This is a genomic window from Streptomyces sp. NPDC002742 (genome assembly GCF_042888885.1).
Classification (GTDB): Bacteria; Actinomycetota; Actinomycetes; order Streptomycetales; family Streptomycetaceae; genus Streptomyces.
In genome coordinates, this window is record NZ_JBIAQF010000007.1 from 231587 (window position 1) to 289257 (window position 57671).

At 71.3% G+C, this 57671-nt stretch carries 46 protein-coding genes (2 of these 46 running past the window's edge); 11 read left to right on the plus strand and 35 right to left on the minus strand.

All coding sequences use genetic code 11. From position 1 onward, the window contains the following. Positions 1 to 407, plus strand: partial view of a hypothetical protein gene (locus ACFYW8_RS14840; RefSeq protein WP_389073297.1) — the 3' portion only. The gene continues 142 nt to the left of window position 1, outside the view; the window shows 407 of its 549 coding nt (coding positions 143-549); the start codon falls outside the window, past its left edge; it ends in the stop codon at positions 405 to 407. Positions 408 to 561: 154 nt separating this feature from the next. On the opposite strand, the gene ACFYW8_RS14845 is transcribed toward ACFYW8_RS14840, so the two are convergent. The 5 genes from ACFYW8_RS14845 to ACFYW8_RS14865 form a co-directional block, all read right to left on the minus strand. Next, a complete protein-coding gene (locus ACFYW8_RS14845) occupies positions 562 to 1707 on the minus strand; it encodes a dipeptide ABC transporter ATP-binding protein (protein WP_365874609.1) in 1146 nt (381 codons plus the stop codon). Beyond that, positions 1700 to 2755, minus strand: a complete 1056-nt coding sequence (locus ACFYW8_RS14850) for an ABC transporter ATP-binding protein (RefSeq protein WP_365874611.1) — start codon at positions 2753 to 2755, stop codon at positions 1700 to 1702. Before ACFYW8_RS14850 ends, ACFYW8_RS14845 begins: the two co-directional genes overlap by 8 nt. An 11-nt stretch (positions 2756 to 2766) precedes the next feature. Next, complete coding sequence (locus tag ACFYW8_RS14855) at positions 2767 to 3708, minus strand: ABC transporter permease (protein WP_365874613.1); 942 nt, start codon at positions 3706 to 3708, stop codon at positions 2767 to 2769. Continuing rightward, a complete protein-coding gene (locus tag ACFYW8_RS14860; protein WP_389073306.1) occupies positions 3701 to 4630 on the minus strand; it encodes an ABC transporter permease in 930 nt (309 codons plus the stop codon). The genes ACFYW8_RS14855 and ACFYW8_RS14860 overlap by 8 nt, the downstream gene beginning before the upstream one ends. A gap of 138 nt (positions 4631 to 4768) precedes the next feature. Then, positions 4769 to 6400 (minus strand): ABC transporter substrate-binding protein, encoded by a 1632-nt coding sequence (locus ACFYW8_RS14865; protein WP_389073310.1) that lies wholly within the window; start codon positions 6398 to 6400, stop codon positions 4769 to 4771. Positions 6401 to 7174: 774 nt separating this feature from the next. Between ACFYW8_RS14865 and ACFYW8_RS14870 the strand changes: the two genes are divergently transcribed. Further along, positions 7175 to 7939 (plus strand): alpha/beta fold hydrolase, encoded by a 765-nt coding sequence (locus tag ACFYW8_RS14870; RefSeq protein ID WP_389073312.1) that lies wholly within the window; start codon positions 7175 to 7177, stop codon positions 7937 to 7939. Positions 7940 to 8052: 113 nt separating this feature from the next. Here the strand turns inward: ACFYW8_RS14870 and typA are convergent, their stop codons facing one another. Together typA and ACFYW8_RS14880 are read right to left on the minus strand one after the other, a co-directional pair. Next, positions 8053 to 9966, minus strand: coding sequence for a translational GTPase TypA (typA, locus tag ACFYW8_RS14875; protein WP_365874621.1), 1914 nt, complete (start codon positions 9964 to 9966; stop codon positions 8053 to 8055). A 179-nt stretch (positions 9967 to 10145) separates the two neighbouring features. After that, positions 10146 to 12689, minus strand: a complete 2544-nt coding sequence (locus tag ACFYW8_RS14880) for an ABC transporter substrate-binding protein (RefSeq protein ID WP_389073317.1) — start codon at positions 12687 to 12689, stop codon at positions 10146 to 10148. Positions 12690 to 13235: 546 nt separating this feature from the next. Here ACFYW8_RS14880 and ACFYW8_RS14885 point away from each other — a divergent pair. Genes ACFYW8_RS14885 through ACFYW8_RS14900 form a run of 4 tightly spaced genes read left to right on the plus strand, consistent with a single transcriptional unit; the run spans position 13236 to position 17238 of the window. Next, the gene (locus ACFYW8_RS14885; RefSeq protein WP_389073321.1) at positions 13236 to 13559 is read left to right on the plus strand and encodes a hypothetical protein; all 324 of its coding nucleotides are present in this window, start codon (positions 13236 to 13238) and stop codon (positions 13557 to 13559) included. Positions 13560 to 13610: 51 nt separating this feature from the next. Then, positions 13611 to 14432 carry a hypothetical protein gene (locus ACFYW8_RS14890; RefSeq protein WP_365874627.1) on the plus strand — a complete coding sequence of 274 codons (822 nt, stop codon included), beginning with the start codon at positions 13611 to 13613 and terminating at the stop codon, positions 14430 to 14432. A gap of 18 nt (positions 14433 to 14450) precedes the next feature. Beyond that, positions 14451 to 16430 (plus strand): fumarate reductase/succinate dehydrogenase flavoprotein subunit, encoded by a 1980-nt coding sequence (locus ACFYW8_RS14895; protein WP_389073327.1) that lies wholly within the window; start codon positions 14451 to 14453, stop codon positions 16428 to 16430. A 37-nt stretch (positions 16431 to 16467) separates the two neighbouring features. After that, positions 16468 to 17238, plus strand: a complete 771-nt coding sequence (locus tag ACFYW8_RS14900; RefSeq protein WP_365874630.1) for a succinate dehydrogenase/fumarate reductase iron-sulfur subunit — start codon at positions 16468 to 16470, stop codon at positions 17236 to 17238. A 67-nt stretch (positions 17239 to 17305) separates the two neighbouring features. Here the strand turns inward: ACFYW8_RS14900 and ACFYW8_RS14905 are convergent, their stop codons facing one another. Further along, on the minus strand, positions 17306 to 17632 hold the full coding sequence (locus ACFYW8_RS14905) for a hypothetical protein (protein ID WP_389073331.1): 327 nt from the start codon (positions 17630 to 17632) through the stop codon (positions 17306 to 17308). Positions 17633 to 17877: 245 nt separating this feature from the next. Here ACFYW8_RS14905 and ACFYW8_RS14910 point away from each other — a divergent pair, with 245 nt between their 5' ends. Next, a complete protein-coding gene (locus ACFYW8_RS14910) occupies positions 17878 to 19455 on the plus strand; it encodes a hypothetical protein (protein WP_389073335.1) in 1578 nt (525 codons plus the stop codon). A gap of 81 nt (positions 19456 to 19536) precedes the next feature. Here the strand turns inward: ACFYW8_RS14910 and ACFYW8_RS14915 are convergent, their stop codons facing one another. The 6 genes from ACFYW8_RS14915 to ACFYW8_RS14940 all read right to left on the minus strand — a co-directional run bounded on the left by ACFYW8_RS14915 (position 19537) and on the right by ACFYW8_RS14940 (position 26259). Further along, complete coding sequence (locus tag ACFYW8_RS14915) at positions 19537 to 22233, minus strand: SpoIIE family protein phosphatase (protein ID WP_389073340.1); 2697 nt, start codon at positions 22231 to 22233, stop codon at positions 19537 to 19539. Between the two features lie 248 nt (positions 22234 to 22481). Next, positions 22482 to 22889 carry an ATP-binding protein gene (locus tag ACFYW8_RS14920; RefSeq protein ID WP_389073344.1) on the minus strand — a complete coding sequence of 136 codons (408 nt, stop codon included), beginning with the start codon at positions 22887 to 22889 and terminating at the stop codon, positions 22482 to 22484. A 128-nt stretch (positions 22890 to 23017) separates the two neighbouring features. Then, positions 23018 to 23428, minus strand: a complete 411-nt coding sequence (locus ACFYW8_RS14925; RefSeq protein ID WP_389073349.1) for a (deoxy)nucleoside triphosphate pyrophosphohydrolase — start codon at positions 23426 to 23428, stop codon at positions 23018 to 23020. 45 nt (positions 23429 to 23473) lie between these two features. Then, complete coding sequence (locus tag ACFYW8_RS14930; protein WP_365874642.1) at positions 23474 to 23656, minus strand: SPOR domain-containing protein; 183 nt, start codon at positions 23654 to 23656, stop codon at positions 23474 to 23476. Positions 23657 to 24065: 409 nt separating this feature from the next. Continuing rightward, positions 24066 to 24818, minus strand: a complete 753-nt coding sequence (locus ACFYW8_RS14935; RefSeq protein ID WP_365874644.1) for a GntR family transcriptional regulator — start codon at positions 24816 to 24818, stop codon at positions 24066 to 24068. A 148-nt stretch (positions 24819 to 24966) separates the two neighbouring features. Next, positions 24967 to 26259: a DUF4190 domain-containing protein gene (locus ACFYW8_RS14940; RefSeq protein WP_389073360.1), complete on the minus strand. Its 1293-nt coding sequence runs from the start codon at positions 26257 to 26259 to the stop codon at positions 24967 to 24969. 149 nt (positions 26260 to 26408) lie between these two features. Here ACFYW8_RS14940 and ACFYW8_RS14945 point away from each other — a divergent pair, with 149 nt between their 5' ends. Continuing rightward, a complete protein-coding gene (locus ACFYW8_RS14945) occupies positions 26409 to 27515 on the plus strand; it encodes a threonine synthase (protein ID WP_365874648.1) in 1107 nt (368 codons plus the stop codon). Positions 27516 to 27634: 119 nt separating this feature from the next. On the opposite strand, the gene ACFYW8_RS14950 is transcribed toward ACFYW8_RS14945, so the two are convergent. Genes ACFYW8_RS14950 through ACFYW8_RS15040 form a run of 19 tightly spaced genes read right to left on the minus strand, consistent with a single transcriptional unit; the run spans position 27635 to position 51723 of the window. Continuing rightward, the gene (locus ACFYW8_RS14950) at positions 27635 to 30169 is read right to left on the minus strand and encodes a VWA domain-containing protein (RefSeq protein WP_389073367.1); all 2535 of its coding nucleotides are present in this window, start codon (positions 30167 to 30169) and stop codon (positions 27635 to 27637) included. 12 nt (positions 30170 to 30181) lie between these two features. Then, the gene (locus tag ACFYW8_RS14955; protein ID WP_389073370.1) at positions 30182 to 32080 is read right to left on the minus strand and encodes a DUF6519 domain-containing protein; all 1899 of its coding nucleotides are present in this window, start codon (positions 32078 to 32080) and stop codon (positions 30182 to 30184) included. Between the two features lie 12 nt (positions 32081 to 32092). Next, a complete protein-coding gene (locus ACFYW8_RS14960) occupies positions 32093 to 32632 on the minus strand; it encodes a hypothetical protein (protein WP_365874654.1) in 540 nt (179 codons plus the stop codon). A gap of 11 nt (positions 32633 to 32643) precedes the next feature. After that, on the minus strand, positions 32644 to 36639 hold the full coding sequence (locus ACFYW8_RS14965) for a hypothetical protein (RefSeq protein WP_389073377.1): 3996 nt from the start codon (positions 36637 to 36639) through the stop codon (positions 32644 to 32646). After that, the gene (locus tag ACFYW8_RS14970; protein ID WP_365874658.1) at positions 36636 to 38240 is read right to left on the minus strand and encodes a baseplate J/gp47 family protein; all 1605 of its coding nucleotides are present in this window, start codon (positions 38238 to 38240) and stop codon (positions 36636 to 36638) included. Before ACFYW8_RS14970 ends, ACFYW8_RS14965 begins: the two co-directional genes overlap by 4 nt. Before the next feature lie 3 nt (positions 38241 to 38243). Then, positions 38244 to 38609, minus strand: a complete 366-nt coding sequence (locus tag ACFYW8_RS14975; RefSeq protein WP_261702319.1) for a GPW/gp25 family protein — start codon at positions 38607 to 38609, stop codon at positions 38244 to 38246. A 19-nt stretch (positions 38610 to 38628) separates the two neighbouring features. Then, complete coding sequence (locus tag ACFYW8_RS14980; RefSeq protein ID WP_389073385.1) at positions 38629 to 39267, minus strand: phage baseplate assembly protein V; 639 nt, start codon at positions 39265 to 39267, stop codon at positions 38629 to 38631. A 13-nt stretch (positions 39268 to 39280) separates the two neighbouring features. After that, entirely contained in the window at positions 39281 to 40462 is a 1182-nt protein-coding gene (locus ACFYW8_RS14985) for a hypothetical protein (protein ID WP_389073388.1), read from the minus strand. Continuing rightward, positions 40462 to 40779, minus strand: coding sequence for a hypothetical protein (locus tag ACFYW8_RS14990; protein WP_389073391.1), 318 nt, complete (start codon positions 40777 to 40779; stop codon positions 40462 to 40464). The genes ACFYW8_RS14985 and ACFYW8_RS14990 overlap by 1 nt, the downstream gene beginning before the upstream one ends. A 14-nt stretch (positions 40780 to 40793) precedes the next feature. Next, entirely contained in the window at positions 40794 to 41543 is a 750-nt protein-coding gene (locus tag ACFYW8_RS14995) for a hypothetical protein (protein ID WP_365874667.1), read from the minus strand. Between the two features lie 8 nt (positions 41544 to 41551). Beyond that, positions 41552 to 43348 (minus strand): hypothetical protein, encoded by a 1797-nt coding sequence (locus ACFYW8_RS15000; protein ID WP_389073395.1) that lies wholly within the window; start codon positions 43346 to 43348, stop codon positions 41552 to 41554. A 1-nt stretch (position 43349) separates the two neighbouring features. Continuing rightward, the gene (locus ACFYW8_RS15005; protein WP_389073400.1) at positions 43350 to 45191 is read right to left on the minus strand and encodes a hypothetical protein; all 1842 of its coding nucleotides are present in this window, start codon (positions 45189 to 45191) and stop codon (positions 43350 to 43352) included. A gap of 5 nt (positions 45192 to 45196) precedes the next feature. Further along, positions 45197 to 46846 carry a hypothetical protein gene (locus ACFYW8_RS15010; RefSeq protein ID WP_389073406.1) on the minus strand — a complete coding sequence of 550 codons (1650 nt, stop codon included), beginning with the start codon at positions 46844 to 46846 and terminating at the stop codon, positions 45197 to 45199. A gap of 28 nt (positions 46847 to 46874) precedes the next feature. Further along, positions 46875 to 47048 (minus strand): hypothetical protein, encoded by a 174-nt coding sequence (locus ACFYW8_RS15015; RefSeq protein ID WP_261702311.1) that lies wholly within the window; start codon positions 47046 to 47048, stop codon positions 46875 to 46877. Next, entirely contained in the window at positions 47045 to 47839 is a 795-nt protein-coding gene (locus ACFYW8_RS15020) for a hypothetical protein (RefSeq protein ID WP_365874675.1), read from the minus strand. Before ACFYW8_RS15020 ends, ACFYW8_RS15015 begins: the two co-directional genes overlap by 4 nt. A 10-nt stretch (positions 47840 to 47849) precedes the next feature. Continuing rightward, positions 47850 to 48320 (minus strand): phage tail protein, encoded by a 471-nt coding sequence (locus tag ACFYW8_RS15025; protein ID WP_365874677.1) that lies wholly within the window; start codon positions 48318 to 48320, stop codon positions 47850 to 47852. 54 nt (positions 48321 to 48374) lie between these two features. After that, the gene (locus ACFYW8_RS15030) at positions 48375 to 50480 is read right to left on the minus strand and encodes a phage tail sheath subtilisin-like domain-containing protein (protein ID WP_389073413.1); all 2106 of its coding nucleotides are present in this window, start codon (positions 50478 to 50480) and stop codon (positions 48375 to 48377) included. A 23-nt stretch (positions 50481 to 50503) separates the two neighbouring features. Beyond that, positions 50504 to 50710, minus strand: coding sequence for a hypothetical protein (locus ACFYW8_RS15035; RefSeq protein ID WP_365874681.1), 207 nt, complete (start codon positions 50708 to 50710; stop codon positions 50504 to 50506). Beyond that, positions 50707 to 51723 carry a hypothetical protein gene (locus ACFYW8_RS15040; protein WP_389073420.1) on the minus strand — a complete coding sequence of 339 codons (1017 nt, stop codon included), beginning with the start codon at positions 51721 to 51723 and terminating at the stop codon, positions 50707 to 50709. Before ACFYW8_RS15040 ends, ACFYW8_RS15035 begins: the two co-directional genes overlap by 4 nt. Before the next feature lie 285 nt (positions 51724 to 52008). Between ACFYW8_RS15040 and ACFYW8_RS15045 the strand changes: the two genes are divergently transcribed. The 3 genes from ACFYW8_RS15045 to ACFYW8_RS15055 all read left to right on the plus strand — a co-directional run bounded on the left by ACFYW8_RS15045 (position 52009) and on the right by ACFYW8_RS15055 (position 54495). Beyond that, positions 52009 to 52827: a BTAD domain-containing putative transcriptional regulator gene (locus tag ACFYW8_RS15045; protein WP_389073423.1), complete on the plus strand. Its 819-nt coding sequence runs from the start codon at positions 52009 to 52011 to the stop codon at positions 52825 to 52827. A gap of 254 nt (positions 52828 to 53081) precedes the next feature. Further along, positions 53082 to 54122 (plus strand): glycoside hydrolase family 25 protein, encoded by a 1041-nt coding sequence (locus ACFYW8_RS15050; protein WP_389073428.1) that lies wholly within the window; start codon positions 53082 to 53084, stop codon positions 54120 to 54122. Positions 54123 to 54198: 76 nt separating this feature from the next. Then, positions 54199 to 54495 carry a hypothetical protein gene (locus tag ACFYW8_RS15055; protein WP_389073432.1) on the plus strand — a complete coding sequence of 99 codons (297 nt, stop codon included), beginning with the start codon at positions 54199 to 54201 and terminating at the stop codon, positions 54493 to 54495. 28 nt (positions 54496 to 54523) lie between these two features. Here the strand turns inward: ACFYW8_RS15055 and ACFYW8_RS15060 are convergent, their stop codons facing one another. Both ACFYW8_RS15060 and ACFYW8_RS15065 read right to left on the minus strand, forming a co-directional pair. Next, positions 54524 to 56683, minus strand: coding sequence for a DEAD/DEAH box helicase (locus tag ACFYW8_RS15060; protein WP_389073437.1), 2160 nt, complete (start codon positions 56681 to 56683; stop codon positions 54524 to 54526). A gap of 726 nt (positions 56684 to 57409) precedes the next feature. Continuing rightward, on the minus strand, positions 57410 to 57671 hold the 3' portion of the coding sequence (locus tag ACFYW8_RS15065; RefSeq protein ID WP_389073441.1) for a hypothetical protein. It continues 59 nt past the right edge of the window; the window shows 262 of its 321 coding nt (coding positions 60-321); the start codon falls outside the window, past its right edge; the stop codon is at positions 57410 to 57412.

Below are 57671 nucleotides of genomic sequence, written 5' to 3' on the forward strand. Positions count from 1 at the left end.
CGGTGAGCAAGTCGACCAACCTGCACAGCGACTGGATGTACGACAACCTCGGCGGCAACCTCACCTACAACCACTCGAAAACCGCCACGACGAGCGCCAGCGGCACGTGGGGGGTCGAGGCCGAGGCCGGGGTGATCTTCGCCAAGGCGAGTACGTCGTTCAGCGTGACCGTCGGCAAGTCCTGGTCGAAGTCGAGCAGCTGGAGCTACTCGATCCCGGCGAGGAACAAGGCGGGCAAGACCAAGGTCCGCATGACGATGTTCCACGAGTCGAAGAAGTTCAAGGCCACGAAGTACACGTACTCCTACGACGCCCACTGCCGGTACCACGAGAAGAAGGTCTGGGCGAAGTGGTTCACGGCCCCCGTGAAGAAGGACTCGAACGTCTGGGGCCTTGAGTGGAAGTAGCGGAAGGCCAGGGGCCGGCCACCAGGCGCTCGGCCTCGAACCGTCCGTGTCCTCCGGGAAGGCGGCGCGCCGTCGCCGTCCTCTAGGCACAGAAGCCGATGCCCGGCACCTCGCGAAGAGGTGCCGGGCATCGGCTTCTGTGCCGTGGATCACGTCAGGCGGCGTGGACCACGTCCTTCTCCTCGGCGAAGTGGCAGGCCGATTCGTGGGACGCGGGGGAGTCCGTGCCCTGGAAGCGCTGGGGAACCGCCAGCAGCGGGACCTCCTCGGCGCACCGGGCCTCGGCCTTCCAGCAGCGGGTGCGGAAGGAGCAGCCCGACGGCGGGTTGGCCGGGGACGGCACGTCACCGGTCAGGATGATCCGCTCGCGGTGCTCACGGGCCTCCGGGTCCGGCTGCGGTACGGCGGACAGCAGGGCCTGGGTGTAGGGGTGCGTGGGGTGGTCGTAGATCTGCTCGTCGGTGCCGATCTCAGCCATCTTGCCGAGGTACATCACACCGACCCGGTCGGAGATGTGCCGGACGATCGACAGGTCGTGCGCGATGAAGAGGTAGGAGAGGTTGAACTCGTCCTGCAGTCGCTCCATCAGGTTGATGACCTGCGCCTGCACCGACACGTCAAGCGCCGACACCGGCTCGTCGCAGATGATGATCTCGGGGTTGAGCGCGAGACCGCGGGCGATGCCGATGCGCTGGCGCTGGCCGCCGGAGAACTGGTGCGGATAGCGGTTGATGTACTCCGGGTTGAGCCCGACCACGTCCAGCAGTTCCTGGACCTTGCGCCGCCGGTCGCCCTTCGGTGCCACCTCGGGATGGATGTCGAAGGGCTCACCGATGATGTCGCCCACCGTCATACGGGGGTTGAGCGAGGTGTACGGGTCCTGGAAGACCATCTGGATGTTGCGGCGCACGGCCTTCAGGGCGCGTCCGGACAGCTTGGTGATGTCCTGGCCCTTGTAGAAGATCTCGCCCGCGGTCGCCCGCTCCAGGTTCATCAGCAGCTTGGCCACGGTGGACTTGCCGCAGCCGGACTCGCCCACGATGCCCAGCGTCTCGCCCTGGTGCAGATCGAAGGAGATACCGTCGACGGCCTTCACCGCGCCGATCTGCCGCTTGAACAGGATGCCCAGGGTGAGCGGGAAGTGCTTCACCAGGTTGCGCACCTGCAGGATCGGCTCGCCCCGGTCGATCGGGGCCTCGATCGCGGCGATCGCCTCCGTCTCGGAGTGGGTGTCGACGACCTCCACCTCGGAGACGTTCGGAGTGGCCTCCTGCTCGTCGTTCTTGCTGAGCTCAGCCATGGATCGTCTCCTTCCAGAAGTGGCAGGCCGAACCGCGGCCGACCAGCTCGGTACCGTCCTGCTCGCTGACCGGGAGCAGCGCCGGCACCTCGGTGCGGCAGATGTCCTGGGCCTTGGGGCAGCGCGGGTTGAAGGCGCAACCGGCCGGAATGCGCAGCAGGTTGGGCGGCAGCCCCTTGATCGCGTACAGCTCCTGGCCCTTCTGGTCCAGGCGCGGGATCGAGTCCAGCAGACCCCGCGTGTACGGGTGCGCCGGGCGCTTGTACAGCTCGTGGACCGGGGCACTCTCGACGATCCGGCCCGCGTACATCACCGCGATCTTGTCCGCGACGTCGGCGACGACGCCGAGGTCGTGGGTGATCAGGATCAGGCCCATGTTGTACTCGCGCTGGAGGTCCGCCAGCAGGTCCATGACCTGGGCCTGGACCGTCACGTCGAGCGCCGTGGTGGGCTCGTCGGCGATGATCAGGTCCGGCTCCAGGGCCAGCGCCATCGCGATCATGATGCGCTGGCGCATACCGCCCGAGAACTGGTGCGGGTAGTCGTTCACACGGGCCGCGGAGGCCGGGATCTTCACCCGGTCCATCAGCTCGATCGCCTTGGCCTTGGCCTGCTTCTTGGAGAGGCCCTGGTGCACCCGGAACATCTCGCCGAGCTGGTAGCCGACGGACAGAACGGGGTTGAGCGAGCTGAGCGCGTCCTGGAAGATCATGGCGATCCTCCGGCCGCGGATCTTGCGGCGCTCCTCGCCGGACATCTTGAGCATGTCCTGGCCGCGGAAGAGGATCTCGCCCTGCGGGATCTTCGCCGGCGGCATGTCGAGGATGCCCATGATCGCCTGCGCGGTGACGGACTTGCCGGAGCCCGACTCACCGAGCACGGCGAGCGTCTCGCCCACGCTGACGCTGTAGTTGACGCCGTTGACCGCCTTGGCGACACCCTCGCGGGTGTGGAACTCGACGTGCAGGTCGCGCACTTCGAGCAGCGGCCCGTCGTCGGTGCCGTCACGGGGACCTGGCACTGAGGCAGTTTCTTCCATCGGAATCATGTACGCCTCCCTCAGCGCAGCTTCGGGTCGAGGGCGTCGCGGACCGCGTCGCCGAGCATGATGAACGCGAGCACGGTGAGGCTCAGCACGGCGCTGGGGTAGAACAGCACATGCGGCGCGGTGCGGATGACCGTCTGCCCCGACGAGATGTCATTGCCCCAGGAGACGGCGCTGTCCGGCAGACCGATACCGAGGAAGGACAGGGTCGCCTCGGTCGCGATGTAACCACCGAGCGAGATCGTGGAGACAACGATCACGGGCGCGATCGCGTTCGGCAGGATGTGCCGGAGCAGGATCCGCCACGTGCCGGCGCCGAGTGCTCGCGCGGCCTGCACGAAGTCCTGCTGCTTGACCGTGATCACCGATCCGCGCATGACGCGGGCGATCTGGGTCCAGCCGAGGAAGACGAGCGCGAGTACCACGGACCACACGGTGCGGTGGGTGAAGGCGTTCAGTACGACGATCGAGCCGAGCAGCAGCGGGATGCCGAAGAACACGTCGGTCACCCGGGACAGCAGCGAGTCGAGCCAGCCGCCGTAGTAGCCCGCGAACATGCCGAAGAGGCTGCCGATGACGGCCACACCGAGCGTCGTGCAGATACCGACGATGATCGAGGCACGGGCACCGTAGACGACTCGCGAGTAGATGCTCCGGCCCTGGCCGTCGTACCCGAACCAGTCCTCCTGGAAGAAGTGGCTGAACTGCGGCTTGCCCAGGTAGTGGTTGGCGAGGTCGGCGTACTTCGGGTCGACGGACGTGAACAGGCCGGGAGCCGCCGCGATGGCGACCAGCAGCACGATCAACGCCGCCGACGCGACGAAGACGGGGTTGCGGCGCAGGTCCACCCACGCGTCGGACCAGAGGCTGCGCGGTTTGTCCTGCCCCGGTGCGGCGGCCGGCGCCGCGTCTACGGCGTCGTCTTCCGCACTCTTGGTCTTGAGAGCCTCAGGCATAGCGGATCCTCGGGTCCAGAACGGCGTACAGCAGGTCGACGACGAGGCTGGAGATCAGGTAGACGATCACCAGGACGGTGACGATGCCGACCACCGTGGCGTTGTCCGACTGGTTGATCGACCGGTACAGCTCGTTGCCGATGCCGTGCACGTTGAAGATGCCCTCGGTGACGATGGCGCCGCCCATCAGGGCGCCCAGGTCCGTACCGAGGAAGGTGACGACCGGGATCAGCGAGTTGCGCAGCAGGTGAACGCCGATGACACGTTTGCGCGGAAGTCCCTTGGCCACGGCGGTGCGGATGTAGTCGGCGCGGGTGTTCTCGGCGATCGAGGTCCGGCTGAGCCTCGCGACGTACGCGAAGGACAGGGACCCCAGCACGATGCCGGGCAGAATCAGCTGCGTGATGTCGTTGGAGTCCTGAACCGTCGGGGTCACCCAGCCGAGCTGGTTGCCGAACACGGTCTGGAAGACATAGCCGAGCACGAAGATCGGGATGGACGTCAGCAGCAGCGTGACCGCGAGCACGAACTTGTCGGCGGGCCGACCGCGGTTGAGTCCGGACAGGAGGCCCAGGGCGATGCCGACCACGATTTCGATGGTGAAGGCGACCAGGGCCAGTCGGATCGTCACCGGGAAGACCTCGGACATGACGTCCAGGACCTTGCGGCCGGTCACGAAGCTGGTGCCGAAGTCTCCCCGGAATACGTTGCTGATGTAGTGCCAGTACTGCTCGAGCACCGGTCGGTCGAACCAGTAGTCGTGCCGTAGGCGCGCCATCGCCTGCGGGTCGGCAGGCCTGTCGCCCCACAGCGCCCGGACGGGGTCACCGGGCAGTGAGTACACCATCAGAAAGATGAGCAGAGTGGTCCCGAAGAAAACCGGGATCATCTGGAGCAGTCGCCTCGCGACGTAGCGCCCCATCGAGCCTCCATTGTCAGCCGCTGCGACGGCCGCCCCTGCCGTGCTCCTCGTGGGAGTGGTATGGGGCGGCCGCCAGTTGCGAACGGTGGGCGCCCACAGTGATCGTGGGCGCCTGGGTGAATCGACCGTTGCGGCCTGTTACTTCTTGTAGACCACGACGTCGGCGTAGACCGGCTTGCCGAAGGTGTCGTAGCTGACGCCCGTGACATTGGCCGAGTAGCCGGCGTTCGTCTTGTAGTACCAGAGCGGGATGGCGGGCATGTCCTTGTAGAGCGCCTTCTCGGCGTCCTGGTACAGCGTCACCGACTCGTCCAGCGTGGCGGCCTTGTCGGCCTTCGCCGCAAGCTCGTCGAACGTCTTGTTCGAGTAGCCGCCCTCGTTACCCGCGGCCGTGGTGCCGTACAGGTCCTTGAGGAAGTTGGCGTTCAGCGGGTAGTCCTGCACCCAGCCGGAGCGGTAGAGGCTCTGGACCTTCTTCTTGGTGCGGACGTCCAGAGCGGTCTTGAAGTCCGCCTTCGCGTCGCCCTCGCACTTGACGCCCGTGTTCTGGGTGATGTTGGCGCAGACGGCCGTCACCCATTCCTTGTGGCCGCCGTCGGCGTTGTAGAGGACGGTGATCGTCGCGTTGGTGCCACCCGCCTCCTGGACCAGCTGCTTGGCCTTCGCCGGGTTGTACGTGCAGGCCTCACCGCAGGCATCGGCCGAGTAGCCCTTGACCGCGGGCGGCACGAAGCCCGTCGCGGGGGTACGCGAACCGGCGAGCACCTTCTCGGTGATCGTCTTGCGGTCGATGGCCATGGACAGGCCCTGGAGGAACTTCCCGCGGTCCTTGAGTCCCTTGATCGTCGGCGCGTACTCGGCGACGGAGATCGTCTGGATCGCGTTCTGCGGGGAGTCGACGGCGCGCTTGCCCAGGTCCTGGTGGTACTTGGCCATGTCGCTCGGAGCGACCTGGTCGAGCACGTCCAGGTTGTTGGAGACGGCGTCCTGGTAGGCGGCCTCGGAGGTCGTGTAGAACTTGAAGTCGATGCCGCCGTTCTTGGGCTTCGTGCCCGCGTACTTGGCGTACGTCTTCGTCAGGAAGTCCTGGTTGTGGTTCCACTTCACGAACTGGTACGGGCCGTTGCCGACGGGCTCCTGGCCGTACTTCTTCGGGTTCGTGTAGAAGACCTTGGGCAGCGGGTAGAACGCGCTGTAGCCCAGCTTGTAGGTCCAGTACGGAGCCGGGTTGGCCAGCTCGACCTTGATCGTGTTGTCGTCGGGCGCCGACAGACCGGACATCTTGTCGGTCTTCGGGTCACCCTTGTCCGGGTGGACATCGGTGTAGCCCTTGATGTCCGCGAACCAGGAGGCGTTCTGCTGCGCGTTCTTCGCGTTGGCGCCCCAGTTCCAGGCGTCCACGAAGGAGTGGGCGGTGACCTTCTCGCCGTTGTGGAAGGTCCAGCCCTGCTTGACCGTGATCGTGTAGTGACTGGCGTCGTCCTGCTTGATGGACTCGGCGACGAGGTTCTCCAGCGCACCGGTCTTCGGGTTGTAGTCGGCGAGACCGCTGAAGAGGGCGTCGGTGATGTGACCACCGCCGGTCTCCATGACGTTGGCCGGCTGAATGGGGTGCTGCGGCTCGCTGCTCTGGTAGCTGAAGACGCCCGCGGGGTCCGCCGTCTTCGAGCTGCTGCCGCCGGAGCTGTCTCCCCCACCACCGCAGGCGGTCGCTCCCAGCGCCACAACTGCCGCTATCGCGACCCACTTGGCGCTCTTGGCACCGCGCATGGGTTCCTCCTCATGAGTCCATTGGTTCACCGCAAGAGGGAACACTGGTCATACCCCCGCCACTTGAGACGGGAAAAATGCTGGTGCCCCCTGGCCCGTGAGTCGGCGCTGTCCACAGCGCCTGACCCGTTGATCCGAGCTCGCCTAACTATCTGCCATGGGCCAGGACCCGACCACACTCACAAGGTCTCGGTTCGATCACACCTGACGCCCACTTCTTCCAAAATCCGGACAAAGGGTTTGGCGAAAGATCCCTGCGAAACGGACTTGTTACACATCTAACGGTTTCGGGTGTTCGCATTCCGGACGTGGGTGGCGGGAAAACGAGTTGCGCCTGCCGGGGTCGCCATGCATAGGTGCCATCGGCGTGCTCACGTGCTGCGGAACCCCGCGGGGCGTTCACCCGTTGTACGGCCAACGAGCCGCCATGCCAAGGTCGTTCGGCGATCGAGCGCGTACGCGCGGCACGGCATGACCTGCAGAGCAAGGAGTGCCGTGGGGCCGGAACAGCGACCTATCTGGTCAGCAGAGTAGTGCGAATCAGCCACTCGCTGACGGGCCTCCTGTGATTCGAGGGTTTTCCCTACCCTTACGCAGCGCCGCAGGGTAGAGCGCGGCAGTCGGGTTCCGCAGCGGAACGACAGCCGGCCGTGTGCGGGCTGCGCCGGACCGCTTCCGCCTTGGTTCGCCCTGGGTCCGTCCAGTGGGCGAGGCGACGCGGTCGGCGGTGAAATGCGGAGGTGCTTCGATCACCCGCCGCCTAGGGTCTGCCGCATGACTCTCGATTACGACGCGACCGGAGACGGTCCCGCGCTGGTACTGCTGCACTCCGCGGTGTGCGACCGAAGAATGTGGGATCCGCAGTGGCCGGCCCTTGTCGATGCCGGATACCGGGTGGTGCGCTGCGACTTCCGGGGCTTCGGCCGGACTCCCCTGCCGGACCGGCGCCACAACGACGCGGAGGATGTGCTGGACCTGCTGGACACCCTCGGAATCGAGCAGGCGGCGCTGATCGCGTCCTCGTACGGCGGACGGGTCGCTCTGGAGATCGCCGCACGCCGTCCGGACCGGGTGTCCGCCATGGCTCTGTTGTGCTCCGGGCTGCCGGGGCATGAACCGACCGATGAGCTGCGCGCGTTCGGCGAGCGGGAGGACGCGCTGCTCGAGGCGGGCGATGTCGCGGGGGCCGTGGAGCTGAACGTGGACACCTGGCTGGGGCCGGACGCCGACGACGCGGTCCGGGAGAAGGTGCGCGGAATGCAGCGGCACGCCTTCGATGTGCAACTGGCCGCCCCCGAGGGGGCCGGGCGGAACGAGGTGGAGATCGACCTGTCAGCGATCAAGGCACCCTGTCTCGCTCTTTCGGGTGGCCACGACCTGACGGACTTTCGGCGGATCGCGGCCCTGCTGCCGGGTCTGCTCACCGACGTCCGGCATCTCGAACTGCCCTGGGCCGGTCATCTCCCGAGTCTTGAGCGGCCTGCCGCCGTGACGGACCTGCTGACCGGGTTCCTGCGCGAGACGGTCCCCGCCGGCTGAGCGCGGGGCCGTACGAAAAAGCCAGGGTGCCCCCGCGACGGGGGCACCCTGGCTCAGTCGACCGGCAGATCCGGACCTACTGAAAGGTGGACCGGACGCTACCGAACAGCGAATCAGCCGTGCTTGGCGCGGCTCGCGGTGCGACCGCGCTCCTTCTGGTCGAGGACGAGCTTGCGGATGCGCACGGACTCCGGGGTCACCTCGACGCACTCGTCGTCGCGGCAGAACTCCAGCGACTGCTCCAGGGAGAGCTTGCGCGGCGGGACGATCGCCTCGAACGAGTCGGCGGCGGCGGACCGCATGTTGGTGAGCTTCTTCTCCTTGGTGATGTTCACGTCCATGTCGTCGGCGCGGGAGTTCTCGCCGACGATCATTCCCTCGTACACCTCGGTGCCGGGGTCGGTGAACAGCACACCGCGCTCCTGGAGGTTCGTCATCGCGAACGCGGTGACGGCGCCGGCGCGGTCGGCGACCAGCGAACCGTTGTTGCGGGTCGTCAGGGTGCCGAACCACGGCTCGTGACCCTCGTGGATGGAGTGGGCGATGCCCGTACCGCGCGTGCCGGTCAGGAACTCGGTCCGGAAGCCGATGAGGCCGCGGGACGGGACGACGAACTCCAGGCGGACCCAGCCGGAGCCGTGGTTCGACATGTTGTCCATGCGGCCCTTGCGGACGCCCATGAGCTGCGTGACCGCGCCCATGTGCTCCTCGGGAACGTCGATCGTCATGCGCTCGACCGGCTCGTGGACCTTGCCGTCGATCACCTGGGTGACCACCTGCGGCTTGCCGATGGTCAGCTCGAAGCCCTCGCGGCGCATCTGCTCGACCAGGATGGCGAGCGCGAGCTCACCACGGCCCTGGACCTCCCAGGCGTCCGGGCGCTCGGTGTCGAGCACGCGGAGGGAGACGTTACCGACCAGCTCGCGGTCGAGGCGGTCCTTGACCTGACGGGCGGTGACCTTGCGGTCCTTGTCCTTGACCGCGGCCTTGGCGTCCGCGCCCTTGCCCGTGCCACCGCGACCGACCAGCGGCGAGGTGTTCGTGCCGATGGTCATGGAGATCGCGGGCTCGTCGACCGTGATCAGCGGCAGCGCGATCGGGTTCTCCGGGTCGGCCAGGGTCTCGCCGATCATGATGTCCGGGATACCGGCGACGGCGCAGATGTCACCGGGGCCGGCCATCTCGGCGGGCTTGCGGGTGAGCGCCTCGGTCATCAGCAGCTCGGTGATGCGCACGTTGGACATCGTGCCGTCGCGCTTGATCCACGTGACGGTCTGGCCCTTGCGCAGCTCGCCCTGCTCGACGCGGAGCAGCGCGATGCGGCCGAGGAAGTTGTCGGCGTCCAGGTTGGTCACGTGGGCCTGGAGCGGCGCGGACTCGTCGAAGGACGGGGCCGGAACGGAATCCAGGATCGTGGAGAAGAACGGCTCCAGGCTGTCGCTGTCGGCCGGGACGGTGCCGTCCTCCGGCTTGGTCAGCGAGGCGACGCCGTCACGCGCACACGCGTAGACGATCGGGAACTCGATCTGCTCCTCGTCGGCGTCCAGGTCCAGGAAGAGGTCGTAGGTCTCGTTGACGACCTCGTCGATCCGGGAGTCCGGGCGGTCGGTCTTGTTGATGCACAGGATGACCGGCAGACGCTGCTGCAGCGCCTTGCGCAGCACGAAGCGGGTCTGCGGCAGCGGACCCTCGGAGGCGTCGACGAGCAGGACGACCGCGTCCACCATCGACAGGCCGCGCTCGACCTCACCACCGAAGTCGGCGTGGCCGGGGGTGTCGATGATGTTGATCGTGATGACGTCGCCGCCATCCTTCGGGTGGTACTTGACCGCCGTGTTCTTCGCCAGGATCGTGATGCCCTTCTCACGTTCCAGGTCGTTCGAGTCCATCATGCGGTCGTCGAGCGACTCGGCGGCGTGCGCGGCGAAGGCACCGGCCTGCTTGAGCATGGCGTCGACCAGAGTGGTCTTGCCGTGGTCGACGTGGGCGACGATGGCGACGTTGCGGATGTCGTGGCGCGTGGCCATATTGAGGCGCTTCTCCCGGAGTGAGTGGACGGCCTCCGCAGCGCGGGGCCTGCCGGGCTGAACACGCCACGGCCTTACCCCATGGTACGTGGCCCGGACGGAGGCGGCCTCCGCAGGGCCACGGGGGGCCGGGCCGGGCGGGCCCGCCACACGGCGGGCCCGGGTCGTTCACCCGCAGGTCACCGGCCCTTCGACGGGCTCACCGAAGGGTGCGCGCCCTTCTTCAGGAAGCCCATGTCCTCGTACACCGGGGTCTGGAATCCGAAGGCTCCGGTGTTCGCCAGGCCGATGCGGGCGGCGGCCAGCTGGGGGCGCTGATACAGGGGGATGGAGCCGGCGGCCGCCCAGATGCGGGCGTCCGCCTTGCGGACGAGGGAGCGCTCCTCGTCCTCGTTCAGGGTGGAAAGCGCCTGGTCGAACAGCTGATCGACCTGGTCGGTGCCGACGCGGGTGTAGTTCTGCTCGACACTCAGCGAGCCGTCCGCCGCCGGAACGGGCTTGGCGTAGATCGGGCGGGCGTCGGTGGCCGGGAAGGCGGAGGCGGGCCACGAGTAGAGCGCCAGGTCGTACTGTCCCGAGGCGATGTGGTCCTTGAAGTAGCTGTCGTCGGAGACCTTCGAGATGTCCGTACGGACACCGATGCGCTGGAGCATCCGCGCGATCCGGTCGGCGACCGCACGCAGGGACTCCGAGCCCGCCCCGGAGGGCACGACGAAGCGGAGCGTCAGCGGCTTGCCGTCCTTGGCGAGGACATTGGACGCGGCGCCCGCCGGAGCGGCCGTCCCCTTGGGCGCGTACGCCCCCGGAAGCCCGCCCCGCCCTGCGTACTGCCGGCCGTCCAGGTGCCGGGCGGCCTGCTCGTCCGTGTGCGCGCCCGTCCTCGCGCCCGCCTGCTGCTCCTGCTTCCTGGCGTGGTCCTTGGGGTCCTGTGCCGGCTCACGGTCCACCCCGGACGGCTTGTCGTCCTCGCCGTCGGGGTACGTCCCGCCGTTGCCCGGCCTGTCGTCCTCGCCCGTGTCCCCCTTCTTCCTGCCTTTGGACCCGGCCGCCTTCTCCGTCTTCTTCTGCTCCGTGACCGGCCCGCCGGGCACCCACCCGGCGTCCGCGAGCAGTGCCCGCGCCTCGGCGGCGTCCTGGTTCCCGAGGGCCCCGCTGTTGTCGGCGTACGCCGCCTGGCCGGCGAGGGCGAGATGGCTGCCGACCGGCTCGGCGGGCAGACCCAGCGGCTGGAGGACGACGCGGGCGAGTTCCCTGCGGTCCAGGGCGCGGGCGATCGCGCGGCGGACGCGCTCGTCGGCGAGGGGGCCCTCGGAGCCGTTGAGGGCGAGCTGGGTGTAGGCGGGTTCGAGGGACTTGCGGACCACGAAGTAGCTCAGCACCGACCGCGAGGGAGCCTCCTTCGCCCCGGCGCCGCTCCCCTTCGCACCCGCCCCGCCCTTCTCGCCCTTGGTGCCCTGCTCGCCGCTGTCGTCCTTCTCGGCCTCGTCGCTCTTCTCGGCCTTGGTGCCCTTCTCGGCCTTGGTGCCCTTCTCGCCGCTGTCGTTCTTCTCGCCCTTGGTTGCCTTCTCGGCCTTGTCGCCCTTCTCGCCGCTGTCGTTCTTCTCGCCCTTGGTTGCCTTCTCGGCCTTGTCGGCCTTGTCGCCCTGCTTGTCCTTCTCGCCCTTCTCGCCGTTGTCGGCCTTCTCGTCCGCCGCGTTCTTCCCGTCCTCCTCCGAGGACGTGTCCTTCTCGCTCTTCTTCTTGGACGTGTCCGTCCCGCTCTTCTCGCCGGACGTGTCCTTCGCGCCCGCCGTGTGCCGCTCGCTCGTCGGGGTGGCCCCCTGCAACGGGGCCCCGTCCTTGTTCCGGGCGGCGAGGGTGACACGCTCCGCCTCGGCGGGGTCGATCTCGGCGAGGTCGAGTCTGTCGTCCGCGAGCGCCTCGGCCCGCTTGTCACGGGCCACGGCCACCAGGTCGATCTCGTCGAGCTTGCTGGGGTGGCCCCACCAGCGCGCGTTGCGGGTGAGGCTGACCTCGCCGGCCTTGCGGTCGACCGTCTTCAGCGCGAAGGGCCCCGCGGTGACCTTGAGCTTGCGCCGCGCGCCGTCGTTGAAGGAGTCCGCGGTCCCCATGACGTCCTTGGGGTAGAGCGGCGAGAACAGCGCCTTCCAGTCGGCGTAGGGCCGGCTGAACGTGACCTGGACCTCCAGGTTGCTCTTGCCCCGCTCGATCTTCTCGATACGGTCGTAGCCGGCGTTGCGTGCCGTCCAGTACGCGGAGTCCTTGCCGGACAGGGCGCGCCACTGGGCGGCGAAGTCCGCGGCGCCGATCTCGCGTCCGTCGCTCCACACGGCCTGCTGGTTGAGCTTGTACAGAACGACCTGCTTGGGCGACGTGCCCACGACCTTCGCCGACTCCAGGTAGTCGGAGTTGATCTGCGGCCGCCCGTTCGCGTCCAGCCGGTACATCGACGGCAGTACGGCACCCGCGACACGGGAGGTCGCGGCGTCGGCGTCCGCCTGGAAGGCGTTCAGCGTCTCCGGTACGGCGTCCACGGCCCAGCGCAGGGTGCCGCCGTCCGCGATCAGGTCACGGGACGCGGGGGCGATGTCCTGCACGGCCGTGGATCTGTCCGCCCCGTCGTCCGCACTGCACGCGGCGAGGGCTGGTACCGCGAGCACGCCCGCGGTGAGGAATGCGGCCGAGCGCATCACCGCGCGCAGTCCGACGCCTTCGTGGGACATCACTGCAACCTCCGGGGGACGCTCCGCTGTAGGGGCAGGTCTGCTTCTGATCCCGTTTGGCGGTATTAGGGAGCTGATCCGATCTACTGGCCAACTGAAGAGCAGGGCGGCAGGGCGGAAGCGGCGACACGGCGACGGCCGTACGGAACCCCACTCGTGCGGCGCAATCCGGAACCGCGCCACGGGCCGCCCCGGGGGCCTCACGAAGGACCGCACCACGGGCCACCCCGGGGGCCTCACGAAGGACCGCACCAGGGGCCGCACCCCGCGCCGGACGACGGACCCCGCCCCGCGCCACGGGCCCGGACTCCGTCGCGGGCACCTGGGGGCGTGGGGCCGGCGCGCCGGTTCCTCGCCCCGCCCCCGGCGCGCGGGAAATTCGGCCGGAGCGCAGGGCAATGAACCGGCGCGCGGGGCTCGATCTGGAGCGCGTCGACCTTCAATCCGTGCACACGCCTTCACACGGGTACGGGTGACGCGCAACACTCGCAGGCGCATGAACGTTGCCGCCTGGGGCCGCAGGGCCCGCGGAAGTGAGGGCAAGTCATGTCCGTGCACGACGACCTGACGTCAGTCCAGCGCAGCCTCGACGAACTGCAGCGGTCGGTCCGGCGCCTGGAACAGCAGATGGGCGCCGGTCTGGAGATGCGCCGCGTGCGCGCCGACGCCGACCACCTGCGCGAGAGCGTCGCGCTGCTGCGCGAGGCCACCAGTCCCTCCGCCAGGCGCCCCACCGGGCCCGGACCGGCGGTGACCGCGTCCGGCCGGCTGCCCGACCTGGTGCCCGTCCCCGACACCCCGTACGACAGCTCCTTGTGGACCGATTCCGACGACGAGGGTCTCGGCGCCCACCACGGTCCCACCCACTGAGCGCCGCGCCCTCGACACCGGCGCGCCCCCGAACCCGACCGGAGTGCGAAGTTGGCCACTGGTACGGAACCTCATCTGAACAGCGGCGGTGTACGAACCGGTACGCGCGCCGCGATCGCCGCCCCGCATCTGCGGACCGACCGCTGGTGGCTGGCGCCCGCCGCCACCGCGGCCGGGCTGCTGGCCTTCGTCGTGTACTCGACCTGGCGGGCCTTCTCGGACGCGCACTACTACGCGGCGCCGTACGTCTCGCCGTTCTACTCGCCCTGTCTGGCCGAGCGGTGCGGGACCATGCGCGCGGGACCGAACGCGGACCTGTTCGGGAGCTGGTGGGCGATCTCCCCCGCGATCATCATCCTGATCTTCCCGCTCGGCTTCCGGCTGACCTGTTACTACTACCGCAAGGCCTACTACCGCGGGTTCTGGGCGAGCCCGCCGGCCTGCGCGGTGGCCGAGCCGCACAAGAAGTACACCGGCGAGACCCGCTTCCCGCTGATCCTGCAGAACATCCACCGGTACTTCTTCTACGCGGCCCTCGTCGTCGCGGGCATCCTGACGTACGACACCGTGCTGTCCTTCCGCGACGAGCACTACGACTGGGGCCACATGGGCCTCGGCACGCTGGTGTTCCTGGTCAACATCACGCTGATCTGGGCGTACACCCTCTCCTGCCACTCCTGCCGGCACATCGTCGGCGGGAAGCTCAAGCACTTCTCCAAACACCCCGTGCGCTATCGGATGTGGCAGTGGGTCGGGAAACTGAATGCCCGTCACATGCTGCTGGCCTGGGCGTCGTTGGTGAGCGTGGCGCTCGCCGACTTCTACGTGTACCTGGTCGCGTCCGGCGCCTTCGACGATCCGCGCTTCTTCTAGATTGGGTGGAGCCCCCTGATGTCCGTGGTCGACCGACAGGAGTGGGACGTCGTCGTGGTCGGTGCCGGCGGCGCCGGACTGCGTGCCGCGATCGAGGCACGCGAGCGCGGCGCCCGTACGGCGGTGATCTGCAAGTCGCTGTTCGGCAAGGCGCACACGGTGATGGCCGAGGGCGGCATCGCGGCCGCCATGGGCAATGTGAACTCCGGCGACAACTGGCAGGTCCACTTCCGCGACACCATGCGCGGCGGCAAGTTCCTCAACCAGTGGCGGATGGCCGAGCTGCACGCCCGCGAAGCACCGGACCGCGTATGGGAGCTGGAGACCTGGGGGGCGCTCTTCGACCGAACGAGGGACGGGCGGATCTCGCAGCGCAACTTCGGCGGCCACGAGTACCCGCGCCTCGCCCACGTCGGCGACCGCACCGGACTCGAACTGATCCGCACGCTCCAGCAGAAGATCGTGTCCCTCCAGCAGGAGGACATGAAGGAGACCGGTGACTACGAGTCGCGTCTGAAGGTCTATCAGGAGTGCACCGTCACACGGATCCTGAAGGACGGGGAGCGCGTCTCCGGGACCTTCTGCTACGAGCGCGAGTCGGGCCGGTTCTTCGTCCTCGAAGCACCCTCCGTCGTGATCGCCACCGGCGGCATCGGCAAGTCCTTCAAGGTGACGTCCAACTCGTGGGAGTACACAGGTGACGGGCACGCGCTGGCGCTGCTCGCCGGAGCACCGCTGCTGAACATGGAGTTCGTCCAGTTCCATCCGACGGGCATGGTCTGGCCGCCGTCGGTCAAGGGCATCCTCGTCACCGAGTCGGTGCGCGGCGACGGCGGGGTGCTGCGCAACTCCGACGGCAAGCGGTTCATGTTCGACTACATCCCCGATGTCTTCAAGGAGAAGTACGCGCAGTCGGAGGAGGAGGGCGACCGCTGGTACGAGGACCCGGACCACAACCGGCGCCCACCGGAGCTGCTGCCGCGCGACGAGGTGGCGCGGGCGATCAACTCCGAGGTGAAGGCGGGCCGCGGATCACCGCACGGCGGCGTCTTCCTCGACGTGTCGACCCGGATGCCCGCCGAGGTGATCAAGCGCCGGCTCCCGTCCATGTACCACCAGTTCAAGGAGCTGGCCGACGTCGACATCACGGCGGAGGCCATGGAGGTCGGGCCCACCTGCCACTACGTCATGGGCGGTATCGCCGTCGACTCGGACACGGCCGCGGCCCGCGGTGTACCCGGGCTGTTCGCGGCCGGTGAGGTCGCGGGCGGTATGCACGGCTCCAACCGGCTGGGCGGCAACTCCCTCTCCGACCTGCTGGTGTTCGGGCGGCGGGCCGGGTGGCACGCGGCACAGTACGCGGCCGGTCTCACCGGGGACGGCGGCACCCGCCCGCCCCTGGACGACACCCAGATCGACGCGGCCGCCGCGGAGGCGCTGCGGCCCTTCTCCGCCGAGGGACCCGAATCCGTCCCCGGCGCGACAGCCGACGGGGCCCCGGTCTCCGGTGCGCGCCCGCCCGAGAACCCGTACACCCTGCACCAGGAACTCCAGCAGACGATGAACGACCTGGTCGGCATCATCCGCCGTGAGGCCGAGATGGAACGGGCCCTGGAGAAACTCGCCGAGCTGCGGGTCCGGGCGCGCCGGGCCGGGGTGGAGGGCCACCGGCAGTTCAACCCGGGCTGGCACCTCTCCCTGGACCTGCGCAACATGCTCCTGGTCAGCGAGTGCGTGGCACGGGCGGCGCTGGAGCGAACCGAGTCGCGCGGCGGGCACACCCGCGAGGACCACCCGGCGATGGAGCGCTCCTGGCGCCGGATCAATCTCCTGTGCCGGCTCACCGACCCCACGGGCGGACTGGCCGCCACCGACCCGGTGGCCGGACAGATCGACCTGGTGAACGAGACCAGCCGGCCCATCCGCCCCGACCTGCTCGCCCTCTTCGAGAAGGAGGAGCTGGTCAAGTACCTCGCCGAAGAGGAGCTTTACGAGTGAGCAGGGAGCAGCAGCGGTACGAGGAGGCGCGGTACGCGTGAGCAGCTACGAGGCCCGCTTCAAGGTGTGGCGCGGAGATGTGAAGGGCGGCGGCCTGAAGGACTTCGAGGTCGAGGTCAACGACGGCGAGGTGGTGCTGGACATCATCCACCGGCTCCAGGCCACCCAGGCCCCCGACCTCGCCGTGCGCTGGAACTGCAAGGCGGGCAAGTGCGGTTCGTGCTCGGCGGAGATCAACGGGCGGCCGCGGCTGATGTGCATGACGCGGATGTCGGTGTTCACCCGGGAGGAGACGATCACCGTCACGCCGCTGCGCGCGTTCCCGGTCGTACGGGATCTGGTGACCGATGTCGGCTTCAACTACGACAAGGCGCGGGAGGTGCCCGCCTTCGTGCCGCCCGCCGGGGTCGGGCCAGGTGAGTACCGGATGATGCAGGAGGACGTCGACCGTTCGCAGGAGTTCCGCAAGTGCATCGAGTGCTTCCTGTGCCAGGACACCTGCCATGTCGTCCGTGACCACGAGGAGAACAAGCCGGCGTTCGCCGGACCGCGCTTCCTGATGCGGGTGGCGGAGCTGGACATGCACCCGCTGGACGCGGCGGCGGACTCCGGCCTGGACCGCAAGCGCACGGCCCAGGAGGAGCACGGCCTCGGCTACTGCAACATCACCAAGTGCTGCACGGAGGTCTGCCCCGAGGGCATCAAGATCACGGACAACGCGTTGATCCCCTTGAAGGAGCGGGCCGTCGACCGCAAGTACGACCCGCTGGTGTGGCTGGGCTCGAAGATCGGCAGGCGGCGGACCTAGGAGGGGCTCCAGACAGGGGCGGGGCGGGGGCGACGGCGTCCCCCGTCCACGCGCCTCCTGCCGGTCATCACTCCTCGGTGTCCGGCAGGACCACCTCGCGGCCGCTCGGGCGCTGCCCCATGATCTGGGCCGCCTGGCCCATGACGAACAGGGCCATCCCTCCCAGGGCGTAGGACGTAAGGTCGGCGTCGGGTCCGTGGAACGGTCCGAGGAACATGAACAGGGCCATGCCCCCGGCTCCGGCGACCGCGCCCCATCCCCACAGCTTCGGGCGCACCACCCGGCCGCGGAACCACGGCGGAAGCCAGTACATCGTGATGGCCGCGATCCCGAATCCGGCCTGCGCGGCGACGGCCAGCGCGGCAAAGCCCACCAGATACCAGTGCCAGTGCATCGGTCCCCTGTTCCCCTGTTCCCCCGCGTCCCCCGTTTGGTACGCGGCCCGATCATGGCATGCGCGGCCACGACGGGCATCCCCCCTTTCCGCGGTGCGCCGCCCCGGTCTCCGGTCTTCGAGGGCGCCCGGATTCAGGGCTCTCGCACCCCGTCCGTACGCCCCCGTATCTCCCGTACCCCGGGTGCCGCCAACTCCCCGTATACCGGTCGCGGAGGTGCTCGAACGGCCATACGCTCCCAAATGTGACGTCGTCCCCGAGTCGAAGCCGCTCGCGCCGGGCCCCGTCGCCCATGGCCGTGCGGGTGGCGCACGCCGCGCTCGGGGGGCTGGTCGCGGTGGGATGGCTGGTGCTGCCGCTGGCACGGGCGGGGGCCGACGATCCGGCGACCGTGGCGCGGAGCGCGGGGGTCACCGCTCCGCCCGTCGCGGCCCCGCGGGAGGGGACGGCGACCGGCGATCTCGTGCCTCCCCTGGTCGCGGTCGGCGCCGCGGGGGCGCTGGCGGCGTACGCGTACGCGCGCCGCAGACGGCGGGCGACGACCCGGACGACACCCGGCGGCGACCCCGAGATCGTGCCCCTCCACGAACTAGGCCGACAGGCCGGGCAGTTGCTCGTGGAGATCGACGACTGCGTACGCGTCGCCGGCGAGGAACTCGGCCTCGCCGCGGACCGGTCGGCGGGCGACGCGATCGAACCGTTCGCCTACGACCTGCGGCACGCGGAGGCCGAACTCGCCGTGGCCTTCCGGCTGCGGCAGCGCCTCGACGAGGCGGAGGCGGGCGGCGCGATCCCGGCCGAGGACGACACCAGGGAGGTTCTGGAGGAGATCATCGCCCGGTGCCAGGACGCCGGGCGGCGGCTGGACGCGGCGGCTCCGGGGTTCGACCAGATCCGGGCGCTGGAGCGGAACGCGGCGGCTGCCCTGGAGTCCGCCGAGACCCGCTTCCGGGACGTCTCCGCGCGGACCCCGGCCGCCGGGGCCACGATCGCCGACCTCCACAAGCGGTACGCCCCCGTCACCTCGCTCCCGGTCGCGGGCGACGCCGAACAGGCCAAGGACCGGCTCGTGTTCACCACGTTCCATCTCGACCAGGCGCGGCAGTACGCGGACCGGGGCGACGGCGCGAAGGCGGCCGCCCATCTACGGGCGGCCGAGGGGGCGTTGGGGCAGGCCGCCGACCTGGTGAGCGGCGTGCATCGACTGGCGGGCGAACTTGCCTCGGCGGCAGCGGAGTTGCCCGTGGCGCTCGCCGCGGTGGAGACCGTCCGGGATGCGGCCCGCGGACACGCGCCGGACGGTTCCACCGGACTCGTAGCCCGGTTGGGGCACGCCGAGGCGCTTCTCGCCGGGGTACGTCATGAGACGGCGGCCGGGCCGTACGACCCGCTGGACGCGCTGCGCCGGGTGATGGAGGCGGCCGCGGGCCTCGCCGGGGCGGGGGGCGGCGTCGTGCCCGACGGGCGCGCCCACACCCTTCTCACGGCCCGCAGCGCCCTCGCCGGGGCGTCGTGCTTCATCGGCACGCACCGCGGGGCGGTCGGCAGCACGGCCCGGACCCGGCTGGCCGAGGCGGAACGGCTGCTCGGGCAGGGGTCCGCCACCCTGTCGGAGGTGCGGCGGGCCGATGACCTCGCCCGGGAGGCTCGACGCCTCGCCGAGCGGGACGTACGGGCGTACGGCAATCCCGCGGGTGGGCGCGGGGGCGCGGGAGCGGGCGGCGCGGTGCTCGGCGGGATCCTTCTGAGCGACGGCGAGGGCGGCCCGATGAGCTACGGCGGCCCGCGCACCCGGGGCCGCCGGGCGGCCTTCTTCACGTGAGCGGGCGCGAGCCGGGAAGACCCCGGTGGCCCTCCGCCCTCAGCCCTCCGCCCTCCGCCCTCCGCCCTCCGCCCTCCGCCCTCAGAACAGGCTGAGCAACGCCTCCGCCGGGTCGGTGAGCCCCGTCTCCCCGTCCGGCAGCGGGAGTTCGAACCACACGGTCTTCCCGCGCGGGGTCCGGCGGGAGCCCCAGCCGGCTGAGAGCAGGCCGACGAGTTGCAGGCCCCGCCCGCCCTCGTCGGTGTCACGGGCGCGGCGACGGCGCGGCTGGACGAGCCCGGCGTCCCAGACCTCGCAGACGAGGGTGCGGTCGAGCAGCAGCCGCAGCCTGATCTCACCCTCGCCGTAGCGCAGGGCGTTCGTCACCAGTTCGCTGACCAGCAGTTCCGTCGTGTCGACGAGCGGCTCCAGGCCCCAGGCGACGAGCTGCGTGCGCGCGTACTCACGGGCCCGTCCCACGCTGCGCGGCTCGCGCGGCAGGGTCCAGTCGCCGACGGAGTCGGCGGGCAGCCCCTGGACGCGTGCCATGAGCAGGGCGATGTCGTCCTCGCCGTGGCGGGTGTCGAGCGTGTTGAGGACGTGGTCGCAGACGTCCTCCAGCGGCCTGGAGGGATCGGTGAGGGCGCCGACGAACGCCTGGAGGCCCTCGTCGAGGGGGTGGTCGCGCGATTCGACCAGTCCATCCGTGTAGAGCGCCAGCAGCGCGCCTTCGGGCAGTTCGACCTCCACCTCCTCGAAGGGCTCGCCGCCCACCCCGAGCGGCATCCCGGGCGGCACGTCGAGCATCAGCGCGGTCTCGCCGGGCTCTACCAGCACGGGCGGCAGATGGCCCGCGTTGGCGAAGGTGCACCGGCGGGTCACGGAGTCGTAGACGGCGTACACGCAGGTCGCGAGGTACACCTCGGAGAGGTCGGCGTCGCGGGGCTGACGGGCCGTACGGGTGGCCTGCTGGACACCTCCGGGGGTGCCGAGGCCGCGGGCGATCTCGTCCAGCGCCGAGAGGACCTCGGCGGGTTCGAGGTCGAGCAGGGCCAAGGTGCGTACCGCGGTGCGCAGTTCACCCATCGCGACCGCGGCGCGCAGCCCGCGGCCCATCACGTCGCCCACCACGAGGGCCGTGCGGTGACCGGGGAGTTCGATGACGTCGAACCAGTCGCCGCCGACCTCCGTCGCCGCGTTGCCCGGCAGATAGCGGCACGCGATGTCGAGGCCGGAGGCCTCGGGGTCGCCCGGGGGCAGCAGGGACCGTTGCAGTATCAGGGCGCGTTCGTGCTCGCGGCGGTACAGGCGCGCGTTGTCGATGCAGACGGCCGCACGGGCGGCCAGCTCCACGGCGAGGGCGCGGTCGCGTTCGCCGAACGGCTCGCTGCCCTTCGTGCGGGAGAACTGGGCGAGTCCCACGACCGTGTCGTGGGCGACCATCGGGACCGCGAGCGTGGACTGGATGAGGCCGCCCTCATCGGCGGGGATGTGCTGCGGCCGTGCGGTGCGCAGGGCGTCCGCGCAGGGCGAGTTGAACGGGAAGTGGTGGACGGCGCCGACAGCGACGGGCGCCGGACCGCCGACGAAGGGGGTGTCGGAGACGGCGCTGGCGAAGGCGACCCTGCGGAGTTCGGCACTGCCGTCCGCGAGGCCCGGCGGGGCCTCGTCGCCGGCCACCAGACCCTGGTACAGGTCGACCGTCGCGAGGTCGCAGAAGCCGGGCACCACGACGTCGAGGAGTTCGCGTGCGGTGGTCTCCAGGTCGAGGGAGTTGCCTATGCGGGCGCCCGCCTCGTTCAGAAGGGCGAGATTGCGCCGTGCGGCGGCCGCTTCGCGGGCTGCGGCCCGCCGGGAGGTGATGTCGGTTCCGAGCCAGGCGATACCGATGGGGCGCCCGCTGCCGCTGTGCACCCGGTAGAGGTTGATGGACCAGTGGCGGCGCTCGTCGGAGCCGGGCACCTGCCCGGTGACGTGCATGTCCGTTATCGAGTCGCCGGTCTCCAGGACCCGGCGCAGGATCGCCGTCACCCGCTCGGCCTCGGCGCGCGGAAGATAGTCGTGGACGCCCTTGCCGCGGTGGTCGTCGACGCCGCCGCCGAAGATCGAGGCGAAGCGCTGGTTGGCGCGCCGGACCCGCAGGTCCGTGTCGATCAGCAGGAATCCGAACGGAGATTGACCGAAAATCGCCTGCGAGGCGGCGAGGTCCGTCTCGATGGTGCGCAGCGTGCGGACATCCACGACGATGCATACGGCGGCCCGCTCACCGTGCTCGGTCGTGGTCGGCATCACATAGATCTCGGCGAGGCCCTCCGCGCCCCCGCGGTTCTCAGCCCCCTCCCCGGCGTCGTCGGAGGCGGGCATCCGGAAGGGCACCAGACCGGTCCACTCGCGGCCGTCCAGGATCTCCGCCATCTTCCGCTGACCCGACTCACGCCGGTCGGCGGGTACGAACGCCTCGACGGGATCCATGCCGACGGCCTGCTCCGCGGAGATGCCGAAGATCTGCTCGGCCCGCAGACTCCACTGGTCGACCAGCCCGTCGGCGCCGATGGAGAACGAGGCGGCCTTGATGTAGTCGTAGATCGAACCGGGTGGGCTGCTCTGCCACATCGCGTCACCCGGCATATCGCCGACGGCGTCATCGGCCAGGTCGGCCACCGCGCCGTCGGCCTCTTCGCCCATGGTCCCGCTCGCGGCCTCGCCGGGAACCGCGCGCGGGAAATCGACCGCCGCATCAGCCCTCGCGCCGCCCGACGGGTCCTCGGACTCCGTGGCCTTCGCTGGTATCTCGCTCACGCGAACCGTCCCCTCCAGCTCACCGCGTCCGGCACCGGTCACCGGGGGCGGCTGCCCGCAGTATCCAGCACTACGGCGCCGCACGACACGGTGTTCACGATCACAGCACGGTCCCGATGGTTTTTGGACCGGCCGCGACATACTCCCAGTCTTCTAACCAGGTGACGCCCGGTCGAATCAAACAAGGCGACACCCGTCGGGGTCATGATCCGGCCGGTCGCCGCGCGGTCGTCGGAACCGTCCGCGTCTCAGCCCGGCACGGCCAGCTCGAACCAGACGGTCTTGCCGGTGTCCGCGGGCCAGGTGCCCCAGCGTCTGCACGAGCCGGCAACGAGCTGGAGTCCGCGGCCGCTCTCGTCGGAGGTGTCGGCGGCCCGTTCGCGGGGAGGGTCCGGCAGCGGGTCGGAGACCTCGACACGGAGGGCGCCCGGCACGTCCTCGGGACGTACGAGGCGGACGCCGATCGGGCCGGTCGCGTGCCGGAGCGAGTTCGTCACCAGTTCACTGACCAGCAGCGCGGCGATGTCTCCGAGCGAGTCGAGCCCCCACTCGCGCAGCTGTCCCCGGACGACGGCACGGGCGGTGCGAACGGCACCGGGCTCCGCGGGAAAGGTCCACTCTGCGCAGTCGCCTTCCGTGTCGATCAAGCCGATCACTTCCCAGACCAGGAACCCACCAATGTCCGGTTTCGTGGGATTAATGGGCACATACCCGGTATCAGGGAAGCTTTACCGCACCCGGGGGCACACTATGGCGCGAACGGCGTACGAATTCCGCACCCGGCTCATCGCGCGCCCGGGTCGAGCCACCGCAGTGCGCCCTTGACCGCCGGTACGTCCTGGTCCAGCCAGTCCACGTCCCAGACCTCTTCGGGAGTGAGCCAGCGCAGCTCGTCGTGATCCTGGAGAGCTCCGGGTTCGGCCGAGCCGGGCAGCAGCCGGGCGGCCCACACCACGAGGACGTATCCCGGCTTCAGGGGCCACTCGCCGGGGACGCGATCCAGCGCTTCCGTGTCGACGCCGAGCTCTTCGCGCAGCTCGCGCACGAGGGCGCGCTCGGGGGTCTCGCCTGGCTCGACCTTGCCGCCCGGCAGTTCCCAGCGCCCGGCGAGTTCGGGGGGTGCGCTGCGGCGGGCGGCGAGCAGGCGCCCGTCGCGCACCAGGGCGCCTCCGACCACCACGATCCGTTCCGTCATGCGCCGGAGCCTACGGGAGCGGGGCGGGATCCCGGACGGGATGGATCACCGGGTTCCGTTCTGCCCGATCCGCTCGACCCAGTAGAGCTGCCTGTGCCCTCGGTCGTCGAGGCTGTCCGCGATCTTCTCGGCCTCGGCGCGGGTCGCGTACCTGCCCACGCGATAGCGGTTGCCGTTGTCGTCCTGCCGTATGACGAGCCAGGGAAGAGTGATCGTGCTGTCGTTCATCAAGCCCCTCCGCTTCCCGCCCCAGGCCCCCGTCGAACCCCGCATTCCAAGGAAACCGCAATCCGCATATGCCCGAGCCTACGCCTAACCTTCACGCAGCGAACACGGCTTTACACAAAGAGGTACGCAACCGGCCAGTAAGGAACGGCGACCCGGGGGGCGCACGCTGTCCAACACGCCGCCCACGACTCCCCGCGCGCCCTCGAACTGGGCGAAGAGCCCGCACGGCCCGCCACTTGAGAAAGGCCAGATTCCAACCGGGGCCACCGGTGGTTCCGTCGAGGAACGGACAGCCTCGTCGAGGCACCGGCGGTCCACACGGGGACCGCCGGTCAGGGCGCGCACCCGAAGGCCGGACGCCCTGCCCCGGCGAACGGCGCGGGAGGTGCCGTACGAAGGTGACGCGTGGTCACTTCACCGGCAGGTGGTAGGCGATGCGGTACCGGTCCGCCGGGACCACCACGTCCGCCGTCTCCACCGGGCGGCCCGAGGCGTAGAAGGTGCGCTGGATGACGACGACCACATGCCCGGGTACGCCACCCAGCGCGATGAGCTCCTCGGCCAGGCCGGGGCGCGCGCCCACCTCCTCGGTGACGTTGTCCACGATCACGTCGATGGCCGCCATGCGTTCGACGACGCCCATGCCCGCGAGCGGGCCCTCCTCGGGGAGCATGACGGGCGTACGCCCGGTGACGGCGAGCGGCTCCCACGAGGTGGAGAGCATCACCGCCTCGCCGCCGTCCCGGTAGACGTAGCTCGTGCACATCACGCGGTCGCCCGGCTGGATGGCCAGCCGCTCGGCGATCGCGCCGCTCGCCTCGACCTGCCGGCTGTGGGACTCCCAGGTGCCGCGCACGCCGAGGTCGGCCTGCTCCTGGCGGAAGGGGGTGGCGCCGTTGTCCGGCCGGTATCCGGAGCGGGCCACGCGGCGGGGCACCGGCCGCTCCCGTACGTAGGTGCCCGAACCGGAGCGGCCCTCGACCAGCCCCTCGGCCATGAGCACCTTGCGCGCCTCCAGGGCGACCGTGTCCGAGACGCCGTACTCCTCGCGGATTCTGGCCTGCGAAGGGAGCCGGGTGTGCGGTGGCAGCGAGCCGTCGACGATCTTCTTGCGGAGATCACCCGCGACACGCAAGTACGCCGGCTGCTCACCGAAAGTCACTTGGCCGCTCCCATCAGGTTGTACAGACAGCAACAGCGTGGCAACCGTGGGTTGTGCCATGCAAGCAAAGGCCAGAGAATCACTCGATGTGATGACGCAAGCCTCTTGAGGGCATTACGCAGGCACTTTCTCCCCACTGTGGCCGCCGTCACACCTCCATTCCGCCGCCGCCTTCGCCACCGCTACCGCCGCCACCGCCCTCGTCGTACTTCGGCGGGGTCGTGGCGAGCCCCAGGGCCTTGCGGGTGGTGACCGTCTTGTCCGCGTCGATGAGTTTCACGGCCTTCTCGTAGTGCGCGTAGAAGGTGTCCGCGTCCCGCGCCTCCGCGGCCTTCACCCACTCCGTCCGGGACCGGTCGAGGTCCTTGACCAGGGCCGCGACACGCTCGCCCGCGGCCGGGGCGAAGGTGTGACCGCGAAGCAGGCCCGCCTGCGCGGTGAGCGCCCCCGAGACCCTGGTCGCCCACTTCTTGTGGCCCGCCAGATCGTCCTCGACGTACGCCTTCTCGGGCGCCGAGTCCATCGCCCTGTTGAGGATCCGCGCGGCCTTCAGATAGGCGAGCTGGTCCGCGTCGAGCGTGGTGGCGTCCTTGCGCAGCGAGCCGGTCAGAGCGGTCCGCTCGTCCGCGTTCCCGAACATGCAGGTGATCTCGCGGTCGCCGAGGCGCCAGCTCTGCCGGGTCGGCGTGAAGTAGTAGACGTCGACGTCGTCCGGGACGGCCCAGGCGTCCATCGCGTACGTGTCCACGAGCGCGTAGCACGTGTCGCCGGCTTCGGCGGAGACCGCGGAGTCGCCGGGGTAGGAGTCGCCGTGCGCGGTCGTCTCGGCGAACACCTCGGCGTCGTGCTTCCCGGTACAGGGCACCGTGTCGACGTCGTAGGCGAGGCCCCGCAGGGTGTCGCCGGGCGCGTCGAAGCACTCGCCCTTGTGCAGGGAGAACGTGCTGCCGCTGCCGCCCGCCCCCTCCTTGACGCCGCCCCAGAAGTCGCCCGCTCCCCCGGTGGCGACCATGAGCGCGAGCAGGGCGACACCGATCGACGACATCACCATGCCGCCCACCGCCATCCCCTTGCCGCGCTCGCCACGTCTCCTGATCTGGACGAGCGCCACGATCCCGAGCACCAGTCCGACGGCGGGCACGAAGCAGAGGATGCCGAGAACCAGCGCCGCGATCGCGAACCCGTTGATGGGCGCGGGCCTGTTGTACGGGGAGTAGCCCTGGCCCCAGGGCTGATAGGGGCCCGCGTACGGGGACTGCTGGTACGGCCCCTGCTGGTACGGCCCTTGCTGGACGGGGCCCTGCTGGTAGGGGCCCTGGGGGTACGGAGCGTGCGGATACGGAGGCGGGTGGGCGCCGGGCGCTCCCGGGGTCCCCGGCGGCGTCCCCGGCGGGTACTGCCCCTCGGGCTGCTGCGGGCCGGGCTGCGGGGGTATGGCCACGAGTTCCCTTGCTCCTCATCCACCTACGGTGGAACGTACGAACGACTGTCGAATGGCTGCGCGCATCGTAAGCGCGACACGGCACGGCCATGACAGCGGGCGTCCGCTCGTGACGCTCCGTCACGCCCCGGCGCGTCTAGCCTGCGCCTATGACTCCACTGCCGGACTGCTTCTGCCCGACGGACGGCACCCGTGTCCCCGCCGGCTCGCTCACCTGGTGCTGCCCGGTCTGCCATGGTCCGCTCGATCTGGACTTCGCGCCGACGCCGGCTCCCCTCACGTCCCTCGCGGGAAGGGTGAACTCGCTGTGGCGGTACGCGGAATGCCTGCCGCTGGCCGCGCCCACGGTCAGCCTCGGCGAGGGCCGCACTCCGCTGGTCACCCTCGGCGAGGGCGTCTCGGCCAAGCTCGACTTCCTGATGCCGACCCTGTCGTTCAAGGACCGCGGGGCCGTGCTGCTGGCCGAGCTGGCGCTGCGGCTGGGCCCCCGGCAGGTGCTCGCGGACAGCAGCGGCAACGCGGGCACGGCAGTCGCGGCGTACTGCGCGCGGGCCGGGCTGCCCTGCACCGTGTACGTCCCCGAGGGCACCTCCGCGAAGAAGCTGGAGCAGATCGAGGCGCACGGGGCGCGGCTGCGCGTGGTCGAGGGCGACCGTGAGGCGACGGCACGCGCGGCGCGCGAGGCCGCCGGGGAGGACGGCGTGTTCTACGCCTCGCACGTCTTCAACCCGTACTTCCTGCACGGCACGAAGACGTACGTCCACGAGCTCTGGGAGGACCTCGGCGGACGCCTGCCCGACGTCGTCGTGGTGCCGGTCGGCAACGGCACGCTGCTCCTCGGCGCCGCCCTCGCCGTGGCCGAACTGCACGCGGCGGGACTGATCGACCGCAGGCCCGCCCTGTACGCCGTCCAGTCCGCCGCGGTCGCCCCGCTGGCCCGTGCCTGGTCCGAGGGCGCCGACGACCTCGTCGGTGTCACCCCCATGGCACCCACGTTCGCCGAGGGCATCGCGATCCCGCGTCCGCTCCGGGCCCGCCAGATCCTGCGCGCGGTCCGCGCCTCCGGGGGCGCCTTCCTGACCGTGACGGAGGACCAGATCCGCCACGCGCAGACGGATCTCGCGGGGCGCGGGCTGTACGTGGAGTCCACGGGGGTGGCCTGCTGGGCGGCGGTCCGGGAGGGCGCGCTTGGCGGGCGGGAGGCCGTGGTGCCGTTGTGCGGGGCCGGGCTGAAGACGGGAATGGCTCGGGCGTGATCGCACGAGCCTGATCACGCGGGCCTGATCACACAGGCCTCATCACGCGGGCCTGATCACGCGGTGGCCTTCGGCCACGCGGCCGGAGCGGGGATCCGGGCCGCGTGGCCGCGGCTGTGTCAGTCCGTGGCGTCGATCGGCTTGAGCAGCGTGCCCGCGGCGCGGACCGAGACGACCGGATGCTGGTTGGCCTTGAACAGGATGACCCGCTGATAGGTCCCGTCGGTGAACACCGGCGCGGGCTGGTGGTTGAGGATCTGCTCGAACATGCCGTCCTTCAGGGCGAAGACGACCTCGTCGTCGTGACCGGGGCCCAGCCGCTCGTGCCGCACGTCCTGCGGTGTGATGGTGATCCTCGTCGCCCGCAGCCCGCTGGGGTGGTGGAGGACGCGTTCGGTCCTCACCCTCGTCGTGCGGGCGTCGACCTTCACCCCGGCCACCGTCGAGACGGTGAGCTGGCGGTCGAACCCGTTGCCCTCCGGGTCCTGGCCGTCGGCGAAGACCTTCCAGCCGTACGTGCCGGCCTTGAACACCCGGCTGAACGTGTTGGTGTAGTCGCCGGTGCCGTCCTTGTCGTGCAGGAGGTCGGTGCCGTCCGCGAACAGACCGGGGGCCTGGTGGCGCGGCCACCGGGACCAGCCGTTGTGGCGCATCAGGTCGATGAGGCGCTGCTCGGCCGGCGGCGGGACGTCCCTGCCGCCCGGGTTCGCCGGTGCCGTGGCCGCCGGCGGCGGGGTCGCCGACAGCGCGGCCGCCGAGAGCGCCTCGCCCATGCCCACGGCGGGGGCGTCGAGTTCGGCGCGGACCACGGCGCCGAGGACGGGTGCCGCGTCACGGCGGATACGGACCGTCAGGACCATGTCGTCGCCGGTCAGGTACGCCTGCTGGTCCAGGGTCAGCTCGGCCTTGAGGTGCAGGTCCTCATAGAGCAGCACCTGGTCCGGCGTCAGTGCCCGCGGCGCCTTGGTGGTGTCGTCCAGCAGGCTCACCCGCCATATGACCTCCCCCTCGGGCAGCTTGTCCGGCGCGCCGACGGACAGGGCCTGGTCCGTCGGCGACACGTTGGCTTCGGGCACCGTGACGGGCGGCGGGACGAACGCGGAGCCGTTCCACAGGTCGAGCGCGATGGTGCCTTCCGTCGGCGGGACGATCACCGAGAGGACGACCCGGTCGGCGTCCGTGGTCCTGACGTAGACCCGGCCGGTCTCGCTGAGGATGGGGTCGGGCGCCTTGTCGCTCGGGACGGGCCGGTTGACCTCCTGGGAGAAGTGCAGCATGTCGGTGAACACCCCCGGCAGGCCGGCCGGGTCGAGGACGTTGGTGAATCCGGTGTCGGTGAGTTTCCTGAGCAGGTCGGCGTCGATGGTCGAGCCCAGGCCGATGACGTACATGCGGGCGGCGGCCAGGATCGTCTTCTTGGCGCCGATGACGCTGGTGAGCGCCTCGACCGTCCCGGGCGGCGCGTCGTCCGGGACCTTGTCGCCGATGTAGTAGTGGCCCGCGTTCTGGAGCCCGTCGGTCATACAGACCAGGGTGAAACGCCGGTCGCCGATCGGGCCGGCCCTGTCGAGCAGGTCCAGGGCGGTGAACAGGCCGTCGCCGATGTTGGTGTTGTCGGCCGGCTGTCCCAGGTCGAGGGTGTTGATGTCCTTGCGCGCGTCCGTCAGTGCCGTGAGCGGCATCGCGATCCCGACCTCGTCGGAGACCGGCAGACCGTGCCAGCCTCCGGGGTCGGTGAACGTGACGATGCCGATCCGGTCCTGGTCGTTGACCCCCGCGCGGGCGTCGGCGATGAGGTGGACGAGGGCCCGGGTGGCGATGACCGCGTTGGTCCACTTCTCCTCGTTGCCCATGCTGCCCGAGCGGTCCAGCACCAGCACGATGTCCTGCGGACGGTGGCTGATCGTCAGTTGCCTGGGCTCGCTCACGTTGGTGAGGAACCCGTCGGTGCCGTACGAGGTGGTGAGGGTCAGCGGGGCCGCGATGGTCCTGTACACGCCGGGAAGCGTCACGTCGAGCGTCGGGGTCGGGGTGGTCTCGTCCATCGGAAGGATCGCGAACTCGGCGTCGTGGTGCCAGAAGTAGCTCGGCGTGAACGCGCCCGGCGGCAGGTTGTCGGCCCCGAGCACGGTCGGCTCGCCGGCCACGCCGGTGGCGTCGTCGGCCATCAGCGTGATGTGATCCTGTTCCAGCGCCGTCCCCGGGTCCTGGACGACCGCGCGCGGGTCGCAGATCACGTAGTCGACCAGGGCACTGGTGTCGGAGAACCGGATGTCCCACTGGTTCGGCGCGGTCCGGCTGCCGCGCAGGGTCCACGGGGAGCCCAGGGAGCCGAGGGTCTGGTTGGTGATCCGGCAGTTGACCAGGACGGTGTCGGTATCGGTGTCCGGCGGACTGACCGTGACCCCCAGGGCGAAGTCGCCGACCGTCACCTCCTGGCCCGGCGGGACGGTCAGCAGGTTGACCGGAGCGTTGCCGGTGAGGGTGAGTTCGAGGATCGGGTCGGCGGCGGCCACGCCGTAGGTGATGTTGACGGCCTTGGTGACCCCGGCGCCGATGTCCTGGTGGAAGTGCAGCACGAAGGCCTTCGCGGCGCCGACCGTGTAGGAGTTGGTGGCCGGGACGGTGGACCTGGTGATGTGTGGCTGTGGCATGGAACGCCCTTCTCAGATGGCGGTGATGACCCGTCGTGCGAACAGGTCGGTGTTGGTGGAGCCGTTGCGGTCGTTCGCCCAGACGGCCCAGATGCCCTGGCCCGGGACGGGGACCGCGGCCGGGAACCCGTCGTTGCCCGTGCTCGGGGCCAGCCGCTGCGGCGCGGTCCAGTCGCCGCTGGCCGCGTTGCGACGGCGTACGACGACGTGGTTGGTGTTGTCGGAGAACTTCCGGGTGGACAGCAGCCAGACGGTGCCGTCGGTGTCCTGGACCGCGGCCGGTTGGCTGTCGTTGGCGTCGGTGCCCGAGATGGCGGCCGGACCGCTCCAGGTGGTCCCGCCGAACGTGAGCACGGACAGCCCGCTGCCGCTGTTGTAGAACACCAGCGCCGACGTGGCGCTGAGCGCCAGGACGTGGATGTCGGTCGCCTGCCCGGTCTGCTGCGTAGTGCTGCTGACGGTGTTGGTGACCGGGTTGAGGAGCAGCGCGGTGAGCTTGGTGCCGTCGTGGAAGGCGATGAACACCACGTTCCCGGCCGACGCCGTGTGCACGGCCCGGCCGCCGGAGTTCGTCGCCAGCTGCACCGGCGCGGTGTCCGGGAAGGAGTTGTCGGTGTGCTTGTAGCGGAGGTAGGACCATTTGTCGGTGCTGCTGCCCGACTGGTCGAAGACGAAGACCACGAAGTCGCCCGCCAGGACCGCCTGTATCCGCTGGTCGGCGACGTTGGCGGTGGCGGCGATCGTCACCTCGCCCGCGCCCGCGAGGGAGGCCAGCGGCCCCCGCTTCAGCTTCAGGTCGGCGTTCGGGTCCTCGGTCGCCGCGGTCTGGTAGGCGACCAGGAAGTCCCCGTTGGGCAGCATCAGCGCAGACGGTGCCGCGTGCACTCCGCCGGTGGTCAACGGCGTCGCCGGGACGCTCGTGAGGCTCGGGTTGGTCAGGTCGATCCGGGCCAGGGCCACCTGGCTGGTGCCCGACTGGCCGGACTGCCACACGATCACCAGACCGTTCGCGTTGTCCAGGAACACCGACTTGCCGAGCAGGTCGGTGCCTGGACCGTTGGCGACGGCCACCTCCCCCGTGGTGGGCAGCTGGCCGGCCAGCAGGGCGTTGATCGCGGCGCGCAGGCTGATCAGCGGACGGTTGACACCGCCGCGGTAGTCGAACGGGTCGACGCCCACGGTGTCGGCGATCAGGTGCGCCGGCGGAAGCAGCAGCCGGCGCTGGCGCTTGTCCACGATGTTCGTCGGCGCGATGAGGGCGGTGGCGGCCGGGCGGGTGAGCCCGGCGAGCGCGGTGTAGGAGTGCCCGGCCAGGAAGTCGGACGACCCGGCCGCGGGCACGGCGGCCCCCACGCGCACGACCCACTCGCGCTTGATCCGGGCGCACGACTCGACACCGAGCGCGGGCAGGATCAGGTTCGGGTCGTCGTCGGGGGTGACCAGGTGCTCCCATACGTCCAGGTAGGCGACCAGGGTCGTGGCCGCGCCCGGGGTGGTGAGGGCCGGCACGACGGGTACGCCGAGCTTCGCCGCGAGGGCCGCGGCGCCTGACCGCGACGCGTGCAGCGGCTGGGCCGAGAACGCCAGATCGGTCGTGATCATGACGTCCAGGCCGTCGACGATGATCCGGCCGGTGTGGGCGAGCGCGGTGTCCAGCTCGCCGCCGCTGCCCCCGGCCGGGGCACCGGCGCCGATGGTGAAGTCGTTGTTCAGGCCGCCGGTGATCTGGAACCCGTTGGTGCCCTCGGGCACGCCGTCGCCGACGTACCACTTGAGGAACGCCCTGAGCTCGAACTTGCGGACGTCGTCCAGCTCGTTGAGGTCCGAGTCGACGATCGGAACGCCCTGCTGCAGCCGCACGTTCACGTACCGCAGCAGCGGGTGGAACGTGCTGGAGGTCATCGAGGCCATGGGTTCTCCGCTTCAGAACGTCAGCCAGACGGTCCGCTGCAACGTGCTCGCGGGATCCTTGGCGATGACGGGGTGGGTGACGTAGTTGACGAGCACGGTGGTCCCGTCCAGGCTCGCGATCAGGCCGAACTCACGCAGATTGCCGCTGACATGGTTCGCGTCCGGCCAGTTCGGCACGCTGGGCCCGAGGGTCGCCTGGATCTGCAGCCGGTTGGTGGGCGCGGCGGACACGGCCGCGGAGTCGAGGAAGTCCATCCGCAGGTCCGCCGCGGCCACGGTGTGCGGGTGCGGGTCGACCAGCGCGGTCTGCGCGACGCCGGCCGGTGGCGGACCGGCGCCGTCCCACTGGCTCAGCCCGGCGCCGACCCGCAGGCCGAGCAGCCCGCTCGACCCGGGGGTGCCGCGCAGCATGGTGGCCAGCAGCCGGCGGCAGTCCCCGACGATCGTGTTGGACCGCCAGCCGTGGTCCCACACCACCCGGCCCGCGGCGTCGTACAGGACGTCGCGGTACTGACCGTTCAGCTGACCGGCCGGGTACTCGCTTGCGGACATGTGCGCTCCTCCTACCGGAACGGTGGCCACCAGACGCGTCGGCGCAGGGTGGTGGGCTTGGTGGGGTCGACGGTGACGCTCGTACCGTCGGTGGACAGGAACACCTGCCAGCCGGGCAGGGCCACCGCGGTCTCCTCGGCGATCCGGAAGACCTCGGCGATGGGGTAGTCGTCGCTGAACGCGTCGGCGAGCTCGTGCCCCGCCGGGAAGACCAGCTCCTCCAGCGGGCCCGAGCCGAGCACGACGACGGCCCTCAGGTTGACCGGCAGGAACCGTTCGAGAAGCTGTCGCAGGCGGTCGGCGTCGCGCTGCGCGAGCGGTCGGCCGGTGGGCCCGCGCTCGACGTAGAGCCCGATCGTGGACGTCGTGTAGACCTCGTCGGCGGCCAGGGCGGCGCCGTCCGGCCGCTGCGGCGTGTAGTCGAGCAGGTCGCCGAACTGCCGGGTGCCGCGGTTGCGGTCGAGGTCGGCGAGGGTCGCGGTGACGGTGCCGGCGAACCGGCGGACGGACGCCTCCTCCGGCGCGCGCCGGCCGGCCTGGCCGGGGCCGGGGCCGGGCACACCGCCGCCGAGCCGGCCGAGACCGACGTTGCGGTCGCTGCGGAACAACAGCCACGCCGTGCCGTCCGCGAGCGTGACCGGTGCCGGGTTCGCGTCCGAGGACGGCCCGCCGGTGACCACGGTGGGCGCCGACGGGCTTCCGGCGGCGTCCAGATCGGCGGACCACAGGCGCGGGCCGCCGCCCCGGTCGGAGCGGAAGTGGACACGGGCGGCGCCGCCCGGCAGCGGGGCGAGCGCCGGTTCCCGGTCGGTGCCGGTGACGCCGGTGACGGCGGTCGGCGCCGACCAGGCGACGGAAGGGAAGTCGAGGTGCCGTACGACGATCCGCCAGCGGTCGTCCGGGTCCGCGTGGGCGTGCCGGACGGCCGACGCCAGCCAGAGCCGGTTCCCGTCGCCGGTCAGGTGCGGGTCGCGCTCGCCGGGGCCGTCGGGGGCGAACCAGCCGGGAGCGGACCAGGAACCGCTCAACGCCCGGACCGGGGTGGCGAGTCCGGGCACGGTCCGCCACGAACCGGCACCGTCCAGGAAGGACAGACCGGCGGCGGTGCCCGCCCAGACGGTGCCCTGGTCGACGAGGACGGCCCGGCAGTCACCGCTGGGCAGACCTTCGGCGGGCGTGTGCACGCGGATGTCGCGCGCCGACCGGATCTCGATGAGCCCGGCGGCGGTCGCGGCCCACACCGGTCCCGCGTCGTCCGCCCGCGGCAGCGGGTTCGCCGCCGGGGGCGCCGGCGCCACCTGCCGGACGTCGGCCGTGGCACCGAGGTCCACGGTGCGCACCGAGGCGTCGGCGCCGACGCGGGCGACGCCGTGCGCCAGCGCCGTCCACAGCGAACCGTCCTGGGCCGGTGCCGCGTGCCGCGTCTCCGTTCCGGCCAGGAACGTCGTCCAGGTGCCCGCCGGGTCGAGCCGGGACAGGCCCCCGCCCGTGGCGAACCACACCGCGCCGGTGATGTCGGCGGCGATGTGCCGCACGTCGTCGCTCGCGAGTCCGCCCGTCGTCGCGGTGATCACCTGCCACGAGCCGCCCGGCGAGAGCGCGGCGGCGCCCGCCCCGTGGCCGAACCACACCGTGCCGGACGGGTCCACTGCCACGGTCCGCACATCGGTGGTGGAGAGGCTTCCGCCGGTGCTGCCCGGCGTGAACAGGGTCGTCGTCCCGTCCGGCCGACGGACGGCGCCCCCGGCGCCGGTCGCGAACCAGCTCGACCCGTCGGCGTCGACCGCGACGCCCCGCACGTCCGCCGACGGCAGCCCGGTGAGCGAGGTGAGCGCGCCGTCCCCGGCCAGTACCCGCACCCCGCTCGCGGTGGCGATCCGTACCCGGCCGTCCCACCGCAGCCGGTACAGCCGCCACCCGTCGAGCCGGCCCGCCCAGCACAGCCGTACGGCCCCCTCCGGGTCGAGTACCGCGGTGCAGTCGGCGTGCCGGCCCGCCGGTACCGCCGGGATGTCCGTGGCGGCGGCCCAGTCGATGTCTGGCTGCCAGCCGCCCCGCCCGGTCAGCGCGCGGTCGCCGAACCCCAGTGCCCGGGCCGCGGTCGAGGCGGCCAGATCGGCGCGCAGCGAGACCCCCGGTCCGGTCGAGGTCGTGGCCAGGGCCAGCGAACCGTCCCCGGCGACAGCCGCGGTGACGCCGGTGAGCTGTGCGTTGAACGCGGCGGTGACCTCGTCCGCGCGGGCCGCGGACGGATCGGCGTAGTCGGCCGCGCGCACGGTGAACCGCTCGGTGGCGCCGTAGCCGGTGAGGGTCAGCACTGTGCCGGCGGTCAGCGCGTACGGGGCCGACGCGTCGCCGCGCAGCCGGGCCGGCGTCGGCGCGGACGGTGTCCCCAGCCGCCAGCGCAGCCGTGCCGCACCGGTGTCCGGGTGCTCGACCCAGGCCAGGCCGAGCCGGCCGTCCGGCAGCGCGACCGGCGCGGGTTCGGCCTGCGGCGCGACCGGCTGGGGTTCGACCACCCGGGTGTCCGCCCAGGCTCCCCGGAAGTACGCCTTGAGGTGCAGCCGGGGGACCACGCCGCCGGCGCCGACGGTGGAGGCGTGCGCCGTCCACAGCCGGCCGGCCGTGTCGGTGGCGGTGCCGAGCCGGCCGCGGGCCGCGCCGTCCAGCGAGACCAGGCTCGCGGCCGCGGTACGCACCTCGATACGGGACGCCTCGCCGGTGAGGCGCGACACGAGCCGCACCGCGCCGCCGGTCCCGTCCGCGCGCAACTCGCCGATGTCCCGGTTCACGACCGCCGCGACCTCGGCGGCGGTCGCGGCGCCGAGGTCGGCGAAGTCGGCCGGGCCGAACGTGAGGGTGACGGGCAGACCGCCGTCCGGCGCGATGGTGACGGTCATCCCGGTGCGCAGGGCGAACGGCTCGGTGGCCGCGCCGGTCAGCACCGCGTTGGTGGTGGCGGTACCGGTCGCGACGTCGTGCGGGGCGGTGAGACCGAGCACGGCGGACGCCTCCTCGGCACCCCACCACGCCCCGTCGCGTCGCACGGCGGCGAAGAGATTGCGCTGCGGGGGCGTCCCGGCTCGCGCGACGTGCTGGGAGAACTCGGCGATCCGGGTGGACCAGCCGGTGTAGAAGTCGACGAGGCTGCGCAGTCCGGGGACGGTGCCGACGGAGTCGTAGAGTCTCGGCGCGGTGCGGATCTCGTTGCGCTGCCGTGCCAGGTCCGTGTCGGCGGTCAGGTCCCAGCCGACCCACTGGGACAGCAGGGGCAGGAACCGGCTGTCCACGTCCGATACGGCGCGCAGTCCGCGCAGGTTGTCGGCGGAGCTGCGGATCGCGTCGACGGCGGCGCCGTACACGTCCACGAAGCGGCGTAACTGCCCGCCGTTGGTGCCGGCCTCGGGAAGCAGGCCGGTGGCGGCGTCGGGCACCCGGGTGACGGTGTCGTGACGCCGGTACACCTCGGGGATCAGTTCGTAGAGCGTGCGGTGCGCGCCGTGCACGTCGCCGGGGGTGGCGACGGCCCGCATCGGCCGGTCCAGGGCCGGGCTGTCCAGCTCGTAGTAGTACGGCGTACCGGCGTCCAGTTCGCCGCGGCCGACGCCGCCGACGTCGAGCAGGTCGAGTTCCAGGCGCAGCACGGCGCGATCGGCGCCGAAGACGGTGCGGGTGACGAGCCGGAGCACCTCACGGGACACCGCGGCGGCCGTCTCGGTGACGGTGACGGTCCGCTCCCGGACCCGCAGCGCGCCGGCCGCCCTGTCACTGTCCGGCAGATCGGTCACGGTGAGCGCGCCGGGCACCGGTGCGGGCGGGAACGCGGCGCTGTCGTGGAGCACCCAGTGCGCGCCGCTGTCCGGGAACGCGAAGTCGCGCGTCTTGCGCCGCACGGTGACCGGTGGCGCGTCGAGCACGGTCTCGCCGGTGTCCGGTGTGAAGGCCCAGCGCACCCAGATCCGTCGGCCGATCAGGTCGGCGCTCGCGGTGAACGTGTCGATCCTCATGGCAGTGTCGTCCGTACGGTCACGTCGAGGGTGCCGGGGACGGCGATCTCGAACTCGCCGATGTCGATCCGCCCGTCCGTGGCCACGTCGAGCGAGACGGCGTCGCGCAGGAAGGCGGGCAGTTCGGCGAGCGGGGGCAGGTTGTGCCGCGCCAGCTCGGCGTCGACGTCCGGCGCGGGCCGGTCCTGCCGGCGAAGGCCGGTCACGGTCGCCGCGAGGACCCCGGGGACGGACTCGGCGGCCGCGAACACCTCGCTCTGGAACAGCGGCCGGCCGAAGTCGACCCGGGAGAACGACAGGAGCGCGGTGATCGCGGCCTCGACCTGCCCGGCCACCGCGTCCGTGACGAACCGCTCGTCGACCAGCAGTTCGACACCGATGTCCACGGCGACCGGCTGGGCGTCGAGCACCCGGACCAGACAGCCGGCCATGCGCTTGTCCTCGAAGTAGCCGACGAGCCGGTTGCGCAGCGCTTCCGGTACCGGGACCAGGGTGTCCCCGGCGGGCGCGACGAACAGGTCGATCCGGTTCGAGGAGACGCTGCGGGCGCGGACCTTGGCCACCGTGCCCGTGCTGTGCGCCAGCGCCTCGTAGTCGCTCGCGGTCACCGCCCGGTTGGTGGACCGGAACGCGAACGGCGCGTACCGGGCTGCGTGGTCGGAGCGTTCGGCGTCGCTGCCGCCCGCCGCGGCGGCCTCGTTCACCACGGCCTGCAGCGTGTCGATGGTGGTGAGCGCGGTGGTGACCGTGCCGGCCGCGAGGTTTCCGGCGGTGCCCTGGCAGACCCGGTAGGAGGCGCGGACGTTGTTCGGCCCGGCGGGCGGCACCCGGCCCGCGCCGAAGACGGCGTGTCCGATCCCGTCGGCGTCGAAGAGGAGCTGGTAGTAGCGCGCCTCCGGGTGGGAGAACACGGCCCGCCCGTCCGGGGCGATGTCGAAGAGCAGGCTGTCCCGGCGGTCCCAGGTCACCCAGCCGGCGCCCTCGTTCACCTCGACGACCACGGACTCGACGACCACGGACGCGTCGGGCAGCGCGAAGGACTGGCCGGCCTCGCCGGTGGACGAGCCGATGAGCACCGGCCCGGCCGTGCGGCTCTGTTCGACCGGAAGTCCGTCGTAGCGCACCACCGGTGTGCCGTCCGTGCCGACACCCGGGCGCAGTTGGTCGGAGAGGAGAACCAGGTCCAGGTCGGGACCGAGGTAGGTGAACTCGACGGCGGCGCCGCCCGGCGGCCGGGCGGCGAACCGCGCGCCGCCGGGAACGGTCACGGTGCGCGCGCCGGCCGGCCGGGGGAAGGTGAGCATCAGGTCGGCCATCGCCGGCGCGGCCGGGGTCAGCTCGTAGCCGATCAGCCGCAGCAGGTCGACGATGCCGGCCCGCTCGGTGGCGGTGCCCGGGAACAGTTCGCCGGCGATGCGGTCCTGGTAGTAGAGCGTGATGTCGCCGACGTAGGCGAACAGGTCGACGAGCAGCATGCCGAGGTCGGCGGGGCTCTGGTCGGTCCACTCCGGCAGGCGCTGCTGGGCCAGCCGGAGCATCGCCGTACGCAGGGACGCGAAGTCCTTGTCGGTGTAGTCGATCGCGGGTGCCGGTGTCGTCATCGCCTACACCAGGGGGACGATCATCTCGGCGGACACCGGCTTGTCGCTGTGCACATAGCTCAGCAGCAGCCGCAGTCCACCGTCCGAACGGGACAGCCGGGCCCGGGTGACGACGACGCGCCGTTCCCACCGTACGACCGCCTCGTGCGCCTGTTTGCGGAGCAGGTCGGCGGTCACGTCGTCGTCCGGCTCGTGGACCAGCGTGTGCACCCGGGTGCCGAAGTCGCGCAGCATGGGCCGTTCGCCGAGCCGGGTGCCGAGCAGGATCCGCAGGTCGTCGCGGATCTTCTCGGTGCCCTCGGTCCAGGCGATGCCACCGGTGTGCGGGTCGATCCGGAACGGGAACGCCGCTCCGCGGGCGTCGGCCATGGGGTCTCCTTCATTTCGTTCACTTCACGACGGCGGACCGGCTCAGGTGGACACCGGGCTGCAGGACGAGCGGTGCGAGCTGGGGCGACGGGGAGCCGGGCGGGCCGTGGACGTGCGTGAGCAGCTGGCTCCACAACTGGCCGAAGCCGTTGCCGAGGAGCGTCGGCTCGCTCGCGCCGCTGCCCACCTCGACCTTCGACCCGTCCAGCACGATGTGGTCGGCGCTCACGCGCACGCTGCCGTCGGACTCGATCGAGACGGAGGCGCCGCCGCTGTGCCGGATCAGGATCCGTTCCCCGCCGCCGGTGTCGGTGAGGTCGACGACGTGCCCGGCGGTGGTACGGATGACCTGGTGGTCGGGCGGCGTCACCGCGGCCTCGGGCGGGACGGCGTCCGCCGGGTACCAGACCCCCACCCAGATCGGGGCCCGGGTGTCGCCGGCCGCGAACTCCACCCATACGTTGGCGTCCTTGGGCGGCACGAAGAAGTGCCCGTGCGGGAAGCACGGCTCGGCGGTGACGAGCGCCTCCGGTCCGAAGATGTCCGGCACGATCACCCGGATCCTGCCGCGCCGGCCGTCGTCGGTGTTGTCGCGCACGATCCCGCGGTACTTGCCGTAGTAGTTGCCGGTGTGCCGGGTCAGTTCGTCGGACAGCATGTCGGGCCTCCTGTCACCGGGTCGCGGTGATGTGGGTGAAGTAGCTGGAGTCCTGGCGGTCGCCGACCAGGTCGCGGGTGTACACGTGGTTGACCTTCGTCAGGTACCAGACCCCCTCGGCCCAGGGCGCGAGCCCGGTGATCCGGAGCATCGCCTTGGCCCGCAGCAGCGCGTTGCCGACGGCCTTGCCCCGGCCGCTCATCCCGACGATCCGGGTCGGGTCGACGCTCACGCGGTTCCTGGCGTCCTGGGCGGTGCCCGCCGCCTTGCCGACGACCCGCTCGGCCGGTGTGGTGAGCCGGCCCTGTGCCACGGCCGCCTTCCCGGTCAGCGCCTCGATCGCCGCGCGCATCTGGTCCGACGCGGCCGGGGCGCGGCCCGTCTGCGGCGCGGCCAGCAAAGGCCGGGGCGGGGCGACCGGCGCCGGCTGGTCCACGAGCCGGCCGGTGTCCGGATCGACGGTGCTCGCCGAACGGACCGGGAGCGCGCCGGAGCTGATCCGCTCATAGGTGAACGTGACCAGGTCGCTGCCCACCCGGCAGTACCGCAGCGTGCCGATCGGCTCCGAGGCCGCGATCGCGGCGATGGGCCGGAACGAGAACTGTGACTCCTTTTTGTCGGTCAGTTCGACGTACGCCAGGCAGCCCTGGCCGCGGGCCTGGTCCAGGATGAAGTCCCAGACCGAGGTGGCGACATAGCGGCCGGCGCCGCGGGCGTCCGGCGCGGTGTCGTCGACCGGCTCGATCCTTCCCACCGTGATCCCGGTGCCGGTCGCGGTGACCAGCCGGCGGAGCAGGGCGCTGAGCGGTTCGCCGGTGTTCCATGTCTCGGGGGCGAACGGGGTCTGCGCCAGCCGGTGGCTGTAGTCCCGGGCGGTCAGTTCGATGTGCTGCCCCTGGGGGCCGGCCAGCACCCGGCTGCTCACCACGACCCCCTCGAACAACGCCGCGTGCTGCATCTGCCGGCCCAGGTCGAGCCGCACCACCAGGCCCTCGAACAGGGCGTGCGCGAGCACACCCGTGGGGTCGTCGAGGACCACCTTCGCCTCGTCCGTGAGCCGGTCGTGGTCCTCCACGGCGACCGAGCGCACCGGCACCGTGACGTCGGCCAGGTCGCCCGGGCCGGTGCCGATCCGCACGGTGGCGAACGGGGCCCGGTTGTCGCCGCCCGTCGGGGGCGGGATCGGTACGGTCATCAGAACACCCGGTCCCGGCTGACCTGGCCGATGTCCTGCGAGGCCGGTACCGACAGCGCGGCGCCCGGCCGCAGGTCGAGCGGGAACGCCACCGGGTTGGCGTCGGCGATGCGCCACCACACCTGGCTGTCGCCGAAGTAACGCCAGGACAGGTACTCGATGTCCTCGACGCCGGTGACCCGGTGCTCGTAGGTGATGTCGCCGGCGGCGGGCGGCGTGTACCGGCGGATCGCCACGGTGGCCCGCGTGCTGCCGGTGGCGTCCACGGCCGGGTAGACCGCCGCCTGCCGGTACCGCGAGGTGATCGACACGGACATGATCGGGTGCCCTCTCAGAGTTCGAAGATGTTCTGCACGAGACCGGCGCCGGGTACGGCCTGCAGCCAGTCCTGGAAGTCCAGTTGCCCGTAGGACTTGCCGACCTCGACCAGCCGGCCGAGCACGTCGAGGCTGGTGGTGATCGACGCGGTCTGTTCGTTGAGGGTCAGGCTGACCTCGGCGCGCTCCGGCGTGAGGTCGGGCTTGAACTTGGTGATCTTGATGTTGAGGTCGGTCATCACACAGTCCAGGTCGATGCCGCCGAGCTTGAGCGTGCACACCGGTGGCTGGGCCGGTGGACAGAAGGTCTTGGCACCGCTGAACCAGGCGAGTACGTCGTTGACCGGGTCCCAGGCGGGGTTCATGAACGAGCGCAGCACCGCGAGGCTGGGCTCGATCCGGCCGCCGAACCGGGCGTCGTCCGACGCCGGGCCGTCACCGCTCTGCTGCGCCGGGATGTCCGGGAGGGACCGCGCGTCGAGGGCGAAGTCCAGCGCGAACGAGCGCGGCTTGCCGAAGTCGGCCTCCAGCGCCTTCGTCCCGACCAGCGAACTGCCGATCTCCTTCAGGTCGGTGGCGATCCCGCTGACGTTGCCGAAGCCCTTGGACGCCGCGGTCTGGTCGAACGCCCAGTTGCCGAGGCTGGTGGTCTCCCGGTAGGCGAAGCTCTTCTTCTCGGACAGCAGCTCCGGGTTGAACTGGAACCGGAAGATCAGCGGCGGAATGGCGATGAGGTTGGCGAGGTAGCCGGCGGTGCGTGCCATGACGACTCCTAGATCGGTAGGGGCAGCCGGCTGCCGCCGCCGCGCTGGTCGTAGTCGAACCACATCCGGGCGTGCTGGTCGATGTCGTCCGACGGGGCGGTGGAGAGGGCGGGTTCGGTGGTGGTCCAGGTGACGGTGGGTGTCGCGACCGGTCCGGGCGCGGAGCTCTCCACGTCGACGACCACCTCGTCGATCTGGACGGTGGCCCGGGTCCGGTCGGCCGACTCGGCCGCGCGGCGCGGTATACCGTCGTGACCCGCCGGGCTCGCGAAGTGGCCGGTGATCGAGGACAGCAGGCCGTCGAGTCCGCCGTGGGTCAGCCATGCCTCGTACGCGTTCGCGACCGCGGTCAGGCCGGTCTGCGGTGTCGCCGCCTCGCCGACCACGAGTCGGTCGGCCAGCCGTGCCGACTGGGTGCTGACGTCGTCCAGAGCGCGGCCGAGGCGCGCGTCGGACAGCTGGGTCTCGGCCCGCGCGGCGGCCTCCAGGGTGGATCCGATGGTGCGCAGTCCGTCCGAGAGCTGTCCGGTGCCGAGGTCGAGCGCGTCCGTGCCGAGCTTGCGCACCTTGCCGAGCGGCTCGGTCAGGCCCGCGATGAACGCCGGATCGGACAGCGCCGCGGCGAAGTTCGGTGGCGCGGGCCGGACGGCCACCGGGCCCGCGCTGTCGAAGGAGGTGGCCGGGAAGCCGAGTTCGGCCGCCTTGGTGAGCGCGTTCTGCTGCTTGTCCGACACCTGGGTGTCGGTCAGCAGCTGGAAGACCAGCGGGAGCACCGCGGGCAGGATCCGGACCAGATGCGTGATGATCCGGAACGCCCGGAGGTCCCCGAGGTTGCGCAGGACCGCGTCGATCGTCGGGATCAGCCAGTTGAGCAGACCGTCCACCGTGGTCCGGACGGCGTCGCCGAGCACGACGCCGATCCGCAGCACCGCGATGAGCGCCTGCTGGACGCCGTCGAAGACGCCGCCGATGATCCCGTCCACCGTGGATGCCAGGACGCCTACGACGGTGGCTCCGACCCGGGCCACGACGGCCACCGTGTCCAGCGCGAGGACAAGGAGCGCGCCGCGCAGGAGCAACGTGACCCGCAGTCCGAAGCGGAGTGTCTCGGCGATCCCCTGCCGGATGTCGCCGAGCCGGCTGATCAGCAGCGTGAGCGAGCCGACGGCGATGGGCAGCGCGAGGACCAGGCCGTCCACGACCTTCGCGACGGCGTTCAACAGGGTGGTCGCACTGCCCAGTTGGTCGACCGGCGGCCGTGCGCCGACGGGCGGGGCACCGGCGGCCTGGAACAGCTTGGTGAGCGAGTCGACCGCGCTCTTGATGCTTTCCAACTGGGCGATCAGGCCTGTTGCCGGGCTCGGTGGAGCTTCGGCGCCGGGTGCGGGCTTGGCCGTGGGGGTGACCGCGGGTCCGCCGATCATGGTGAGGATGTGCTCGACGTGCTCGGCGAGCCTGGCGATGTCCTGGAACGACCAGACCAGCCGGAACTGCGACACGGCGCCGCCCGCGGCGCCGCCGATCAGGTTGCCGACGAACCCGCCGAGACCGCCCAGCAGTCCGGAGAGGAAGTCGCCGAACCCGCCGCCGGGCGCCAGGTCGTTGATGTTGACGACATGGACCTTGAGGGCGCCCTCGTACATCGGCGGTGCGCCGAAGTTCGGCCCGGCGGTGATGACGGACGTGAACGCGAACGTGCCGTAGGTCGAGGTGGCGCGCTCGATGTCCTCCAGGGCGCGGCGCCCGAACCTGGTCTGGGTGAGCAGCAGTCCGAGCTGGGTGATGAGTTCCCCGGTCTCGTCCATGTCAGACCCGCACCCCCTCGGTGAGGACGCGCAGCCGCCGCTCGCCCGTGCGGAAGGCGTCCCGGACGGCGCCTGCGAACGCGGCGGCCACCGCGTCTGCGAGGTCCTCGTCGAGGTCGCCGCCGGCGCGGACGCGCAGGGTCAGCCGGGGCAGGACGACCCGCCCGAGCGCGGCCCGGCGCAGGATCCTCGGTGACGTGGGGAGCGGCTCGCCCGCGCGGTCGACCAGCCCGCCGACGTACCCGTCGATGACCGCGCCGACCACGACGAATCCGCCGCCCGCCAGCCATGATTCGAACATCCGCGCGAGCCGGTCCGGTGGCGGGGCCGCGCTCTGCCGCCTGATCTCGTCGCCGAACACCCGGTCGGCGAGCACGACGGACTGGTCGCCGATCCGGTCCAGGCCCGGGAGCCGGCTCGCGTCGCGCTGTGCGGCGAGGCTCGCGTCGGCGAACCTGCCCAGACCGGTGGCGGTGCTGGTGAGCGCTCCCCGGACGGCGGTGCGCAGTCCGTCGCCCAGCGCACCGACCGCGCCGGCCAGGGCGGGGCCGAGCGCCGGGTCGACCAGGCGCGGGAAGTCCGAGTGGAAGGCGAGGGGCGGGCCCTCGGGGAACGCGGGCAGGAGCACCTGCCCGGGGCCGTGGGTGTCGAACAGCGCGTCCAGGAGCAGGCGGGCGCGGCGGAGCTGCCGGTGCGCGTACGGCCACAGCACCAGCGGGCTGCGGCGCACCCGTTTCCGGACCCAGTCCAGGACGTCCGAGAGGGTGTTGTAGAGCTTCCGGTTGAGTCCGGTTCCGGGCTCGTCGAGGAGGTCGTCGAGCGAGAAGGCGGCCACGTTCGCCACGAACGTGTCGCCGATCCCCGGGATCAGGCGGGCCAGGTTGAAGTCGAACGCCGTGGTGACGACGAACAGCGCCACGCGCATGAACCGGACCACGCCACGCAGCGCGTAGCCGAGCGCGCCGACGAAGTCACGGATCCGGGTGCCGAGTGCGGTGCCGAACGCCAGCAGGACGCGCACCGTGAGGTCCAGGTGCGAGCCGAGCAGTCCGGCGATCCCGCGGGTCAGTCGCGTCGCCGTGCCGATCAGACCGGCGAACCGGGCGTACGCGGTGCTCAGCGCGTCGCGCCGCAGCTCCAGCACGGCCTGGAACTGCTGCTGGAGGGTGCGCCGGACCACCGTGCCGAGTGCGCCCAGCAGCGACTCCGCCACGGCGGGCAGCAGCGCGACGACCGCGATCCCGGTGGCGATGCCCGCCGCGATCCCGTCCAGTGCCCCGGCCGGTGACGCCGGGGACGGGGAGGGCGGCGGTGTCTCGGCCCGGTGTGCCGGCACGAAGGGCCGGAGCTGGTCGGTGAACCGTTCGAGCTCGCCGCCCTTGACACTGGCCTCCGAGAAGGCGCGGAAGGCCACTACGGCGACCGCGACGAGGTCCGAGCTGTCGAAGAGGGCCGGCCGCGGCGCCGCGGCGGACGCCGAGGCGTCCAACGCGGCCACTACCGCGAGGAGCCGGCTCAGCAGGCCGGGGATCGCGTCCGCGTCGTCGAGCCGCAGCGGCCGGGTCAGACCGGCGAGGAACGCGAGCCCGGCGTCGGCGAGGCTCGGCACGGGCGCGGTCCGGGTGAGCGCACGGCGCTGCGACGGTACGACGCGCAGCGTCACCGCGCCGTCGACGAACCGCAGGACGGGGAAGCGCGCGGTGGCCCGGTCGGCCTGCCGTCCGGCCAGCAGCCGCCGTTCCAGTACCGGTCGCACGGCGCGCCGTGCCACGCGCATGGCGTGTTCCTGGGCGGCGAAGGCCCCGGCGAAGCGGGCCGCGGCGGCGGCGAAGTCGATCGGCATCGCCATCACCCGCCCGCGCCGGTCAGGTAGGGCTGTTTCCGCAGCCGAGCCAGGAGCCCGTCCTGGAAGCGGCGCACATCGTCCGGGTCGGCGCCGGGCACCCGAAGGCGCAGGGTGCGCACCACCGGCCGGAGCACGTCGCTCTCGGGGAGCTCGGCGACCGGGAAGTCGGAGAGCAGCCGGTCCACCTTCTCCCGCACCGGGCCCGCCAACGCGGCCGGCAGCAGGTGGTCGACGATCGCCTTCAGCGGCGTGAGGTCGACAGGCGCGCTCAGGAGGCGCGGCGGCTCCGGCAGGGCCGGTCCGGTCACGGCGGGAACCCGGACGGCCGGGACCCGCACCACGAACGGCTGTTCGGCGACGGGCGCGGGGGGCGGCACCGTGAGGTCGGGCAGCACGGGGAGTACGGGCAGCCCCGGGAAGGAGACGGACGGCAGCTCCGGCAGCGCGGCGAGCAGCGGCGCGAGCCGGCCCGGCTCGGACGGTGACGCGGGCCCGCCCTGTTCGGACGGTGACGCGGGCCCGCCGGGCTCGGACGGTGACTTCTTGGCCTTCGCCGGTACGGCGTCCAGCGCCGCCTTGAAGACGTCCGCCTCGGTACGCAGCGCGGTGACGGCCCGGACGGTCGGGTGCCCGGTGATCAACGCCCCGGCGAACGCGCCGAGTTCGGCGGGAAACGTGCCGGCGGAGAGCTTGCCTCCCACCGCCGGGAGAGCGGACTCCAGTTGGCCGAGCCCCTTCCCGAACGCGGCGCCCGCGGCGGTGAGTTGTGTCCGCAGCACTCCGGTCACCCGGGTGAGGAGACGGTCGGCCGAGAGCGCGCCGTCGACCTGGGAGGTCGCTCCCGCGGCCACCTCGCCGATCGCGGTGGCCGCCCCGCCGGCCAGCGAGGCGAGGCCGTTCATCAGCGCGGCGACCGGTGCGAGGGCCGGCCCCACCCGGACGACCAGGAAGGCCAGGGCGCCGAGCGCCTGGCCGGACAGCCGCCCGAGCCGCGTCCCGACGATGACAAGACCCGCCGTGAGCGGGTTGCGCGTCCGGTCGCCGAGCACCTGGCCGATCACCTCCCGTACGGCGATGAACAGTCGGGTCAGGGACCCGAACAGGTCGTAGGCGGCGCGTACTTCGCGACGGTCGCCGAGTGCCGCCAGCAGGCCGTAGCCGAAGCCCGCGGCGGCAAGTCCGCCGCCGACCAGGACGCCGGTGCCGACCGGCGCGACCACCAGGCCGACGGCGAGCAGGAACGGGACGAATCCCCACAGCACCGCGGCGATCAGCGTCTTCCAGCTGAAGTCCGTGAACCTCGTCAGCAGGTAGATCCCGGCCGCGGCGTACAGCGGGTCGAGCGCCATGCCGGCGACCTTCCCGGCGAGCCCGAGCAGCGACCCCACGGCGTTCGGGCCGCCCTGGCTCACCGGCACCGAGCGCTGGGCGGCCGCGAACCGCTCCTCCAGCCGGTCGATGTTGACGATGTACCCGCTCAGGTTCAGCCGGGTGAGGGGGGTCTCGAACCCCCACCAGTGCACCAGGAAGGCGGCGCGGGCGCGTTCCACGACCACCGACTCGTGGTCGACGATCTCCAGCCACGGTGTCAGGGCGCGGACCGTCGCGCACAGCGAGCGGGTCAGCCCGCGCAGCAGCATGATCACCGGCATCGTGTCGGCCCTCCCCTCCGTCAGCTGGTCAGTTCCGGTCGCGGGCCGCCTCGACCTGGGCGTTCTCCCGCTGGATCTGCTCGACGAGCAGATCCACGAACTCGCGCCGGTCCCCGGCGGCCATGTCCATCAGCTCGCCGTAGGGCCAGTGCAGGTGGTAGCCGAGAAAGAAGACCTCCCGGCGGAGCTGGTCGAGACTCACTCCAGAACTAAAAAATTCGTCATGTCCAAGGTGGCCCGCAGCTCGTGCCCGCAGGCCGGGCAGTCCAGCTCGCGGATCAGGTCGATGCCCGGCGCGCCGTCGTTGAAGGCCCGGTCGATCAGCCGCCGGTCGGTCAGGGTGAGATCGGCCAGGATCTTCGGGCCGAGCGCCTCAAGACGGTGCGGCGGCAGGTCGCCGAGGGAGCGCAGACAGCGGGCGAGCAGCGCGTTCTTGCCCAGCGACGCGTTCTTGCGCAACTGCGGTGCCGCCGCCGCCTCGTCGTCGCCACGCGCCAGGCGCAGCGTCATCGCGGTGTGCACCGACCCGTCGCGGTCGACGTACCCGTCGAGGAGTTCGACCACCACGTCCTGCGGCGGCTCCCCGTCGGCGAGCGGGCGCACCGGCAGCGTGTCCAGGTCCTCGGTCTGCTCGAAACGGTCACCGCAGGACGGGCAGGTGTAGCCGGCCTTCAGCTCCGGCCCGAACGTGAAGCTGCGCAGCCGGATCAGCAGGAAGTTGCGGTCCAGGGAGTACATGGCGTCGATGTCGGCGCGGCGTACCTGCTGCAGGTCGCCGAGCCGCACGACACAGCTGTGCAGCAGGGCGGTGACCAGCCGGCCGCCGTTGCGCTGGTTGGCCGGGTCGGCGAGGAGCGCCTCCTCGCGGCCGGTCATCTTGCGCAACGTCACCTGCCGGTGCGTCTGTCCGTCGTGGTCGACGTAGCCGATCGGGAGGGTGACGTCCAGTTCGCGGACGCCGGCCCGGCCGGGCGCGGTATCGGTGAGGGTCATCGTCGGGCTCCTAGGAGACGCGTTCCAGACCCTCGTGCTCCAGCACGATGGTCTGCAGGAAGAGGTTCGTCGACCCGGCTTCGAGGTCGGTGAACTTGGACGACTTGACCCACGCGCCGTAGAAGGCGAACTGCAGGACGACATCCCCGAAGTGACGCTTGACGATCATGCCGTTCTTGCGCACCGAGGAGCCGCCCTGCCGTGGGGCGTTGAGACGGAACGTCTGCTGGAACCAGTCCAGGAACCGCTTGTCGTCGGCGCTGCCGTCGACCCGCCGCTCGATGGTCAGCGGCTCGAACTTCATCTTCGCGGCGGCCAGTTTGTACACGTGACCGCTGCCGCCGTCCGGTTGCTCGATCGTGTCGAGCTCCCCCTCGCTGAGCCCGGACACCTTGCTCACACCGGGACTCTCCACGCCCTCGATGACGAGGACGAACTCGTTGGCCCGGTAACCCTCGTCGAAGTCGTTGACCCTGGGCATGACCGCTCCTCACTTTCCCTCTGCTGGGACTGTCCGGTGGACCGTCAGGTGGACTCAGACCTCACTGGTCGTGGCGCCGCTCGCCTGCTGGCCGACGGTGATCACGATCGTCTCGGCCGGGCGGGACGGGTAGAACAGCACCTGGACCTGCAGCAGACCCTGCTGCACCTGGTCCGGCGGGTTGTTGGTGGCGTCGACGGTGACCTTGAAGGTCTGGTCGGGGCTGCCGGTGCCGAACGCGCCCTGGCGCCACAGCCCCATCAGGAACGGGGTCACGGTGCCGAACTTGACGGCGCTCCACAGCGATTCGCGGTTGGGCTCCTGCCGTGCCCAGCGCAGTCCGGTACGGAGGCTGCTCTCGACGAAGTTGAACAGCAGCCGCACGTTGACGTAGCGCCAGCGCGGGTCCGAGCTGAGCGTCCGGGAGGCGTCCACCACGATCCCGGCCCGCGGCACCGGCCGGATGCCGTTGACGCCGCCGTTGACCACGAGGTCCGTGTGGTCGGCGTCGGAGAGGCGGGTCTCCACGTCCAGCACGCCGAGCAGGTTGGCCTCGTCGCCGGCCGGTGCCTTCCAGATCCCGCGGGTCGCCTCGATCCGCGCGCAGACCCCCAGCACGTGCCCGACCGGCGGGAGCGTGATCCGCGGGCTGGTCCCGGTGCCGATCGGGTCGGGTACGACGATCCACGGCCCGTACAGCGCCCCGTACGCCTTCCTCGTCTGCAGCGCCTGCCCGTACGCGACCGCCTGCCCGGCGGCCACGAAGCCCTCCGGGACGGAGCCGACGAACAGGGCGTCGCCCCGGCCGGCGCAGTAGGCGAGGGCCGCCTGGGCGATCGCGGTGTCGGTGCGCTCGCAGCACACCAGCTGGACGTCGAACGGGTCGAACGCGAAGAAGCCGGTGCGGGTCGCGGGATCACCGATGAAGTGAGCGGCGGTGGGGGTGCCGTCGGCGCCGCCCTGCAAGGACAGGAAGCCGTTCGTCGGGGCCGGCCGGTCGGCTCCCGGGCTCGGCGTGCCGACGTCGACCAGCCGTACGTAACGCGATCCGGAGAGCGGGTTGTTCAGCACGGTGGGCGCGTAGTTCGCGGCGCCGGGCTCCATCGACAGCCCGGTGTACGTCTCGACGGCGTGGTCGGGGTCACCGGTCCCCCGCGCGATGGTCAGGTCGAACTCGGCGTTGGAGACGGTGACCGCGCGCAGGTCGGTGAACGCGCCCGGGTTGGGCAGATCCGGCGCCCAGGTGACGGCGCCGCTCGCCGGGTCGACGGAGAGGAGCCGGACGCGGGCGGTGGTGGCGTTGTCGGTGACGACGATCGCGTCGCCCACGTCGAAGCCGTCCGGCCTGGCCAGTTGGGTGCCTTGGGCGCTCAGCGCGACCGGCGTGCCCTGGACCGGGTTGGCCATCACGGCGAAGCCGAGCGCCGTCGCGTCCGCGGTGACCTGGAGCCCGGTCCAGCCGCCGCCGACCGCGGCGCGCTCGCCGGTCGAGGTGAGGACCAGCGCGTTGCCGCCGCTGAGCGAGGCGACCAGCAGATGCGTCTGCCGGTTGACCGCGTCGCGGATCTCCTGCCGGGTGGCGGCCGCCGGGTTGGCGAAGTCGGTGGCGGCGAAAGTGAGAGCGGTCGGCGTGCTCGCGCCGTCCACCTTGACCGAGAGGGTCGGCGGCGAGGACATGTTGACCGTCGCGGCGAGCGGGGAGCCGGTGACCGTGGCGCGTGCCGACTCGCGCAGCCGGGTGGACGCCGACGCGCTGAGCGCCGTCCGCACGAACAGCCCGCGACCCCACGCGCCGGGGTCGGCCTGTCCGCGGTAGCCGGCCTCAAGACGCAGAGTGCCGTTGGTTCCGCCGGTGTCGGGCAGCGTCCGGCTCGCGACCGCGTCGGCGGCGCTGAGCGTGGGGTCGACCACCCGGTTGACGTACGCCGTCTGACCGCCGTTGTCGAAGAACCCCTTCACCAGGTACGCGCCCAGACCACTGGCGAAATAGCTGCCGAACTGGGCCACGAACTGCACGAAACTGGTCACCCGTACCGGGGTGTTGGGTACGCCGCGTTGGGTCAGCACGTTGAACGCGCCGACCGAGACGGCGGCACCCGTGACCGTGGGCGCCTCGGTTCCGTCGGTCTCGATGACGTTGACGCCGATGTTGAAGGCCATCGCAGGGTTCTCCTTCCTTGCTCTCAGTCGCGCTTGCGGGGGCGGCGGGCCGGTTTGCCGGCGAGGGTGTGCGCGACCAGGACGCCGGTGCGGCACAGGAACCGGACCTGGCCGAGATCGAGGTCCTCGGCGTCGCAGGGCACCTGGCCGAGCGGTCCGACGACCACCACGCCGGAGCTCAGGTGCAGTTCGACCGGTCGGCTGCGGGTGTTGGCGAGGGCCGTGCTCATACGGTCTCCAAGAGGTCTGCGGTGACGGCCAGTTCGTCGACCGGGCGGACCGGCGGGACGGCCGGCGGGGTGCGCCGGACGCTCACGCGGTAGGTGAGGGCGGGGGCTTCGGTCAGAAAGCCGCCGATCCGGTTCGGACCGGGGATCCACACGAGACGGGTCGGCAGCCGCTCGCCGTCGGCGACCAGCTCGTCCACGGGGGACAGCCGGTCCAGCACCGCTTCGAGCAGGGCCGCCTGGTCGCCGCGGGTGGCGGCGACCGGTGTGACGGCGTAGTCGATGTCGTACGGGTCGCCGGGAACCGCCTGCCGCGAACCGGCGGTGGTGAAATCACGGGGGACGACGGCGTCCACCACCCGGTCGTACGCGTAGCGCACGTCGAACTGGACGACGTCGAGTGCCGGTGCCACCGGCGACGGCTCACCGGCCGCGCGTACGGTCACGGGTACCGCGGTGCCCCCGATCTCGATGCCGGCCAGGCGCATGGCGAGGGCGCGGTCGGCGTCGGCGAACGGCCGCGGCGAGACCGCGATCACGTCGTCGAGGTAGGCGGTGAATCCCGTACCGCCGAGGCAGCGCAACTGCATCTCGGTGAGGGCGCCGGCCGCGGTGAGGTCGTCGAGGCTGAGCCGCACGGTCTCCCAGCGGCCCACGGCCCTCACCGGCAGCAGGCGGTGCCAGGTGTTCGCCGGGTCGTCGACAGCGGTCGCCGCCGATCCGAGCCGCAGTTCGAGGAAGAAGGGGGCACCGCCGTAGCCCGCCGGGCGATCGGCCCGGACCGACAGCCGCAGTTCGGTGAACCCGCTCAGGTCCACCGGTGCGAGGGCGCGCCGCAGGCGGTGCCCTTCGGCGAGCGGCGTCGCGGAGATCCTCGCGCTGCGCCGGTCGGGACCGTAGCCGAGCACGACCGTCTCGTCGGCGATGGTGACCTCGGTGGACGGCGTGGAGCCGTCGGGCTCCACGGCCTCCCACCGGGCCGCGTCACCCATGGGTTCGATGACCCGGGCGGTCATTGCCTGCATCCGTGCTGTCGCATGCCGCCGACTGTGCGGGGTCGCCCGTCACCGCGCCGTCACGGCCATGTCACCGGGCCCGGGCACCGGCCCCGACCTGCGTCCCTTCCCCTCCCCCACCGTGCGGTCGGCGGCCGGGGGTGTGCGGGGTCCGGTTCGCTGAGCGGAACACCACGTGACAGACCGCCTCCGGCCTTTCACTCTGGCCACCCGGGCATATGCGAGCCGCCTGGGAACACAGGCCGCTCAACCGGCGGCCTCGACACGGGGGAACGGGAACGATCGATGGCCTGGAACGAATCACCCACGAAACCGCGAAGAGACCACCTGACAGGGCCGGGACAGCCGGCGACGGCCAGACTGCGGCTGTTCGACGCCTTCCGGCTGGAGAGCGCGAACGGGAGCATCACGGTCCCGGCGAACGAACAGCGACTGCTGGCCTACCTCGGCCTGCACAAGCACGCGACGCGTTCGGTCGTCGCCGGGACCCTGTGGCCCGACGTCACCGAGGAACACGCGCACGGCAGCCTGCGCACGGCGCTGTGGCGGCTGCGCCGGGCGAGGCATCGGACCGTCCGCACCGACGGCGACACGCTGTACCTGGCGGACGGCGTGTCCGTGGACGTCGACGACCTCACCCGGGCGGCCCTGCGCCTGACCGGCCCCGCGCACGAGGCGGGTGACGCGACGCCCCCGCCGGGCCTCCTGGAGGGCGGCGAACTGCTGCCGGGATGGGACGAGGAGTGGATCTCCTTCGAGCGGGAGCGGCTGCGCCAACTCCGCCTGCACGCGCTCGAATCGCTGAGCGAACGGCTCATCGGACGCGGCTGCTACGCCCTCGCGCTGGAGGCCGCCCTCAAGTGCGTCGCGATCGAACCCCTCCGGGAGAGCGCGCACTGCGCGCTGGTGGCCGTGCACCTTGCCGAGAACAACGTCGTGGAGGCCATCCGGCACTACGAGGCGTTCCGGCGGCTGCTCCGCGAGGAACTGGGACTCGAACCCTCGGCACGGTTCGCCGGCATGTTCCCGTACCGGGCCAAGGACGGCAGGCGAACGCCGGCACCGCTGCTCTCCGCGCCCGGGACGCACGACCGCCCGAGCTGACGGAGCGGTGCCGGAAGGGGAGTTGACGCCGCGGTGACGTCACGGTCACGGGGTGCCTGTCAGCGTCGGGGGACCGGTCGCCGGCGGTCGTCCCGCCGGGGCACGCGGGGTCCCGTCCGGCGAGCGGAAGGCAGCGCGGGCGGAAAGCAGCCGAGCGGCGGCAACACCCGCGCCGGGAGACCGCCGCGGGACGAGCACGTCACACGCATCCCGTACATGTACATGACCGGCAACAGGAAAGGGGGCGGCCCGCCATGGCCACCTGCCGCGGAATCGATCTCTCCGTCTTTCAGGGAGCCCAGGACTGGAAGGCCCGCAAGGCGGAAGGCGTGGTCTTCGCCTTCGCCAAGGCCAGCGAGGGCCGGCACACCCACGACGAGCGTTTCGCCCTGCACATCAAGGGCGTCGTCGAGGCCGGCCTCGTACCCGGCGCCTACCACTTCGGCTGGCCCAACCAGGACGTCGCCGCGGAGGCTGCGAACTACATCGCCGCCGTCGGACCGCACGCGGGCCGGGGCTTCGTGCACTGGCTCGACCTGGAACGCAGGTCCGACGGCGCGAACTACGCGGGCGTCACGGCGGCCGGGATCCACACCTACGCCACCGCCTGGATCGCCAAGGTGCAAGCCGCGTTCCCCGGCCAGCGGGTCGGCATCTACACCTCGGCGAGCGACCTGGCCGCCGGCCACGCGCCCACCGCCGTCCCGCTCTGGTATCCCGCCTATCCCTGGTCCGGGGCGGCGGCCTACGCACAGGCCGAGGCGCACGCGAAGCCCAGCCCGTCCGGCAGGTCGCCGCTGTTCTGGCAGTTCACCTCGACCCCCCTCGACCGATCCATCTGCTACCTGAGCGAGCCCGCGCTGCGCGCGTGGGCCGCCGGAACGGAGACAGACATGGCACTCACCACCGACGACATCAACAAGGTCGCGGCGGCGGTCGCCGCGAAGCTCATCGCCGGCGGCGGTGTGCTGGAGCCGCAGGACGTCACGAACGTGGCGTCCGCCGCGGCGAAGGCGGTCCTGACCATGGACGGGGTGATCGCGGCCCCCGCCGACGCCCCGGACGTGAAGACCAATCCGTACTGGGCCCTGGAGTCCTACGTCAAGGACACCAACGCCCGCGTGCGCCTCGTGCAGGCGACCGAGGCGGCCCACAGCGCCGCCATCGCTCAACTCGCGGGCACGATCGCGGCGTTCGACCGGACCATCGACGCCGCCGCCCTGGTCGCCTCGATCACCGCGGCGATCGATACGGCCCTGCGCAAGGTCGTCGTCCACCTCGACCCCACGCCCTGAATCCCGCGTCTTGAACCCCGCGCTCTGAACCCCGCTCCCTGAATCCCGTATCCCGACCAGTGAGACAGGAAATCCCGTGAACCTCTTCGCCAGTTTCATGCGCACGGTCGTACCGATCGTCGCGGGGCTCGTACTGACCCTGCTGGTCCACATCGGCGTCGACTTCGGCTCGGCCTCGGTGGCGAGCGCGGTCACCGCGCTCCTCACCGGCCTGTACTACACGGTGTTCCGGCTCCTCGAAAGCCTCGCCACGAAGATCCGCTCCCGCCCGCTCGCGGCCGTCGCCGGAGTCCTCCTCGGCTGGGCGACCCCGCCCGACTACCCGAACACGACGCGTCCGGCGCTGCACACCGCAGCCCGGCAGAGTCCCTGACCCGGGACCGGCGCCCCGGCGCCCCGGCTCACCCGGTCATGCCCAGACGCACCTGTTCCTCCTCGACGATCCGGCGTGCCAGCTCGGTGTCCGACACGTCGACCGCGTCCGGCGTGGCTTCGGCCATGGCGCTGCGACGGGCGTAGGCGTCGAAGAGGCGTGTCTTGTCCTCCAGCATCCTCACCAAGCGTTCGTCCACTCCCCCGGTGGCGAGGAGCCGGTGCACCCGAACCGGCCTGACCTGGCCCATACGGTGGGCCCGGGCCACCGCCTGGTGTTCGGCGGTCGGCTTGATCTGGGGCTCGCAGATGACGACGACGGAAGCGGCCTGCATGTTGAGGCCGATGCCCGCCGCCTGGATCTGCGCCAGGAGCACCGCGGGACCCTGGACGCCGGCGAAGTCGTCGACGGTCTGCTGCCGCCGCCCGGCCGGGACACTTCCCGTGAGCGGACCGAACAGTGGAGTGCCGTCGGTGGTTCCCGCCGCGAGCGCTTCCTTCACCACGCTCAGTACGTCCTTGAAACTGGAGAAGACCACCGTCTTCTGCCCGTTCTCGCCGGCCTCCTGGACGATCTCCCGGAGCCGGTCCAGCTTGGCCGACTTCTCGGGGCGCATGTACGCCGCCCTGCGCATCGCCATGAAGTTGCCCGCGCGCACGGCTTCGCCGTACGCCTCCTCGTCCGACGCGCTCAGCTCCTCCCACTCGTCGGTCTGCTGGAGACTGGGGAGTTCCGTCAGCACGTCCTCCTGGTTGCGCCTCAGGTAGACCGGGGCCACGGCCTTGCGGAAGGCGACCGATCCGGCCGACGCGTCCCGTTCGCCCAGGGAGTCCGCGAGGTCGCCGTCGAGCATCCGGACCAGGTCGCGGAACTCCACGACCCTGTTCTCCATCGGGGTCCCGGTCATGAACAGGGTGCGCCCGCAACGCTCCGCCCACAGGGCGACCGCCTGGGACCGCTTGGCCTTCGGGTTCTTCACGAAGTGCGCTTCGTCGACCACGAGCAGTCCGACCTCCCCGCCGCCCGGCGCGGGAAAGCCGCGCAGCGCGTCGAACGTGGTCACCGCGACCCCGCCCCGCCCCTTCCAGTCGGCGAACGCGTAGTGCCGGTGGGGGCCGTGGAGCACCGTGACCCGCAAGGCACTGCGGGCCTCGATCTCGCGTGTCCAGTTCACGAGGACGCTCGCCGGGCAGACGACCATGAAGTGCCTTTGTCCCTCGCCGGCCAGGTGCGCCAGCACGGCGATCGCCTGGATGGTCTTCCCGAGGCCCATCTCGTCGCCGAGTATCACCTTGCGCTGCGCAAGCGCGAACCGCGCGCCGAACGCCTGGTAACCGCGCAGTGAGACCCGCCGGTGCCCGTCGTCGAGGTGTTGGGTCCGTACCCGCTCGGCAACCTCGTCCGGCAGGAAGCCCTCGGCCGCGGCCGAGTCCGGCAGCCGCCGTGAGATCTCGGCGAGCAGGCCGTAGTACTCGGCTGAACGGAGTTCGAAGTCCACCCAGGCCGCGATGTCGGACGCAGGCCCTCGGAGCAGGTCCACCGATGCCTGGGCGAGCAGTCCGGGCAGGCCCGCCCGCTCCGCCTCGTCCACCAGCGACCGGATCTCGTCGACCGCGGCCAACGCGCGAGCCTTCTTCTCCTGGCTCGCCAGAAGCATCCGGAACCGCCCGGCGGCGGGCCTGGCGTCGGCGAGCAACGGACCGAGCCGTTCGGACAGGACGGCGGCCTTGTCGACCGCGCGCCGGGCGTCCGGGCCGGCCTCCACCAGTACGTGCAAAGTCATGACGAGCGCGGTGGTGCTCGGTTCCGGCCGGTCCACGTCGATGTGGACGGCCACGGTCTCGTGCACGGCCTCGGAGAGCCGGCGGGCGGCGGCGAGCATCTGGTCGACGGTGCGCTGTCCCACCCCCGGAATCTGCCGCAGCCGGTAGGAACCCGCTTCGAGAACACTGCCGACTGTGCGCAGCGTGCTCTTCTCGACGTTCCCCAGCCGCAACCGCCCTTCGGTGACGTCCTGCAGCCGGGCGACGGGGATCGCGTCGAGCTCCCGCTTCACCGCCGCGTCGTGGATCGGCTTCAGTGCCGCCCGTACCGCTTCGACCGCCCTTCCGTGGTCACCGGCCACTGCCCGCGACGCCTCGTACAGCCGCGTTCCCCCTGCGACCGTGTCCCGCTCGCCACGCCCCACGCTTCCCGCCCCTCCTCGCCGTCTCGGCATCCTCCCACCGCGCGCACGGGGCACCGTCAGACGCTCGCGGTGCCCGCGGATCGATCCGGACCCCGGCGGAGAGCTGTTCCCACTCGAAGGCTCACGACCGCGAGCAGCATCGCCATCATGAGCGGTAGCGGGACGTACTGGGTCAGTCTGCCGGGCGGGCCCGACGGTCAGGACGACAAGCGCGCCGTGAGCCGTAGCCGACGTCGGCCAGGAAGCCACTGCCGCCGACAGCCGCACCCCACACGGCCCACCTGCCGCAACGTCCTTGACCTGCATCATATTTGGGAGTGTTTGAGGCCCCGGCCCCCGGCCTGCTCCTCGCGGGACCGTCGGGAAGTCTGATCCGCGCCGACCACTACGTCGATGCCGGTTGCGTCCCCGTTGTGATGCCCAAGGACCTGACCGGGAGCGGCTTCAGCACGGTTGACATCAGACGCGTCAGCGAACGACAGGCCATGGAGCTGGAGCGCTTTCGCCTCCGAAACGACACGGCCGGGACCTCCGGGCCTGTCGCCTCGCCCAGGTCTGCGGCCGGATCGAAAGCGACCGCCTTCGGCGGCGACGCTCCGGGAACGACCGGCGGCACGGAACGGAGGACCAGCGGTCAGTAGTGATAGCGGGCCGCGAGGATCACGATCTCCTTGTCCTTGATCCAGGACGTGTAGTCCTCCTGGCCCTGGTCCTCGAAGACAAGCCTCACGCAGCACCCTCAGCAGGATTCGCCGCATCCGGATCGATCAGCTCGCGCTCCGACACGTTGATGTTTGCCCAAGGCGTTCTCGTACGCCTTGAGCAGTCGCCGTGCTTGGAGACGATCTCGATGGCCTCGTGATCGTCGTTGACCTTCTTGATCAGCGGAAAGAGGGCCTTGCGGACTTCGCTCGCGGTTGTGGACATGAGCCGACCTTCGCGCTCCTTGCGGTAGAGCTTGCTCAACCCCGCGACCAGATGCCGCCCG

Bases quoted from the DNA above. Each gene is read 5' to 3' on its own strand.
- ACFYW8_RS15040 (WP_389073420.1), bottom strand. From the start codon at position 51,723: ATGACCGCCCGGGTCATCGAACCCATGGGTGACGCGGCCCGGTGGGAG.
- ACFYW8_RS14865 (WP_389073310.1), bottom strand. From the start codon at position 6,400: ATGCGCGGTGCCAAGAGCGCCAAGTGGGTCGCGATAGCGGCAGTTGTG.
- ACFYW8_RS15010 (WP_389073406.1), bottom strand. From the start codon at position 46,846: ATGCCGGTGATCATGCTGCTGCGCGGGCTGACCCGCTCGCTGTGCGCG.
- typA (WP_365874621.1), bottom strand. From the start codon at position 9,966: ATGGCCACGCGCCACGACATCCGCAACGTCGCCATCGTCGCCCACGTC.
- ACFYW8_RS14960 (WP_365874654.1), bottom strand. From the start codon at position 32,632: ATGTCCGCAAGCGAGTACCCGGCCGGTCAGCTGAACGGTCAGTACCGC.
- ACFYW8_RS14950 (WP_389073367.1), bottom strand. From the start codon at position 30,169: ATGCCACAGCCACACATCACCAGGTCCACCGTCCCGGCCACCAACTCC.
- ACFYW8_RS15035 (WP_365874681.1), bottom strand. From the start codon at position 50,710: ATGAGCACGGCCCTCGCCAACACCCGCAGCCGACCGGTCGAACTGCAC.
- ACFYW8_RS14870 (WP_389073312.1), top strand. From the start codon at position 7,175: ATGACTCTCGATTACGACGCGACCGGAGACGGTCCCGCGCTGGTACTG.
- ACFYW8_RS15000 (WP_389073395.1), bottom strand. From the start codon at position 43,348: ATGGACGAGACCGGGGAACTCATCACCCAGCTCGGACTGCTGCTCACC.
- ACFYW8_RS14850 (WP_365874611.1), bottom strand. From the start codon at position 2,755: ATGATTCCGATGGAAGAAACTGCCTCAGTGCCAGGTCCCCGTGACGGC.
- ACFYW8_RS14955 (WP_389073370.1), bottom strand. From the start codon at position 32,080: ATGGCCTCGATGACCTCCAGCACGTTCCACCCGCTGCTGCGGTACGTG.
- ACFYW8_RS14885 (WP_389073321.1), top strand. From the start codon at position 13,236: ATGTCCGTGCACGACGACCTGACGTCAGTCCAGCGCAGCCTCGACGAA.
- ACFYW8_RS14880 (WP_389073317.1), bottom strand. From the start codon at position 12,689: ATGTCCCACGAAGGCGTCGGACTGCGCGCGGTGATGCGCTCGGCCGCA.
- ACFYW8_RS15005 (WP_389073400.1), bottom strand. From the start codon at position 45,191: ATGCCGATCGACTTCGCCGCCGCCGCGGCCCGCTTCGCCGGGGCCTTC.
- ACFYW8_RS15050 (WP_389073428.1), top strand. From the start codon at position 53,082: ATGGCCACCTGCCGCGGAATCGATCTCTCCGTCTTTCAGGGAGCCCAG.
- ACFYW8_RS14905 (WP_389073331.1), bottom strand. From the start codon at position 17,632: ATGCACTGGCACTGGTATCTGGTGGGCTTTGCCGCGCTGGCCGTCGCC.
- ACFYW8_RS14930 (WP_365874642.1), bottom strand. From the start codon at position 23,656: ATGAACGACAGCACGATCACTCTTCCCTGGCTCGTCATACGGCAGGAC.
- ACFYW8_RS14975 (WP_261702319.1), bottom strand. From the start codon at position 38,609: ATGGCCGACGCCCGCGGAGCGGCGTTCCCGTTCCGGATCGACCCGCAC.
- ACFYW8_RS14855 (WP_365874613.1), bottom strand. From the start codon at position 3,708: ATGCCTGAGGCTCTCAAGACCAAGAGTGCGGAAGACGACGCCGTAGAC.
- ACFYW8_RS15030 (WP_389073413.1), bottom strand. From the start codon at position 50,480: ATGGCCTTCAACATCGGCGTCAACGTCATCGAGACCGACGGAACCGAG.
- ACFYW8_RS14845 (WP_365874609.1), bottom strand. From the start codon at position 1,707: ATGGCTGAGCTCAGCAAGAACGACGAGCAGGAGGCCACTCCGAACGTC.
- ACFYW8_RS15045 (WP_389073423.1), top strand. From the start codon at position 52,009: ATGGCCTGGAACGAATCACCCACGAAACCGCGAAGAGACCACCTGACA.
- ACFYW8_RS14925 (WP_389073349.1), bottom strand. From the start codon at position 23,428: ATGACGGAACGGATCGTGGTGGTCGGAGGCGCCCTGGTGCGCGACGGG.
- ACFYW8_RS14990 (WP_389073391.1), bottom strand. From the start codon at position 40,779: ATGTCCGTGTCGATCACCTCGCGGTACCGGCAGGCGGCGGTCTACCCG.
- ACFYW8_RS14965 (WP_389073377.1), bottom strand. From the start codon at position 36,639: ATGAGGATCGACACGTTCACCGCGAGCGCCGACCTGATCGGCCGACGG.
- ACFYW8_RS14860 (WP_389073306.1), bottom strand. From the start codon at position 4,630: ATGGGGCGCTACGTCGCGAGGCGACTGCTCCAGATGATCCCGGTTTTC.
- ACFYW8_RS14895 (WP_389073327.1), top strand. From the start codon at position 14,451: ATGTCCGTGGTCGACCGACAGGAGTGGGACGTCGTCGTGGTCGGTGCC.
- ACFYW8_RS14980 (WP_389073385.1), bottom strand. From the start codon at position 39,267: ATGCTGTCCGACGAACTGACCCGGCACACCGGCAACTACTACGGCAAG.
- ACFYW8_RS15025 (WP_365874677.1), bottom strand. From the start codon at position 48,320: ATGCCCAGGGTCAACGACTTCGACGAGGGTTACCGGGCCAACGAGTTC.
- ACFYW8_RS15020 (WP_365874675.1), bottom strand. From the start codon at position 47,839: ATGACCCTCACCGATACCGCGCCCGGCCGGGCCGGCGTCCGCGAACTG.
- ACFYW8_RS14985 (WP_389073388.1), bottom strand. From the start codon at position 40,462: ATGACCGTACCGATCCCGCCCCCGACGGGCGGCGACAACCGGGCCCCG.
- ACFYW8_RS14945 (WP_365874648.1), top strand. From the start codon at position 26,409: ATGACTCCACTGCCGGACTGCTTCTGCCCGACGGACGGCACCCGTGTC.
- ACFYW8_RS14970 (WP_365874658.1), bottom strand. From the start codon at position 38,240: ATGACGACACCGGCACCCGCGATCGACTACACCGACAAGGACTTCGCG.
- ACFYW8_RS14995 (WP_365874667.1), bottom strand. From the start codon at position 41,543: ATGGCACGCACCGCCGGCTACCTCGCCAACCTCATCGCCATTCCGCCG.